The organism is Ralstonia sp. PBBBR1 (assembly GCF_002256165.1).
Taxonomy (GTDB): Bacteria; Pseudomonadota; Gammaproteobacteria; order Burkholderiales; family Burkholderiaceae; genus Ralstonia; species Ralstonia thomasii.
Genome location: NZ_NKIL01000006.1, coordinates 1 through 55,653, shown reverse-complemented (window position 1 = coordinate 55,653; position 55,653 = coordinate 1). Strand labels below are relative to the sequence as shown.

52 protein-coding genes and 2 pseudogenes (1 of these 54 only partly in view) are annotated in these 55,653 nt (G+C 65.5%); 25 read left to right on the top strand and 29 right to left on the bottom strand.

Annotation, left to right across the window (positions count from 1 at the left end; translation table 11 throughout):
* The 4 genes in view from CFE42_RS11395 to CFE42_RS11380 are tightly spaced (each overlapping or abutting the next) and all read left to right on the top strand, a layout consistent with a single transcriptional unit that may run on beyond the window.
* Window positions 1–769: the 3' portion of a paraquat-inducible protein A gene (locus tag CFE42_RS11395; RefSeq protein ID WP_037043940.1), read on the top strand. Its footprint begins 11 nt before the window's first position; only the last 769 of its 780 coding nucleotides appear in the window; the start codon falls outside the window, past its left edge; its stop codon occupies window positions 767–769.
* Window positions 766–1,503, top strand: a complete 738-nt coding sequence (locus CFE42_RS11390; protein WP_004629816.1) for a paraquat-inducible protein A — start codon at window positions 766–768, stop codon at window positions 1,501–1,503. Before CFE42_RS11395 ends, CFE42_RS11390 begins: the two co-directional genes overlap by 4 nt.
* Window positions 1,500–3,143, top strand: a complete 1,644-nt coding sequence (locus CFE42_RS11385; protein ID WP_004629818.1) for an intermembrane transport protein PqiB — start codon at window positions 1,500–1,502, stop codon at window positions 3,141–3,143. The genes CFE42_RS11390 and CFE42_RS11385 overlap by 4 nt, the downstream gene beginning before the upstream one ends.
* Window positions 3,143–3,808 (top strand): ABC-type transport auxiliary lipoprotein family protein, encoded by a 666-nt coding sequence (locus tag CFE42_RS11380; protein ID WP_238563749.1) that lies wholly within the window; start codon window positions 3,143–3,145, stop codon window positions 3,806–3,808. Before CFE42_RS11385 ends, CFE42_RS11380 begins: the two co-directional genes overlap by 1 nt.
* 9 nt (window positions 3,809–3,817) lie before the next feature.
* Here the strand turns inward: CFE42_RS11380 and CFE42_RS11375 are convergent, their stop codons facing one another.
* Entirely contained in the window at window positions 3,818–5,281 is a 1,464-nt protein-coding gene (locus tag CFE42_RS11375; protein WP_004629822.1) for a PLP-dependent aminotransferase family protein, read from the bottom strand.
* 214 nt (window positions 5,282–5,495) lie between these two features.
* On the opposite strand from CFE42_RS11375, the gene CFE42_RS11370 reads away from it, so the two are divergent.
* The gene (locus CFE42_RS11370) at window positions 5,496–5,834 is read left to right on the top strand and encodes a hypothetical protein (RefSeq protein ID WP_004629823.1); all 339 of its coding nucleotides are present in this window, start codon (window positions 5,496–5,498) and stop codon (window positions 5,832–5,834) included.
* Between the two features lie 18 nt (window positions 5,835–5,852).
* Here the strand turns inward: CFE42_RS11370 and CFE42_RS11365 are convergent, their stop codons facing one another.
* Window positions 5,853–6,053 (bottom strand): hypothetical protein, encoded by a 201-nt coding sequence (locus CFE42_RS11365; protein ID WP_004629825.1) that lies wholly within the window; start codon window positions 6,051–6,053, stop codon window positions 5,853–5,855.
* Window positions 6,050–6,331, bottom strand: a complete 282-nt coding sequence (locus CFE42_RS11360) for a hypothetical protein (protein ID WP_004629844.1) — start codon at window positions 6,329–6,331, stop codon at window positions 6,050–6,052. Before CFE42_RS11360 ends, CFE42_RS11365 begins: the two co-directional genes overlap by 4 nt.
* Window positions 6,332–6,502: 171 nt before the next feature.
* Between CFE42_RS11360 and CFE42_RS11355 the strand changes: the two genes are divergently transcribed.
* Window positions 6,503–7,090 carry a hypothetical protein gene (locus CFE42_RS11355; RefSeq protein WP_004629845.1) on the top strand — a complete coding sequence of 196 codons (588 nt, stop codon included), beginning with the start codon at window positions 6,503–6,505 and terminating at the stop codon, window positions 7,088–7,090.
* A gap of 137 nt (window positions 7,091–7,227) precedes the next feature.
* Complete coding sequence (locus CFE42_RS11350; protein WP_004629848.1) at window positions 7,228–7,860, top strand: hypothetical protein; 633 nt, start codon at window positions 7,228–7,230, stop codon at window positions 7,858–7,860.
* Between the two features lie 50 nt (window positions 7,861–7,910).
* Here CFE42_RS11350 and CFE42_RS11345 read toward each other — a convergent pair whose 3' ends face one another.
* The 3 genes from CFE42_RS11345 to CFE42_RS11335 form a co-directional block, all read right to left on the bottom strand.
* Window positions 7,911–10,094 carry a TonB-dependent receptor gene (locus CFE42_RS11345; protein ID WP_004629849.1) on the bottom strand — a complete coding sequence of 728 codons (2,184 nt, stop codon included), beginning with the start codon at window positions 10,092–10,094 and terminating at the stop codon, window positions 7,911–7,913.
* Between the two features lie 86 nt (window positions 10,095–10,180).
* Window positions 10,181–10,597, bottom strand: coding sequence for a hypothetical protein (locus CFE42_RS11340; RefSeq protein ID WP_004629852.1), 417 nt, complete (start codon window positions 10,595–10,597; stop codon window positions 10,181–10,183).
* Window positions 10,598–10,702: 105 nt separating this feature from the next.
* Window positions 10,703–11,689, bottom strand: a complete 987-nt coding sequence (locus CFE42_RS11335; protein ID WP_004629853.1) for a DUF6685 family protein — start codon at window positions 11,687–11,689, stop codon at window positions 10,703–10,705.
* A gap of 229 nt (window positions 11,690–11,918) precedes the next feature.
* On the opposite strand from CFE42_RS11335, the gene CFE42_RS11330 reads away from it, so the two are divergent.
* The gene (locus CFE42_RS11330; RefSeq protein WP_004629855.1) at window positions 11,919–12,080 is read left to right on the top strand and encodes a hypothetical protein; all 162 of its coding nucleotides are present in this window, start codon (window positions 11,919–11,921) and stop codon (window positions 12,078–12,080) included.
* Window positions 12,081–12,097: 17 nt separating this feature from the next.
* Here the strand turns inward: CFE42_RS11330 and CFE42_RS11325 are convergent, their stop codons facing one another.
* Window positions 12,098–13,318, bottom strand: coding sequence for an HD-GYP domain-containing protein (locus CFE42_RS11325; RefSeq protein WP_004629858.1), 1,221 nt, complete (start codon window positions 13,316–13,318; stop codon window positions 12,098–12,100).
* A 343-nt stretch (window positions 13,319–13,661) separates the two neighbouring features.
* On the opposite strand from CFE42_RS11325, the gene CFE42_RS11320 reads away from it, so the two are divergent.
* A complete protein-coding gene (locus CFE42_RS11320) occupies window positions 13,662–14,003 on the top strand; it encodes a hypothetical protein (protein ID WP_004629860.1) in 342 nt (113 codons plus the stop codon).
* A gap of 82 nt (window positions 14,004–14,085) precedes the next feature.
* Here the strand turns inward: CFE42_RS11320 and CFE42_RS11315 are convergent, their stop codons facing one another.
* The 3 genes from CFE42_RS11315 to CFE42_RS11305 form a co-directional block, all read right to left on the bottom strand.
* Complete coding sequence (locus CFE42_RS11315; RefSeq protein ID WP_004629863.1) at window positions 14,086–14,601, bottom strand: MarR family transcriptional regulator; 516 nt, start codon at window positions 14,599–14,601, stop codon at window positions 14,086–14,088.
* Window positions 14,602–14,674: 73 nt separating this feature from the next.
* Window positions 14,675–15,808, bottom strand: a complete 1,134-nt coding sequence (locus CFE42_RS11310; protein ID WP_004629865.1) for an ABC transporter substrate-binding protein — start codon at window positions 15,806–15,808, stop codon at window positions 14,675–14,677.
* Between the two features lie 45 nt (window positions 15,809–15,853).
* Window positions 15,854–17,119, bottom strand: coding sequence for a flavin-dependent oxidoreductase (locus tag CFE42_RS11305; protein ID WP_004629867.1), 1,266 nt, complete (start codon window positions 17,117–17,119; stop codon window positions 15,854–15,856).
* A gap of 175 nt (window positions 17,120–17,294) precedes the next feature.
* On the opposite strand from CFE42_RS11305, the gene CFE42_RS11300 reads away from it, so the two are divergent.
* The 4 genes from CFE42_RS11300 (at window position 17,295) to CFE42_RS11285 (ending at window position 21,611) form a co-directional block, all read left to right on the top strand.
* Complete coding sequence (locus tag CFE42_RS11300; RefSeq protein WP_004629868.1) at window positions 17,295–18,011, top strand: GntR family transcriptional regulator; 717 nt, start codon at window positions 17,295–17,297, stop codon at window positions 18,009–18,011.
* 45 nt (window positions 18,012–18,056) lie between these two features.
* Window positions 18,057–18,734: a DUF2848 domain-containing protein gene (locus tag CFE42_RS11295; RefSeq protein ID WP_004629871.1), complete on the top strand. Its 678-nt coding sequence runs from the start codon at window positions 18,057–18,059 to the stop codon at window positions 18,732–18,734.
* Window positions 18,735–18,761: 27 nt separating this feature from the next.
* On the top strand, window positions 18,762–20,120 hold the full coding sequence (locus CFE42_RS11290) for an amidase (protein ID WP_004629874.1): 1,359 nt from the start codon (window positions 18,762–18,764) through the stop codon (window positions 20,118–20,120).
* 168 nt (window positions 20,121–20,288) lie between these two features.
* Window positions 20,289–21,611: an MFS transporter gene (locus CFE42_RS11285; protein ID WP_004629877.1), complete on the top strand. Its 1,323-nt coding sequence runs from the start codon at window positions 20,289–20,291 to the stop codon at window positions 21,609–21,611.
* Between the two features lie 563 nt (window positions 21,612–22,174).
* Here CFE42_RS11285 and CFE42_RS11280 read toward each other — a convergent pair.
* Together CFE42_RS11280 and CFE42_RS11275 are read right to left on the bottom strand one after the other, a co-directional pair.
* Window positions 22,175–23,587: a methyl-accepting chemotaxis protein gene (locus tag CFE42_RS11280; protein ID WP_004636088.1), complete on the bottom strand. Its 1,413-nt coding sequence runs from the start codon at window positions 23,585–23,587 to the stop codon at window positions 22,175–22,177.
* A 148-nt stretch (window positions 23,588–23,735) separates the two neighbouring features.
* Entirely contained in the window at window positions 23,736–26,459 is a 2,724-nt protein-coding gene (locus CFE42_RS11275; RefSeq protein ID WP_024541735.1) for an EAL domain-containing protein, read from the bottom strand.
* Window positions 26,460–26,629: 170 nt separating this feature from the next.
* On the opposite strand from CFE42_RS11275, the gene CFE42_RS11270 reads away from it, so the two are divergent.
* Window positions 26,630–27,805 (top strand): alpha-D-ribose 1-methylphosphonate 5-triphosphate diphosphatase, encoded by a 1,176-nt coding sequence (locus tag CFE42_RS11270; protein ID WP_004636091.1) that lies wholly within the window; start codon window positions 26,630–26,632, stop codon window positions 27,803–27,805.
* A gap of 8 nt (window positions 27,806–27,813) precedes the next feature.
* The gene (locus CFE42_RS11265; RefSeq protein WP_004636093.1) at window positions 27,814–28,602 is read left to right on the top strand and encodes a DUF1045 domain-containing protein; all 789 of its coding nucleotides are present in this window, start codon (window positions 27,814–27,816) and stop codon (window positions 28,600–28,602) included.
* On the opposite strand, the gene CFE42_RS11260 is transcribed toward CFE42_RS11265, so the two are convergent.
* From CFE42_RS11260 to CFE42_RS11250, 3 genes are all read right to left on the bottom strand, one after another.
* Window positions 28,592–29,422, bottom strand: a complete 831-nt coding sequence (locus CFE42_RS11260; RefSeq protein WP_004636095.1) for a hypothetical protein — start codon at window positions 29,420–29,422, stop codon at window positions 28,592–28,594. The genes CFE42_RS11265 and CFE42_RS11260 overlap by 11 nt on opposite strands.
* A gap of 4 nt (window positions 29,423–29,426) precedes the next feature.
* Window positions 29,427–29,816 (bottom strand): hypothetical protein, encoded by a 390-nt coding sequence (locus CFE42_RS11255; RefSeq protein WP_004636096.1) that lies wholly within the window; start codon window positions 29,814–29,816, stop codon window positions 29,427–29,429.
* A gap of 207 nt (window positions 29,817–30,023) precedes the next feature.
* A complete protein-coding gene (locus CFE42_RS11250) occupies window positions 30,024–31,208 on the bottom strand; it encodes an MFS transporter (RefSeq protein ID WP_004636097.1) in 1,185 nt (394 codons plus the stop codon).
* 153 nt (window positions 31,209–31,361) lie between these two features.
* Here CFE42_RS11250 and CFE42_RS11245 point away from each other — a divergent pair, with 153 nt between their 5' ends.
* The 4 genes from CFE42_RS11245 to mobB all read left to right on the top strand — a co-directional run bounded on the left by CFE42_RS11245 (window position 31,362) and on the right by mobB (window position 37,088).
* Entirely contained in the window at window positions 31,362–32,276 is a 915-nt protein-coding gene (locus tag CFE42_RS11245) for a Ku protein (protein ID WP_004636099.1), read from the top strand.
* 18 nt (window positions 32,277–32,294) lie between these two features.
* Window positions 32,295–34,886, top strand: a complete 2,592-nt coding sequence (gene ligD, locus CFE42_RS11240) for a DNA ligase D (RefSeq protein WP_004636101.1) — start codon at window positions 32,295–32,297, stop codon at window positions 34,884–34,886.
* Window positions 34,887–35,025: 139 nt separating this feature from the next.
* The gene (gene dacB, locus CFE42_RS11235) at window positions 35,026–36,564 is read left to right on the top strand and encodes a D-alanyl-D-alanine carboxypeptidase/D-alanyl-D-alanine-endopeptidase (RefSeq protein WP_004636103.1); all 1,539 of its coding nucleotides are present in this window, start codon (window positions 35,026–35,028) and stop codon (window positions 36,562–36,564) included.
* A complete protein-coding gene (mobB, locus tag CFE42_RS11230) occupies window positions 36,561–37,088 on the top strand; it encodes a molybdopterin-guanine dinucleotide biosynthesis protein B (protein WP_004636105.1) in 528 nt (175 codons plus the stop codon). The genes dacB and mobB overlap by 4 nt, the downstream gene beginning before the upstream one ends.
* Window positions 37,089–37,360: 272 nt before the next feature.
* Here the strand turns inward: mobB and CFE42_RS11225 are convergent, their stop codons facing one another.
* From CFE42_RS11225 to CFE42_RS11175, 11 genes are all read right to left on the bottom strand, one after another.
* A complete protein-coding gene (locus CFE42_RS11225) occupies window positions 37,361–38,404 on the bottom strand; it encodes an SGNH/GDSL hydrolase family protein (RefSeq protein ID WP_004636107.1) in 1,044 nt (347 codons plus the stop codon).
* A gap of 145 nt (window positions 38,405–38,549) precedes the next feature.
* Window positions 38,550–39,563, bottom strand: a complete 1,014-nt coding sequence (locus CFE42_RS11220) for an L-threonylcarbamoyladenylate synthase (RefSeq protein ID WP_004636109.1) — start codon at window positions 39,561–39,563, stop codon at window positions 38,550–38,552.
* 13 nt (window positions 39,564–39,576) lie between these two features.
* The gene (locus CFE42_RS11215) at window positions 39,577–40,812 is read right to left on the bottom strand and encodes a 5-(carboxyamino)imidazole ribonucleotide synthase (RefSeq protein ID WP_004636112.1); all 1,236 of its coding nucleotides are present in this window, start codon (window positions 40,810–40,812) and stop codon (window positions 39,577–39,579) included.
* 19 nt (window positions 40,813–40,831) lie between these two features.
* Window positions 40,832–41,341 (bottom strand): 5-(carboxyamino)imidazole ribonucleotide mutase, encoded by a 510-nt coding sequence (gene purE / locus CFE42_RS11210; protein ID WP_004636114.1) that lies wholly within the window; start codon window positions 41,339–41,341, stop codon window positions 40,832–40,834.
* Between the two features lie 15 nt (window positions 41,342–41,356).
* The gene (locus tag CFE42_RS11205; protein ID WP_004636116.1) at window positions 41,357–42,280 is read right to left on the bottom strand and encodes a phosphoribosylaminoimidazolesuccinocarboxamide synthase; all 924 of its coding nucleotides are present in this window, start codon (window positions 42,278–42,280) and stop codon (window positions 41,357–41,359) included.
* 136 nt (window positions 42,281–42,416) lie between these two features.
* Entirely contained in the window at window positions 42,417–43,481 is a 1,065-nt protein-coding gene (fba, locus tag CFE42_RS11200; protein ID WP_004636117.1) for a class II fructose-bisphosphate aldolase, read from the bottom strand.
* An 87-nt stretch (window positions 43,482–43,568) separates the two neighbouring features.
* Entirely contained in the window at window positions 43,569–45,008 is a 1,440-nt protein-coding gene (gene pyk / locus CFE42_RS11195; protein ID WP_004636120.1) for a pyruvate kinase, read from the bottom strand.
* 49 nt (window positions 45,009–45,057) lie between these two features.
* Window positions 45,058–46,269 (bottom strand): phosphoglycerate kinase, encoded by a 1,212-nt coding sequence (locus CFE42_RS11190; RefSeq protein ID WP_004636123.1) that lies wholly within the window; start codon window positions 46,267–46,269, stop codon window positions 45,058–45,060.
* Between the two features lie 119 nt (window positions 46,270–46,388).
* Complete coding sequence (gene rarD / locus CFE42_RS11185) at window positions 46,389–47,285, bottom strand: EamA family transporter RarD (RefSeq protein WP_004636125.1); 897 nt, start codon at window positions 47,283–47,285, stop codon at window positions 46,389–46,391.
* Between the two features lie 2 nt (window positions 47,286–47,287).
* The gene (locus CFE42_RS11180) at window positions 47,288–47,611 is read right to left on the bottom strand and encodes an AzlD domain-containing protein (RefSeq protein ID WP_004636127.1); all 324 of its coding nucleotides are present in this window, start codon (window positions 47,609–47,611) and stop codon (window positions 47,288–47,290) included.
* Complete coding sequence (locus CFE42_RS11175; RefSeq protein WP_004636129.1) at window positions 47,608–48,402, bottom strand: AzlC family ABC transporter permease; 795 nt, start codon at window positions 48,400–48,402, stop codon at window positions 47,608–47,610. Before CFE42_RS11175 ends, CFE42_RS11180 begins: the two co-directional genes overlap by 4 nt.
* A 327-nt stretch (window positions 48,403–48,729) precedes the next feature.
* On the opposite strand from CFE42_RS11175, the gene CFE42_RS11170 reads away from it, so the two are divergent.
* Genes CFE42_RS11170 through CFE42_RS11150 form a run of 5 tightly spaced genes read left to right on the top strand, consistent with a single transcriptional unit; the run spans window position 48,730 to window position 52,153 of the window.
* Window positions 48,730–48,927 (top strand): zinc-finger domain-containing protein, encoded by a 198-nt coding sequence (locus CFE42_RS11170; RefSeq protein ID WP_004636130.1) that lies wholly within the window; start codon window positions 48,730–48,732, stop codon window positions 48,925–48,927.
* Between the two features lie 49 nt (window positions 48,928–48,976).
* Window positions 48,977–50,002, top strand: coding sequence for a lipopolysaccharide heptosyltransferase II (gene waaF, locus CFE42_RS11165; protein WP_004636133.1), 1,026 nt, complete (start codon window positions 48,977–48,979; stop codon window positions 50,000–50,002).
* 25 nt (window positions 50,003–50,027) lie between these two features.
* Entirely contained in the window at window positions 50,028–50,468 is a 441-nt protein-coding gene (locus CFE42_RS11160) for a nuclear transport factor 2 family protein (protein WP_009239042.1), read from the top strand.
* A 34-nt stretch (window positions 50,469–50,502) separates the two neighbouring features.
* Complete coding sequence (locus CFE42_RS11155) at window positions 50,503–51,579, top strand: alpha/beta fold hydrolase (RefSeq protein WP_004636136.1); 1,077 nt, start codon at window positions 50,503–50,505, stop codon at window positions 51,577–51,579.
* Entirely contained in the window at window positions 51,572–52,153 is a 582-nt protein-coding gene (locus tag CFE42_RS11150; RefSeq protein WP_004636138.1) for a DUF2946 family protein, read from the top strand. Before CFE42_RS11155 ends, CFE42_RS11150 begins: the two co-directional genes overlap by 8 nt.
* Window positions 52,154–52,173: 20 nt before the next feature.
* Here CFE42_RS11150 and CFE42_RS11145 read toward each other — a convergent pair whose 3' ends face one another.
* On the bottom strand, window positions 52,174–53,877 hold the full coding sequence (locus tag CFE42_RS11145; RefSeq protein WP_004636140.1) for a M48 family metalloprotease: 1,704 nt from the start codon (window positions 53,875–53,877) through the stop codon (window positions 52,174–52,176).
* Window positions 53,878–53,983: 106 nt separating this feature from the next.
* Between CFE42_RS11145 and moaC the strand changes: the two genes are divergently transcribed.
* Window positions 53,984–54,460: a cyclic pyranopterin monophosphate synthase MoaC gene (moaC, locus tag CFE42_RS11140; RefSeq protein WP_004636142.1), complete on the top strand. Its 477-nt coding sequence runs from the start codon at window positions 53,984–53,986 to the stop codon at window positions 54,458–54,460.
* A gap of 42 nt (window positions 54,461–54,502) precedes the next feature.
* Here moaC and CFE42_RS11135 read toward each other — a convergent pair.
* Window positions 54,503–55,521, bottom strand: a pseudogene (locus tag CFE42_RS11135) (IS256 family transposase); the annotation flags it as partial.
* A 36-nt stretch (window positions 55,522–55,557) separates the two neighbouring features.
* Window positions 55,558–55,653, bottom strand: a pseudogene (locus tag CFE42_RS11130) (integrase core domain-containing protein); the annotation flags it as partial.

Here is a 55,653-nt window from a genome sequence, read left to right as displayed (position 1 = left end):
AAACGTGAAATTTCCCTTCCCGCTGCCCCAGTCATGGCGCGCAGCGGGCGACACCCCCGACGCCAAGGCCGCCCCGGTCGCCCTGCCGCTGCCGGGCGATCCCGATGCCTGGATCGCGTGCGAGCACTGCGACACCCTCCATCGCCACGAAGTCATTGCGCTGGATGAAGAGGCGCACTGCACGCGCTGCGGCGTCAAGCTGTACCGCAACCAGAGCGAGCGGCTCTCGGTGCTGCTGCCGCTGGTGTTGACGGGCATCATCGTCTACGTCGTCGCGAACATCTTCCCGATTGCCGAGATGAACGGCGGCGGCAACCGGCACGCCACCACGCTGTGGGGCGCCATCGTGGCGCTGTACGACTACGACATGCTGTTCGCTGCCGTGCTGGTGGCGCTCACCACGGTGTTCTTCCCCCTGATGTACATGTCGGTGCTGGCGCCGCTGCTTATTGCGCGAGTGCGTGGGCGGCAGCATCCGGCCGCAGCGCTGGTGCTGCGCGCGGCAGCGCTGATCCGCCCGTGGGCAATGGTCGAGATCTTCATGCTGGGCGTGGTGGTGGCGCTCATCAAAGTGGCGCGCATGGTGTCGCTGGAAGCCGATGCGGGCCTGTGGGCATTTGCCGCGCTCACCGTGTTCCTGACGGTGGCGTTGTCGATCGACCTGCGACCGTTCTGGCGCGAGATCGGCCTGACGCTGCCGCCGGGCTCACACGTCGACGCGCCGACTGGCATGGACGCCGCGGCCCGCCCCGGCGAGGATCGCCCATGAACAGCGCCACCACGCCTGCACCGGCGCAACCCGGTCAAGAGGGCCGCCCGCTGCGGGCCGCCGCACACGGCCTGGTGACATGCGAACGCTGCGGCCTGCTGGCGCGCATGCCCGACTCCAGGGCCGCCACGCAAGCGGTGCTCACGCGCGAATACGCGCCGGACGACACCGCCGCAGCGCCGGTCTGCCCGCGCTGCATGTCGCCCATGCACGTACGCAAGCCCGACAGCCTGGCGCGCTGCTGGGCGCTGCTGATTGCGGCCGCCGCCATGTACCTGCCCGCCAACCTGCTGCCCGTGATGATTACCGACACCCTGCTCGGCACACAGCAGGACACGATCATGAGCGGGATCGTCTACCTCTGGACGTCGGGGTCATGGCACCTGGCCATCATCGTGTTCATCGCAAGCTTTCTGGTGCCGCTGGCCAAGCTCGGCATCCTGGCGGTGCTGTGCCTTTCGGTGCAGCAACGCTGGCGCTGGAACCCGCGACTGCGCACGCGCCTGTATGCGCTGGTCGAAATCATCGGCCGTTGGTCGATGCTCGATGTATTTGTGGTGACGCTGCTCGCAGGCCTTGTGCACCTGTCGACGCTGGCCATCATCAAACCCGGCCCTGGTGTCGGCCCGTTTGCCGCCGTGGTGGTACTGACCATGTTCGCCGCCCGCTGTTTTGATCCCCGCCTGATCTGGGACGTCATCGACGAGCCCGATCCCGAAGAGACCGATGTATGACCGACCCCGTCGATAACGAAAACATTCCCGCGCCGCGCCGCATGAAGCGCAAGCGCTGGCTGCCCTCTCTGATCTGGCTGGTGCCGATCGTGGCGCTTACGGTGGGCGCCACGCTCATGGCGCGCGTGATCCTGGCGCGCGGCGCGCAAGTGACTGTCACGTTCAGCTCGGCCGAGGGCATTGAGGCAGGCAAGACGCGCGTGAAATACAAGAGCGTCGATATCGGCGTGGTCAAGGCAGTGGGGCTCACCGACGACCGCTCTGGCGCCGTGGTGCTGATCGAACTCACGCATGACGGCAAGGCGTTTGCCGCGTCCGACACGCGGTTCTGGGTGGTGCGCCCGCGCGTGGCGGCCGGCAGCATCTCGGGGCTCGGCACGCTGCTCTCCGGCGCGTACATCGGCGTGGACGGCGGCAGCTCACAGGAGAAGAAATCCACCTTCAAGGGCCTCGATACACCGCCGGCCATCTCCGCGGATGCGCCGGGCAAACAGTTCACGCTGCATGCGCCCGACCTGGGCTCGCTCGATATCGGCGCGCCGGTGTATTTCCGCCGCGTGCGTGTGGGCCAGGTCACCGCCTATGACATCGACACCGACGGCAAGGGCGTGACGTTGCACATCTTCGTCAACGCGCCGTTCGACAAGTTCGTGGCGCGCGGCACGCGGTTCTGGAACGCCAGCGGTATCGATCTCAAGCTCGACGCCAACGGACTGAAGGTCGATACACAATCGCTGCTGACCGTGGCGCTCGGCGGCATCGCGTTCCAGACGCCCGAAGAAGCCGATCACGAGACGGCCGCCTCCGACGCCGAGTTCCAGCTAGTGCGCAATGAGACCATGGCACTGAAAGACCCTGAACACCTGTCGCAGACCGTGGTGATGTACTTCCACCGCTCGCTGCGCGGGCTCAACGTAGGCGCGCCGGTGGAGTTCAAGGGCATCAACGTGGGCGAGATCAAGTCGATCGGCATCCACTACAGCAAGAAGCGCCACGAGTTCGTGCTGCCGGTCACGGCCACGCTGTACCCCACCCGCTTCGGCATGGACATCCGCGACGACAACCCGCAGCACGCCGCCGAAGATGTCCGCACGCAGTTCGACGCGCTGGTGAAGAACGGCATGCGCGCGCAGCTGAAGAGCGCGAGCCTGCTGACGGGCCAGCAGTTCGTGAACCTCGACTTCATCGACACGGCCGAGCGCGAGAAGACCGCGCCGCGCTTCGGCATGCGCGATCGCGACGGTGCGTATGTGTTCCCGACTGCCGACAACCCGACGGACGATATCGAAGCGCAGATTGCCGGCATCGCCAAGAAGCTGAACAAGGTGCCGTTCGAGCAGATCGGACAGGACGTCCATCGCACGCTGACCACGCTCGATGCCACGCTCAAGCAGACCGAGCAACTGGCCAAGACCGTCAACAGCGACCTCGCCCCGCAGATGAAGGAAACGCTGGCCGAGGCGCGCCGCACGCTGGATTCTGCGCGCCAGGTGTTCTCCGACGATGCACCGCTGCAACGCAACGCGCGCGACACGCTGGAACAGGTGGCCAAGGCCGCCGCGTCCGTGCGCGTGCTGACCGACTATCTGGACCGCCACCCGGAAGCGCTGATCCGCGGCAAGGCAAAGGACGCGCAATGATGTTGATGAAAACGACGATGCTGTCTTGTTCCTTCCGCCTGATGGGCGCCGCCGCCGTGGCTTTGCTGGTTGGCGCGTGCGCCTCGCCCGAGCCGACATTACACACGCTGTCGGTGCGCCCCGAAGCCACGGACACCGGCCGCTTCCAGCGCGCCTTCCGCCTCTCAGGCGTGCGGGTGCCCGATCGCCTGGACAAGCCGCAGATCGTGCTGCGTACGTCCGACAGCGAAGTGGTGGCGCTTGAGCAGCAACGCTGGGCGGCGCCGTTCGGTTCGGAACTGCGCGATGCGCTGTCTGCCAACCTGGCAGCGACGTTGTCTGCGGTGGACGTGGGTGGTGCTGCCGCGCCGGCGGGCGTGCCGCTCTACCGCATCGGTGCCGAGATGCGCAGCTACGACGCGCGGCCCGGACAAGGCGTGACCGCACTGGTGACGTGGCGCGTATCGCGCGATGCGGCCGCCCAAGGCGCGAGCGCCGCCGCGCTCACCTGCCAGTCGACGCTAGCGCTGTCCGTGAATGGGCAACCTGCCGGCACGGATACAGACGCTGGCGTGAATGCGGTGGTGTCATCCACGCAACGCCTCGTGCAACAGTGGTCGCAACAGATTGCGCAGAGCGTGCAGGGTCTGGAAACACCCTCTGCTGTGCCGGCGTGGTGCCGGTAAGGCGATTCGTCAGCGCTCGGCCAGTTCCTGCGTGAGCCGGCCCAGCGTGGCAAGCGCAGCTTCGAGGTTGGCCGAAGGCGGCAGCCCGAAGCAGATGCGGAAGAAATGATCGAAGCGGTTCAGGTTCGAGAACATCGTCCCCGGCGCAATCCGGATGCCCTGTGCCAGCGCCGCATCGAACAGTTCCATCGACGACACGTTGGCTGGCAGCTCCACCCACATCGCCAACCCGCCTGACGGCACTGACAACCGCGTGCCTGCGGGGAAGCATCCCGCGATCGATTCAGCCATGCGCTCGCGCTGTTCGCGCAACGTCTGGCGCAGCGTACGCAGGTGACGGTCGTACGCACCCGAGGCGATAAAACGCCCCGTCAGCACCTGCGACCACGAATCGTTCGGCCGCGATTGCGCAAACTTCAGCATCTGTACGCGCCCCTGCCAGCGGCCGGCCGCCATCCAGCCCAGGCGCAGGCCGGGTGCCAGCACCTTGCTCAACGACGCGCAGTAGATGACGTTGCCCGTGCGGTCCCATGCCTTGAGCGCCTTGAGCGGCGTGGGGCTGTCGCCGAGCGCGCTGTAGGTATCGTCTTCAATAAGCGCGATGCGGTTGGCATCGCAAAAGGCCGCCATCCGGCGCTTGGCGGCGTCGGGCATGATGCTGCCGAGCGGATTCTGCAGATTGGGCACCACCACCACGGCGCGAATGTTGCCGTAGGCCTGCACCGCCATCTCCAGCGCTTCCAGCGACATGCCGGTGCGCGGGCTGGTAGGAATTTCCACCGCGCGCATGCCGAGGCTTTCCAGCACCTGCAGCAGCCCGTAGTAGGTCGGCGACTCCACCGCCACCGTATCGCCCGGCTGGGCCACCGCGCGCAATGCCAGGTTGACCGCCTCGATACAGCCGTGGGTGACGATGACGTCGTCCGGCGCGACCTGCACGCCCATGTCGAGCGCGCGGCGCGCCACGGCAGTCTGCAATTCAGGATGGCCGTTCGGGATGACGGCCTGTGTCAGCAGCAGCGGATACCGCCGCAGCACCTGCGACGCAATCCGGTTGAGCGCCGCTGCCGGATACAACGCGGCCGCCCCGCTCGCGCCGGATAGATCGACATGCACTGTGGCTTGCTGCCCGCGTGCCACGATGGCCGACACGCGCGCATGCACGCCCACGTAGGCCGCCGGATCCGGCGTCGACACCTCGGGTTCCTTCACCGGCGCGAGCAGCGCCCGGCGCGGCTGGCGCACAAAGTAACCCGAGCGTTCACGCGCTTCGAGCCAGCCTTCCGCCTCCAGATGCCGGCATACCTGCAGCGCAGTCGACAGACTGACGGCGTGCGTGCGCATCAGCATGCGTACCGACGGCATGCGCTCCCCCGGCGCCAACACCCCACTGCGGATCGCGCCGAGGTAATGATCGGCAAGCGTCCGGTACAGCGGCTGCGCGGGCGGGGGAGTCAACTCGGTGACGGACATGGCGGCAAGGAGCGGCGGGCGGCAGCAAGCGGCAAGGAGAGGTGTCCAGCACATCATGCCGGCAAGACCGTGACCGCAACAGATACAGACGACGTCAAACTGTACCGCAACAGATTGTCACAAGAGCACGCCTGTTGCGCCGCACATTGCCAGTTCTGTGTCTGTTGCGCATTGAGCCGCGTGCCTACGCTGGAGCCATGTTCAGGAGATCGACATGACTACAGCGGCACCCACACCGGAACCCGAATGGCTGGCGCTTGGCGCTGGCCAGACGGGCCTGCACTGGCTGGCGGCCAGAACCACACTCGTGGCATTGGAAGGGAGCTTGCACCTCGAACCGCCATCGCGGGGCACGACCGAGCACTACGCGCTGGGCGCGGGCCACGCGCATGTGGTGGAAATGTCCGGATGGTGGCACCTGCACGCCGATACGCGCAGTGGGGCACACCTGCGCGTGGTCGCGCCGGCGCTTCGCACGCAGCGACCCGCATGGCCGGCGATGTGGCGCTGGGTGGCAAACTGGGCTCAGCCGCGCGGGACATTGCGCGGCTGAAGAAAGGTGCGAACGCTGTCAGCCCCGCTCCCCTGGCTTACGCGGCGGCACGCTGGGGCGCTTCCCGTCGTCCGAGCGAATCGACGCGTTCTCGAAGTCGCCCGGGTCTTCCTCGCCGACGCCGCTTTCGCTGGGGATGGCCGGCACGACGGGCCTGACGGCGTCACCCGAAGGCGCCTCGGCTTGGTCGTCACCACGAGGTTTCCTGGTGGCGCTCATGGCTGTTTCCGGCTGTTCTGGTGCTGCCCCAGACGCTGCTGGTTTTGTGGCAATTGCCCCTCTTGCGCGGCAGCACGGCCGTCCTCCGCGGGGGCCCGCATCGGGCGTTTCGCCGATTGGTCGGTGCCGTGCTGCATTGAAGTGCGCTCCTTGGCAACCCCGCGCGCTTGCTGCGCTTGCGCGTTGTGCTCGCCCTTCTTGCTTTCGCTCTTTCGTTGCCCCGCTTTTTCTCCCGCCTGTGCAGCGGGCTTGTGCGGTTGCTGTGCGTGTTGCTTCATCGTCAGCCTCCTGGTTTCGGTTACGGACGGCCCGTCCGCGCCGAATGGGTCGCAACGAGCGTGCCGCCAAAACAATGCGCTGGCGTACGCGGCCTGCGCCGCACGCAGGTATCTGCCTTGCTGCATTGGCTGTGTCGCGCCTTGGCGCACAAGCACGCATGGAGAATCCACATGGCAACGAGCAACCTGTATCGCACCGGCGAAGCACCCGCACAAACCGGCAAGGGCCACGGCACCGATGCCCTGGGGCCCTCCGACAGTTCGGACTCGGGCAGCGACGTGGTCGGCGGGCCGGGCCTGGGCAGTGACGTTGAGGACCGCTTTGACGACGATCCCGCGGTCCATCCGCACGGCAACGCCGCCAACCGCACAGCCGGCGCGGACCTTGGCGACGTCAACCTCGACAGCGACACCGATTCCACCGGTACCGGCGAGCGCCGCGCCGCTGGGCACGAACCCGTCATACGCGAAGGCGGCGACCTGATGCCCGACGCCATACGCGACGTGCATGACCCCGAAGTCGACACCCCCATCGACGACGAGAACTTCGAACACGCCACAGGCCTGGCCGGTGAAAACGATGACGCAGATGCCCCCGACGCGGTCGAACTCGACGAAGCGCCGATCGACCCGCAACCCGGCAGCCGCGACGTGCCGGTGCATTCGCCCACGGGCGGCGGCACGGATTGGTCCGACAACATGCGCCGCAGCCGCCCGACGTACAAGGGCAAACGCGTGCCGGGCCAGCATCGCAGTTGAGTTGGGGCCGATGAATGCGGACCGCCCTGCACGCGAACGCGGTCCGGTCTAGACTGGCGGCGGACCAGCTCTTCGCGGATACGCGCGCACGCTGGCCCGCCGCGCCCACGTTTGGGTGAACCACACGCGCCTGCCCAATGACCCCTCTACGCTTTTCTGCCCGTACTGCTGCAGTTGTCGCCCTTGTGACTGCTGTCCTTCCACTCGCCGCATCCGCACAAAATACCGCCGCGCCCACGCGTGTGCGGGCCACCATCAATGCGGTCCACAGCACGGCTGTCGACGTGACCGACACCTCCGGCAACAAGGCTACCGTGACGCTGCCTGTGGACCTCAACATCACGCAAGTTGCGCCGATCGAGCCGTCGGCCATTCGCGCGGGCAGCTATATCGGCACGGCCGCCGTCAAGGAACCGGACGGCACGCTGCGCGCGCTGGAAGTGCACGTGTTTCCGGAAGCCATGCGCGGCACCGGAGACGGCCACCGCCCATACGACCTGGGGCCGAACAGCAGCATGACCAACGGCACGGTCGAACAGGCAGGCGCCGTCACCGGCGCGCAGGGCCGCACGCTGTCGGTCAAATACAAGGATGGGGAGCAGCGCATCGTGGTGCCGCCGCAAGTGCCGATCGTCACCTTCGAGCCGGGTCGGCGCGATGACCTGAAAGCCGGTGCGCACGTCGTCATGTTCGTGCGCGCTGATGCGCAGGGCACGCTGGTTGCACAACGGGTGCTGGTCGGCAAGGACGGGATGGTCCCGCCCATGTGATGACGATGGGATGGAAGATCGGGCCAGCCACATGTGCTGGCCCGATTTGCTTAGAACGGCTTGCTGACCGACAACAGGAACGTACGGCGCGGTGCAAACTGCGGCGCCCCCACGCCGATGCCCGTGCCGTCGCGCAACTGGTAGCTGCGGTCGAAGATGTTCAGCACGGTCAGGCGCGTCTTGAACTTGCCCAGCGTCGGCAGGTTGAAGTCGCGGGCGGCGCCCACGTTCATCTGCCAGTAGGCCGGCAGGTGGTCGGTGTTGACAAAGCCGTTACGCAAGCCCGTTCCGAACAGCACATCGCTCGTATACGTCGTGCCGGAATACCGGTACGACACGCCAGCCGACGCGGTCAGGCGCTGGTCGTGATCGAGGTTGACCCAATGGCTGTTGATATAGGCCAGCTCGTTGGCACCAAAGTTGAACTGGCCGGTCTCGATGCCCTTGCCCTGCGCGCGCGACACGGCCAGATTCAGGTATGCCCCGAAGTTGCCGTTGCGATAGTTCGCACTGCCTTCCAGCCCGTAGATCCGGCCACGCTCGTAATTGAACGCCGAGTACAGCAGCGCGTTGCCGAACTGCCCTTCGTCCTGCAGATGGCGCACGTCGCGGTAATACGCATCCAGACCCAGCGTCAGATGCGGCGTGAGCTGGTGCGAAATCCCCAGATCAAAGTAGTTCGAACGCTCCGACTTGACGGCCGTGTTGGCGTCCGACGGCAGCGCGTTGGTCGTGCCTGCAAAGGCCTGCACCGACGTGGTGTCGAACTTCTCCGTGGGCGGCGGCGTGAAGTAGCGCGCGAAGCCGGCATGCACGCGGGTACGCGGCGTCAGGTCGTACGTCAGGCCAAGGCGCGGGCTCAGTTGCTGCTCGCTGACGATGGTGTTGACGCGGTCGTAGCGCGCGCCGTAGTTGACGGTGAGCTTGTCGGTGGGCTTCCACTCATCCTGCAGGTAGACGCCCAGGGTCGTGCCGCTGCCGCTGTGGTTGTCGACGATGGTGAACGGCGTGGTGCTGGTCTGCGCACCAGAGTCGTCGGCGGCAAACACGCTGGCGGTGTTGTTGGCCACGTAGCGCTCGCGCTGAACGAACACACCGGCACGCAGCGTGTGCTTGTCGGTCAGCTTGTAGCTCGCATCGCCCTGCACGCCGTAAGCCTCGTTGCGGCGGGTAATGTCGGCGGCCACGCCGTTGTAGACGAGATCACCGATCGGATCGGGCATGTAATCGATGCGGCTGACACGGCGGAAGACCGACACCTGGTAGTCGAGCTTGGGCGACACCTTCTGCTGATACGTCAGAATCTGGAAGTCGGTCTTCTCACGCTGATTGGCGTTGAGGGCTTCCGACGCCGGCGGCACCGCGCCATCGAGCGTGAATTTCGGCGTCAGGCCCGGTCGCGTCGGAATCTGGAAACGGCCGTTCGATGTGCCGAACATGAAGCTCACGCGGCTGTCGTTGTCGAGCAGGTACGACAGCATGCCGAACGACTTGTTTTGCGTGGTGTGGTCGTGCGTGGCGTTGCGGTTGCCGGTGGGGTTTTCAATGCCGAGGTTGTTCTCGGCAAACACGCCCGACAGGTAATAGCTGAAGCGGTCTTTCGTGCCCTGGATCTGCGCATTGACCTCGTGCGTGGCATTGCTGCCGAGCACCGTGCCGATCTCGCCGCCAAAGGCCTTCGGCTCGCCATCCTCATCGGTCGATGCGCCTTTGGTGGTGATGTCGACGATGCCGGCGGTGCGGTAACCGTACTGCGCGGGCAGTGCGCCGGTCAACACGTTGATCTGGTTGGCGAAGCGTGTATCGAGCATCTGCCCGAAACCGCTAATCGGCTCAGGCACGATCACGCCATTGATGCGGTACTGCAGGTTGGAGTGGTCCCCGCGCACGTGCAACTGACCGTACGAATCCTGCACCACACCCGGCGCCTGCAGCAGCACTTGGTTGAGCGGCGTGGCATCGCCCAGCGGCAGGCGGGCGATGTCATCGGTGTCGAACTTGTAGACGGAGCTGCCGGTGTCCGGCGACAGCGCATTGCGTGCGGCGTCCAAGCGCTTGGCCGTGACGCGGGTTTCGCTGAGGTCGCGCACGTTGGTGGCGGGTGCCGTCGTGGTGGGCGTGGAAGGAGCGGCGGCCGGCGGCGTGGCCTCCTGAGCCAGGGCGGAAACCGAGGCGACGGACGGCAGGACGGCGGCAAGCGCCATCACCAGCTTGCTTGGCTGGAACGGAATCATGAAAGACCTTTGAATCGAGCGGATGCGTTAAACAGCGGCCCGCGCATGGGTCAACACAACGCGCGCGCCGACGGGCAGGGCAGGAATCAAAGGCGGAATGGAGGATCGCGCGAACACACGGCCACCGGAAAGACCGGCGCGCCCGCATGAAAGCCGATGCGCGGAAAGTGCCAGCGCCGCGTATGCGCCAGGCGCAGCGCCACCAGCATCGGCAAGGCAGCCGCCAGCGCAGCATAGGCAGCGCACTGCAAGCACGCGGCGTGCTCCTGCGCGGGCTGGCTGCGCTCGGCGCTGGCCGGCTTGGCCGTGGCGGCGGCGTTGAACTCGACGCCGGCCGCTTCGCCGAATTCACTCCAATGCGAGAGCGCATGCCGCAGCGCGCCCTGCTGACCAAACAGCAGGAACACGGTCAGCAGGCAAGCCAGCCAACGCGGATGGAGGAAGGAGGAGCGGAAGGAACGCAAGGTCGGGCGCAGGTGCCGGCGCACAATGTCACCCGACATTGTGCGCCCCAATGCAACTAAGTTGCGAATTCTGACACCAGCCGCCTGATTCAGCAATCCGTCAGGTGGAGGGGCAGAACAACCCCCGACCGTAGCGCCCTTGTATTACAAGCGCGTGTGCGCAAAACCCGGCATGAGACCCGTCGGCACGCCCAGGCTCGGCACCGGCACGCGCTTCCAGTTGGAGCGCGTCTTGCGGGCGGCCTCGGCGCGTTGCGCGGGGGCGCCCACCTCGGTGGCATCGTGCAGGCTGGCCAGCCAGGCGCCATAGTCGAACCAGCCGTCGCGCACGAGTTGCTCGCCCACGCAATTGGCAAAGCGGTCGGACTTGGGCAGGAAGCACAACTCGAAGCCTTCGGCCTCGCGGCGCCCATGCATCCAGCGATGCGGCACCTGGTGGCTGGCCAGCGCTTCCGACAAACGCGTGCCGTAACGCTGCTGCCCTTGCCGCCGCGCGCCGATCACATAGAAGCCGTCAAGCAACCGACGCAAGCCCAGCGCAGACCGCGCGTGACGCACTTCGGCATCGATCAGCAGTTCACGATTCTGCGTTCGCGCCTGCAACGCCAGGGCGGCGAAATGGTGCGCGCCCCACTCGTTCATGTAGAACAGCTCGCCGCCGGCAAAGTCGTAGGCACGGAACACGTTGGCCTGATCGGCGTAGCGGAAGACGTGGCGCCGGTTGGCGGCAAAGTCGGCGTCCGTGCTGTGCGGAATGCGACGGCAATGCTGATGCGCAAACACCAGCATGCTCGGGAACGAATGCACCGAGCACGGCGACTGCGCCAGCCCCGTCACCGCGCGGATATCGATCTTGCGATGCTCGCGGCGCACGCCCACAAGCTGAGCCAGGTGGTGGTGCAGCTCGTCCACCCATTCGGCATGCGCAAGATGCTTGGGAAACAGTTGATGCGCGGGTTCGGCAAGGCCGCCCTCGAACAGGAACGGCACGCTCTTGTGCCAGATATCGAGTTTCCAGTGCGACAGCGCATCGCTAGGCGTGCGATGGTGTGCAACCGATTGCGTGACATTGAAGGCGCGCGACTGGACAACCCAGTTCGACGCCGCATGCAGCAGATTGGAAACGTTCATGTCACCCCCCGGAAGACTGAATCGTTTGTTTGCGGGTTGCCGACGTCGCTCTGAATGTGTGGCGATTGTTCAGCAATGTAAAAACCAACGACTCAAACGTACCCCACTTTAGAGGGGTGCGCCATGAAGTTTGTTGAAGTCCGTGTTAAGAAAAATACACATAAGTCGTAGGGGCTTGCCAGGCGCGCGACATGGTGGAAGAGAGGCATCCGCAGATCAGGAGATCGCGATGCCCACCCAGCCACGCCGTTCCGAAACCGATACGACACAGCCCGCAAGCCCCAAAGCGCAGCCCGAGCCGGCCAAGCACAAGCCGGGCGAGCCGCTGGTACCACGCGACACCCGCCCGAATCCAGCGGAGCAGAAAGAGCCTCCCGTGGAAGACTTCTGACGCCGTGAGCCGACGCCTCAGACCAGGCACATGTCGGAGACTTCCTCGTCCGACAAACCCCAGGTGGTGGCGTCTTCCACGGTGACGATCGAATCGTCGGACTTGCCCAAACTGATGCGCTCGGGGCGCACGCGCGTCTTGGTGTTGCCCGAATAGAAAACGACCACATCCGGCTTGAGCGCAGACGCGTCGTTCTGGTGGACTACCACACCCAGCCGGTTAGTGCGCAGTTTGACCAGCGTGCCCACCGGGTAAATGCCCACGCTGCGCGTGAAGGCCTGGAACACGGTCCGGTCGAACTGCGTGTCTGTGCGCGCCATCATGTATTTCAGCGCCTGCGCGGGAGACCACGCATGGTGGTACGGGCTGCTCGACGTGAGCGTGTCGTACACATCGCAAATGGCGCCCATCTTGGCCCACAGGCTGATGCCGTCGGCCTTCTGGGCGTCGGGATAGCCGCTGCCGTCAATGCGCTCATGGTGGTGCAGGCAGATCTCGCGCGCAATCTCGCTGAACTGGCCTGTACCCTGCAGCAGGTGATGGCCGCCCACGGCGTGCGTCTGCAGCAGCGCCAGCTCGTCCTTGGTGAGCGCGGTGCTCTTGTCGAGCAGCGTGCGCGGCATGGCGGATTTGCCGATGTCGTGCACCAGCCCGCCCAGCCCGCATTCGCGAATCTCGTCTTCAGGCAGCCCCAGCGTCTTGGCCAGCGCCACCATCAACGCACACACGGCAAACGAATGCAGGTAGGTGTAGTCGTCCTTGTTCTTCAGCCGCGCCAGCGCAATCAGCGCGTAGGAGTTGCGTGCCAGCGAGTTCGACACGTCATCCACCAGCAGCAGCGCCTTTTCGGTTTCCAGCGCACGGCCCATGCGCGCTTCGGCAAACATGTGGCCAAGCGTCGCCTTGCCGCTTTGCATCAGCTGCTGGGCGTGCTTCCACTCTTCCTTGAGCGACGTCGGCGTGAGCGGCGGCCGCGCGGCCAGGGTTTCGCGCGTGAGCGGCTCGGGCGCGGGTGCCGGGGCCGGAGCCGGGGCGGGCATCAGCGTCTCCGACATGACGTCTTCGCCGCGCTCGGGGTCGATCCAGATCTCGGTGATACCCGCGCGGCGGATGTCGTCGATCTGACCCTGGTGGGACAACTGGAATTGCGCACGCCAGAACGGATGCTTGAGCCAGGACCCGCCCAGCTTCATCACAAACATGCCGACACGCAATTGGCTCGCATCGATTCGCTTCATACCCTGCCTACCTCGGCTCGAAGTCCGGTTTTTTGATTGAATTAGGGGAGCGGCGTGCCAGCCGACACTGGCTCGTGTTTCGCAGTCTAGGCGTTTTACGTTGGTGGATGCTCTGGTCCATCAGCGCGCCAAACCGCGCTTGGCTTATCGGCAAGCCTGCGCAAAACTTGAGGCGAATGTGGATTGGGCGACTTGCGGCACACCCCAGCCTTGGCAAGAAAACGGCGGAACAGTGGCTGTGGCGGCGGTCGAATCAAACAGGTGATGCGTCAAGACCCTCGCCTGTCGGGCTGGCGGCCCGGCGTGGGAGGGGTACACTAGCTTTCAAGGATTCGCATCCGATATGACTCAAGATCCCACCACTCAACGCAAGCAGCAGAACGACGATGACTTCGCGCTCACCCGCGACGCCATCCGGTGGCTCGCGTCCCTGCCTGACCCGGTGCGGCCGATCGAACTCGGCCGGAAGTTTCCGCGCATCATCAACACGATCGCCTCCAAGTGGGCCGATTTCATTGGCTGCCGGCGCTATCTGAACAGCCTGCAGATTGACGAGCGCGGTGGCCGCCAGGGCTTTCCGTTCGAGATCGTCCAGGAAATCTGCGCGCTGCGCGAGTACTTCGATTCGCTGTATCCGCCGGACAAGGACCTCTGGCAGAAGGCCATCGACGCGAACAAGCGCTGAAGCGTTCGCGGCTCGCAGTTCGCACCAAAGCAAAGCGGCCCACCTTCGGGCCGCTTGCCATTTGTACGCGCCGGCTTGCAGATCAGGAAGCAGAATCCGGCCCCGAGGCCAGCTTGTTGAGCAGCGCCAGCAGCGTGTATCGCTCGTCGGTCGAAAGATGCGCGGTCACGCGGGCATCGTGCGCGGTGACGGCCCGGGTGATGTCGTCGAGGGTAGTCGCGCCCTTGGCGGTCAGCACGAGCCGGAACGCGCGCTTGTCCTTGGGCGAGGGCTGGCGCTCGACCATGCCCATGTCTTCCAGCGTATCGACCAGCAGCACCGCACCGGAGCGTGCCACGCCCAGGATGTTGGCCAGCTCGGTCAGCTTGAGGTTCGGGTTGTGCGCGATCACGGTCATGGCCGAGAAGCGCGGCGGCGTGATGTGCCACGTCTGCAGGGAGCGCACGAAATCTTCGTAGATGTGCAGCTGCGCGCGGCGCACGGCATAGCCGACCAGCCCATCGAGCGCGCCATACTCCACGTCTGCCAGATGCGGGTTGAAATGCCCCGAAGGGGCCACGGCGGGATACAGGTCGTCGGCTTTGGGCGTGCGCGGCATGGCGGTGTCGATGGTGAAGGACCCCTCGATTATCGTCGGCGATGCGCCCGCCGGCCATGCGGGCGCATACGCGTCAGTTCAGCAATTTCCACTTGCCGTGGTCGATGGTCAGCAGCACACGGCCACGTGCGTCAAAGCCGAAGTGATCCGTGGCCGTGTAGTTGAGCACCCCGTGCGAAACGACAATGTCGTGCTCCGATTCCAGCGCGTTCTTCAGCGCCTGGCGGAACTCAGACGTGCCGGGCTTGGCCTTCTTGAGCGCCACCGGCACGATGCGCTGGAGCACCTGCAGCGCATCCCACGTGTGGGCGCCGAACTGCGTGCGCGTGTCGGGGCCGTTGGCTTTCTCATACCGCGTCACGTATTCAAGCGCCGTCTTTTTGCTCGGGTGGCTGTCGGGCAATTGCTCCGCCACGATCACCGGGCCTGCCGGCAGGATGGCTCCATCGACCGCCTTGCCGCCGATGCGGATCAGGTCTTTCGTCGCCGCGCCGTGCGTCTGGTAGATCGGCCCCGCATAACCCCGATCGCGCAACGCGGTGTGCGGCAGCGCAGCGCCCGTGCCCGCGCCGGCCACCAGGATCGCATCCGGCTTGATGCTGACCAGCTTGGCGACCTGCCCCGTCACGCTGGTATCCGCGCGGGCATAGCGTTCCACGTCGACGATCTTGATGCCGCGCGGCGTGGCGGCGGCGGTGAAGTCCTTCAGCCAGCTTTCGCCGTACGCATCGGCAAAGCCGATAAAGCCGACGTTCTTGACGCCGGTCGCCTCCATGCGCGTGGCAATCGCCTCGGCCATCAGCGAGATCGGCTGCGCAAGCCGGTAGGTCCAATCGCCCTTGCCCGGTTTCAGCTCGACCGGCGCCAACGCCAGTTGCGGCGTGTGCGATTCAGTGGCGACTTCGGCAATCGCAATCGACGGTGCCACCGCCGATGAGCCAACGATGATGTCGACGTGGTCTTCCGTCACGAGCTTGCGCGCCAGGCGCGTGCCGGTGCTCGGGTCGGAGGCGTCATCCACCACCACGAGGCGCAGCTTTTCCCCGCCGATGGTGTCCGGATAGAACGCCAGCGAGTTCTTCTGCGTGATGCCGAGCGACGCCGACGGACCTGTGGTCGACAGGCTCACACCAACGACGATTTCGGCATGGGCTGCGGTGGCAAGCAACAGCGCAGCGGCGGCGCAGAGGGTGCGGCGGATGGTCATGGGGTCCCCTTTTCTCTTCTGGCGTGTGAATGCGTTACGGGTTTTTCAGGCGCGGCGGGGCATGGGCAGCTGATCGCGCAGCGATTGCGGATCGAAGCCGGCCAGCTTTTTGTAGCGCATCGCAATCCCTTCCAGCTCGGAGCGCGGGATCACGTCGTCGATGCGCGCAAAGCCTTGGGGTGCGCGTTCATGCGCGAGTTGCATGACCTGCTCCGGGCCATTGAGGCGATTGCGCAGCACGATGCCGGCCGTGCGCGGCAGGCGGTCGGCCTCGTACTCACGCAGCGCCACGCCAGTGTCGCGCGTGGCGAGCAGGCAATCGACCAACGCGCGTGCATCGAGAATCGCCTGCGCGCTACCGTTCGAGCCGATCGGATACATCGGGTGCGCCGCATCGCCCAGCAGCGTGACGCGACCGAAGGTCCAGCGTGGCAACGGGTCTTTGTCGACGAGCGGGAATTCGTACACGGCTTGCGCACCGTCGATCAAGGCCGGGATGTCGATCCAATCCCATTTCCAGTCGGCGAAGGCGCTGCGGAAGATCGCGCGATCGACCTCGCGGTTCCAGTCGCTGCGTGGCGGCGCCTCGTCGGGCACGCGCAGTTCGGCAATCCAGTTGATGCGTGAGCGGCCCTGCTGGCGCAGTGGTTCCGAGATCGGATAGGCAACGAACTTCTGGTCCTGGTGGCCCGCCATGAACATGGTGCGGCCATCGAGATACGGCGCTGCGTCGGTGACGGCGCGCCACAGCATGCGGCCCGCAAAACGTGGGGCATCGCCCGTCGGGTAGAAGTGCCGGCGCACGGCAGAGTGGATGCCATCCGCGCCGATCAGCACGTCTGCCGAGGATTCAACCACGGTGTCGTTGGAGCGATCGCGCAGGGTGAAGCGCACGGGGCCGCCCTTCTCACCCGTCGATTGGACCGCCTCGAAGCTGTGACCAAGACGGATGCAACCAGCACCGAGCCGCTCAATCACGGCATCGGCCAGGGCCATCTGGAATTCGCCGCGATGGATGGAGAACTGCGGCCAGTCGTACCCGGCGGCCAGCCCGCGCGGCTCGTGCCAGATCGGCTGGCCGAAACGGTTGTAGTAAGCCAGCGCGGATGTGCGAATCGCCAGCGCACTCAGCGTGTCTTCCAGGCCCAGTTCGCACAACTGGCGCGCGGCGTGCGGCAGCAGGTTGATGCCAACGCCCAGCGGCCGCAGCGTCTGCACAGCCTCCCACACTTCGACCTCGAAACCTTGGCGCTCGGCCATCAACGCGAGCGTCAGGCCGCCGATGCCCGCCCCGATGACGGCGATCTTCATGGCTGCCTCCCTGAAATTTGTTGCAGTCTATAACGAATATCAACGGCAGCCAGCCGGCGGCATATCAGGGCAAATACCTAGATGAAGACAGCTGAATGCGGCGTGTTGGCCGCTTGACGCTCTGTGAGATATCACAATACCATCACTCGACTTTTACTAGATTCAAGGCCGCCCCATGTCGCGTCCCATCAAGCTGGTTTCCGGCGCCGCCAAACCCGCGCCCGCACCGTTTGCCGTTGAGCCGGCAGCCCATGCGCCCAAGGGCGCCGCCATGCGTGAACTCGCCTACAACGAGATCAAGCGCCGCATCATGGCGTGCGAATTCCGCCCCGGCGAGCCGCTCAACGAAGCACAGCTCGGCGCGCTTCTCGGGCTGGGCCGCACGCCCATCCACCAGGCGCTGCATCGTCTGGAGGTGGAAGGGCTGGTGCAGATCCTGCCGCGCAAGGGCGTGCTGGTGACGCCGCTGTCGCTCAACGACGTGCTCGACATGATCGAGGTGCGCGCCACCAACGAGATCCTGTGCGTAACGCTGGCCGCCGAGCGTGCCCACCCGGCCGATTTCGAGGCCATGCGCGCCATCGTCGAAGCATCGCCCGCGCTGATCGAGCACCGCGACATTGCCGCGCTGGCCGCGCTGGACCTCAAGTTCCATCTCGCCATTTCCGCTGCCTCGCGCAACCGCGTGCTGGCCGAACTGCTGCGCGGCCTGCACGAGAAGCAGGCGCGCTTCTGGTTCCTCTCGCTTTCAGAGCCGCAACACCTGCAGAACGTGTACGACGAGCACCTTGCCGTGCTCGATGCGCTGGAGCGCCGCGATGTGCCCGCAGCGCGCGAAGCCATTCGCGAGCACATCGACGAATTCCGCCGCACGATCATCCGCACGCTCTGACCCCGATTCCCCCCGTTTGTTGTTCCCGCCTCTTCCGGATTCCGCATGACCACGCTGCACCTGAACCTGATCGGCCACGGCCCCATCGACGTGACCGTGGACCACCTTGTCATTGCCGGCTGGACCGGCCGCGATGCCGAGGCCGTTGAACACCACATTGCCGAGCTTGAAGCGATTGGCGTGGCGCGTCCGGCGCGCGTGCCGTGCTTCTACCGCGTGTCGGCCTCGCTGCTGACGACCGACGCCACCGTGGAGATTCCCGGCGCCGATTCCTCCGGCGAAGCGGAATTCGTGCTGTATTCCACGCCGATGGGCCTGCTGGTCGGCATCGGCTCGGACCACACCGACCGCAAGGTCGAAGCCTATGGCGTGACGGTGTCCAAGCAGATGTGCGCCAAGCCCGTGAGCCGCGACGTGTGGCGCTTCGAAGCGCTGGCCGACCACTGGGACAGCCTGCAGATGAAGACCTGGCGCACCCGCGACGGCCAGACCGCGCTGTATCAGGAAGGCGGCGTCACCCGCATGCTCGACCCGCGCGACCTCATCCGCCGCTACACCGGCAACGACACGCTCCAGGTGGGCACCGCCATGTTCTGCGGCACGCAGCCCATCATCGGCGAACTCGGTTTTGGCGAGGCCTTCGACATGGCCCTGATCGACCCCGTGTCGGGCACCGAGCTGCGCCATCGCTATGCTGTCGACACGCTGCCTGTTGAAGGCTGAAGCGCCCCACCTCACGGAGACCACCGCATGATGACGCCCCGCCCGAACATGATCCGCGCGCTGGCCGCTGAACTGGCAGCCGGTCGCACCACCAGCATCGCGCTGACCGAAGCCGCACTGGAGCGCGCCGAATCGCACCGCGCCGCGGGCGGTGCCGCCTATGTGAGCATCGACGTGCAGGCCGCGCTGGCGATGGCGCGCGCCGCCGATGCCGCGCGTGCGGCGGGCAACGTGCCCTCGCTGCTGGCCGGGCTGCCGGTGTCGATCAAGGATCTGTTTGACGTGGCCGGCCAGGTGACGGCTGCGGGTTCGCGCGCCCTGGCCGACCAGCCGCGCGCCACCACCGATGCCGCCGCCGTGGCACGCCTGCGCGCAGCCGGCGCCGTGCTGCTCGGCCGCACCAACATGAGCGAATTTGCGTTCTCGGGTCTGGGCCTGAACCCGCATTACGGCACACCGCGCACGCCGGCGGATGGCGCGCGCGCGGCGGGCGGCTCCACCTCGGGCGGCGCCGTCACCGTTGCGGGCGGCATGGCCGTGGCGGCACTGGGTACCGACACCGGCGGCTCGATCCGCATTCCGTCGGCGTTCTGCAATCTGACGGGTTTCAAGCCCACCGCCCGCCGCGTGCCGATGACGGGCGGCGTGCCGTTGTCCACGTCGCTTGATTCCGGCGGCCCTCTTGCCAACTCGGTCGACTGCTGCGCGATCGTCGACGCCGTGTTGAGCGGCGAGTCCGGCAACGACGCATTCGACACCACCGCCGTGCCGCTGGCCGGATTGCGTTTCGGTATCACGCAGGACTTTGTCGGCGCGGACCTCGACAACACGGTCGCCGTTGCATTCGAACGCGCTGTTGAACGGCTGGAGCGTGCCGGCGCGCACATCGTGCGTTTCGAATTTCCCGAATTGCTGCAACTGCCGGAGATCAACAGCGGCGGGGGCTTCTCGGCAGCGGAATCCTGGGCATGGCATCGCTCGCTGCTCGCGCGTGCCGAAGTCCAGTACGACCCGCGCGTGGCCACGCGCATCCGCCGTGGCGAACAGATGAGCGCGGCCGCATACATCGACGTGATCAACGCACGCGCACGCATGATTGCCGCCGCACGCAAGCGCCTGGGCAACTTCGATGCATGGCTGATGCCGACGGTTGCCATCGTGCCGCCCGAGGTCGCTCCGCTCGAGGTCGATGACGCGCAGTTCTTCCGCATCAATGCGCTCACGCTGCGCAATCCGAGCGTGATCAATTTCCTGGACGGCTGCGCGCTGACGCTGCCGGTACACGTTGCCGGCGAACTGCCGGTCGGCCTGTCGCTCTGCGGTCTCGCCAACGACGACGCGCGCATCCTGCGCGTCGGCCGGGCGGTGGAGGCTGCCCTGCGTTGATCGACTAGCCAGAACATTCTCCGCCTGCGTCCGGGCCACGCAGGCGGTTCCCCAAGCCAAGCCAAAAAGGCGCGCTGCAGACGCGCCAGGCCCAACTCATGCCTGCGTTTCGGACAACAAGGCAGCACAACGAAACGCCGGCGCCCGCACACGCTATTGGAGGAAACCATGTCGCAAACCCAAGCCCTTCCGGCCAACCCAACAGACCCGACCAGCCAGTCCATCCCCAGCACCGAGCTGGATGTCACCTACCGGCGCATTGCGTATCGGCTGGTGCCGTTCCTGGTGGTGCTGTTCATCCTCGCGTGGATCGACCGCGTCAATGTCGGCTTTGCCAAGCTGTCGATGCTGCAGGATCTGCAGTTCAGCGAAGCGGTGTACGGCCTGGGCGCGGGCATCTTCTTCATCGGCTACTTCCTGTTTGAAGTGCCGAGCAACCTGCTGCTGGAAAAGATCGGCGCACGCAAGACGCTCGCGCGCATCACCATCCTGTGGGGCCTGGCCTCGATGGCGATGATCTACGTGAAGACGCCGACCTCGTTCTACGTGATGCGCTTTCTGCTGGGCATCTTTGAAGCCGGCTTCTTCCCGGGCGTGGTGCTGTACCTGACGTACTGGTTTCCCTCCGCACACCGCGCGCGCATCAACGGCCTGTTCATGACGTCGTTTGCGATTGCGGGCGTGGTGGGCGGCCCAGTTGCGGGTTTCATCATGAGCCGCATGGAAGGCGTGGGCCACCTCGCCAACTGGCAATGGCTGTTCCTGCTCGAAGGCATTCCTTCCGTGCTGGCCGGCTTTGCCGTGCTTGCATGGCTGCCCGAAACGCCTCGCCAGGCCAAGTGGCTTTCCGCTGCCGAGCAAGACGCCGTGGTGCGCGCCGTTGAAGTGGAGAACCGCGACCCCGCCAAGCACGCCTCGTTTGGTGCGGCTCTGGCCAACGCCCGCGTGTGGATCTGCGCAGCGATCTACTTCTGCGTGGTCAGCGGCAACGCCACCATCGCGTTCTGGACGCCGTCGATCATCAAGGAGCTGGGCGTGCAGGGCAATTTCCAGATCGGGCTGATCTCGGCCATTCCGTTCATCGCCGGCACGATTGCGATGGTGTGGAACGGCGCGCATTCCGACCGCACGGGCGAACGCCGCATGCACTGCGCCATCGCCGCCCTCATCGCCAGCGCCGGCCTGGTGGCGACAGGCGCTACGCTGGGCTCGCCGTTTCTGGCGCTGGTCTCGCTGACGGTCGCCGCCATCGGCATCCTCGCCGCGTTCCCGGTGTTCTGGTCGATCCCGGCCGTGTTCCTTGCCGGCACCGCAGCCGCAGGCGGCATCGCCCTCATCAACTCCATCGGCAACCTCGCCGGCTTCGTCGCGCCGTACATGATCGGCTGGCTGAAGACCAGCACCGGCCACCTCTCCGCCGGCCTCTACTTCGTAGCCGCGCTGGAGCTGGGCGCCGCCGTGCTGGTCATCCTAGGCACGCGCAAACACTAAGCACGCAGACGAACCATCGCGGCGCCAACTCCCGCGCCGCGATGGTTTGGCCGTTGACGTTCCTGCCCTAGATGGCGCCTTGAATTTCTGTAAGCGGGCGGAAAAAAGACGGGGAACTGTCTGAGCGAAGCGAGTTTTCCCCGTCTCCGCCCGGTTACAGAAATTCAAGGAGTCTTTCGCCATCTCGGGCGCGCCTTTCTTTGCTGACCTTTCTTTGGCAAGACAAAGAAAGTAAGTCGGCCCCGGCAGGGGACGAAACAAGGGATGCACCATCAAACAACAAAACCACCACCAGTAAGGTCCCAAACCCCACCCACGAAGTTCAAAACCCTACCCCTAGACGTTCCGAACCCCATCAAAGCAGTCCCGAACCCCACCGATGAGGTTCCGAACCCGCCCAAAGCAGTCCCAAACCCCATTCACGGCGTTCCAAACGCCAAGCCCCCAAGATCCGAACCCAACACATGCAGTTCTGAACCCCACGAATGCGGTTCCGAACCTCAGCAATGCCGTTCCGAGCCCCATCAGCGAAGTTCTGAACCTCAACCTCGGCGTTACGGACCTCAACCGGCCACCTTGTAACCCATCCGAAAACCACCCCAGTGGCGACCCTTGACGTAAATCGGCGCCGACACATCCTTCATCATCGCAAACGTCCCGTTGCCCATATCCCGACGATACGTCTGCAACAGGAACGCCTCGGTATTGCGCGCCGCCCCCAGCCCCGTGCGATCGGTGAACAGCCGGCGGTTGCGGCTGTTGGCCGCATTCAAGACCGGATCACTCCCCTGCGGCTGCGAGAACTTCAGGTTGTGCGTCGGCAGATAGCCGTTGGTGTCGACCGCCGCGCAGAACACCACGCGCGGATCCAGCTTGAGCAACGGCTCCTGCACCGCTGGCAGCACGCGATCCGTGAACGCCGTGAACCGCGTCATATGCTGCGGCGGGTCGGTATTCGGCACGGGCACATAGTCGCGGTCAAACAGATCACTTTCGCTGATATCACCGCGCGCCAGCGCCGATTCAAACAACGCGCTGATCTTGCTGGCCGCCGCTTGCACCGCTTCGATGAATGGCGTGTCGGCGCTTTCCACGCCCGTCGAAGCCGTCAACCGGATCAGCGTTTCCGACGCCCCCAGCAACCCCGAAAGCTGCCGTTGCGCGTTGTCGATGTTGTGGCTCGATTGCTTCACACCCTCAGCCATCGCCTCCACCTCACGCGCGAGCGACGCGCATTCGTCTTCGATGGCCGCAGTGGATTCCGCAATGCTCGTCGCCTCGACATCGAAGCGCGCAATGGCCTCGCCCGCCACGCCAATCACCGCGCCAATGGCCTGCGTGCCGGCATCCACACGCTGGGCGCGCGCAACGTTTGCGCTGCTGTCGCCGATCAGCCTGTCGGTCTGGCCGGACAGGTCGGCCAAGGTGGTTTCGATACGCTGGGTTGCTTCGGCGGTCTGTCCAGCGAGCTGCTTCACTGCGCCCGCAACCACTGCAAAGCTGCGGCCCGATTCCCCCGCGCGCGCCGCTTCAATGGCGGCGTTGATTGCCAGCAGATTGGTCTGCCTGGCAATCTGCGAAATCTGCTCGGACGCCTGCGCCACCTGGATCAGCGCTTCACGCAGTGCCGCAATCTGCTGCTCCATGCTCGCCACACCAACGGCCAGCTCGCGAATGTCGCGCAGCGATGCATCGACCGTTTCGCGCGAGCCGCTCACCTCTTCGCTGGCATGCGATGCGACTTCGCGCGCGTGCCGCGCCGCCACGGCGATATCGTGATTGCCGCGCATGGTGACATCGGCCGCGTTGCGCAACTGATCAAACACGTCGGCCTGCCGGCGCAGGCGCACGGCCACGTCTTCCACGTTGCCGGAGACCTCGCAGATGCCCATGCCAACGCGGCCGGCCTCTTCCGCAATACGGGCAACAAGGTCGGGAGAAGCTTTCGGGCCGCGGCCCCAGGCGAATGGCTTCACGTGCGGTTGTCTCCAATTGTCGTTGTTGTGTGCGCCCTCGCGCTGATGGCGAAGCGGCCCTCTAAGGGGGTATCGGCACGTGCGAAGCGCGCTTGAGCGACGCTACCCGCCCTGACTTACGCGGGCATTACATGCACCTTGCGCTGCACTAGGCCCGCGCGGAACGGTCGCGGCGCAGCCGTGACTCGTAGGCGGCAGCCGTCATCGGGGGGCCGAACAGGAAGCCCTGCAACTTGTCGCACCCTGCGGCTTGCAGGAACTCGGCCTGCTCCAGCGTCTCGACACCCTCTGCCGTGACGGTCATGTCCAGCGACGCGGCCATCGCGACCACGGCACGCGAGATCACCACCGAATCGCGATGGCGCGGAATGCCCGAGACGAACGAGCGATCCACCTTCAGGTTGTCGATCGGGAAGCGTTGCAGATACGACAGTGACGAATAGCCCGTGCCGAAATCATCGATCGAGATGCGAATGCCCAGGGCCGTGAGCGCATCGAGCATCGGCATCACTGCGGCCGTGTCGCGCATGAGCAAGCCTTCGGTGATCTCCATTTCCAGCGCGCTGGCGGGCAATCCAGCTTCGGTCAGGCAGCGCGAGATGGTCGGCACCAGTCCCTCGCCAAACTGGCGCGGCGACAGGTTCACGGCCACGAAGAACTCCGGCATGCAGGTGGCGCGCCAATGCGCAGCCTGGCGGCACGCCTGCGCCAGCACCCATTCGCCGATGTCGCCGATAAGCCCGGCGTCTTCCGCCACGGGAATGAACTCGGCGGGGGACACCTCGCCCAGTTCGGTGCTGTGCCAGCGCAGGAGCACTTCAGCGCCTACGATGTCCATCGATGTGGCGTCGACGATGGGCTGGAAGCGCAACGACAGCTCGCCCGCCGTCAGCGCGCGGCGCAGGTGGTATTCCAGCTGGAAGCGCCGCTGCGCCCGCTGCGACAGGCGCGCGGTGTACACGCGATGCTGGTTGCGGCCGTTCTGCTTGGCGTTGTACATGGCGGCATCCGCACAGCGCAGCAGCGTGGCGGCGTCGTTGCCGTGCTCCGGGTACAGCGCGATGCCGATCGACGCGCCCAGGTAGTACTCCGTGCCGCTGGTCGAGAACGGCTGCGCGATGGAATGGACGATGCGCTTGGCCAAGCGTTCCGCTTCACCCAACGAGCGCACGTTGTCGAGCAGCACGACGAACTCATCGCCGCCGAGGCGCGCCAGCGTATCGCTCTGGCGCACGCAGGCCGACAGCCGTTGCGCGACGATGCGCAGCAGGTGGTCGCCCGCTTCGTGGCCAGCCGTGTCGTTCACCTTCTTGAAGCCATCCAGATCGAGGAACAGCACGGCGACCTGGTGCCCCTCGTTGGCCTGGCTGGCGGCCTGCTCCATCACCGCCTGCATCCGCTGCGAGAAGTACGCGCGGTTGTACAAGCCGGTGAGCGCATCACGCTGCGCGAGGAAAGTGAGCTGCTGCTGGGCCGCGCGGGCCGGCCCGATATCGTTGAACGAGATCAGCACGGCTGAGGGGGTATTGTCGCCAGGGCGCACGATGGGCAGCACGTTTTCGTGCACCCACACCACATCGCCGTCAACCAGTTCCAGGCCAACAGTCAAGCCCAGCAGCGGCCGGCCGGTGGCCAGCACCACGCGCGTGGGGCGCTCGTTGACCGGGATCTCGCTGCCGTCTTCGCGCAACGAGCGCCGCATCAGCGCCAGGTGGCTGGTGCCCACCGGCGACACGCTGCCCGCCCGGAGAATGCGCCGCGCGCTCGGGTTGCAGGCGAGGATGGTGCCGTCGGCCGTCTGCACGACGATGCCTTCGGTCAGGTTGTCGACGGCGAGGCGATAGCGTTCTTCGCTCTCCCTCAGATCGCGCGCGATATGCGCCTTCTGCACGGCCACACCGATGATGTCGGTAATACCGTCGAGCAGCCCCATGGCGTCGCGCGTGGGCGCACGCGGGGTGTCGTAGTAGATGCCCATCGCGCCGATCATCTGCGCGTTGTCGCCGCGGATGGGCGTCGACCAGCACGCGCGCAGGCCGAGCGGCGCAACGATGTCACGGTAGCCGTCCCAGAGCGGGTCGGCGTCGATGTCTTCCACCACCACGGTCTTGTTCAGGAACATGGCCGTGCCGCATGAACCGACCGAAGGGCCGATCGCGATCCCAACCAGCACCTGGGAGAGCGTGCAAGGCAGCGACGGTGCCACGGCTTGCGTGATGTGCTCGCCATCAGCACTGAGCAGGACCGAGCACATGGCGCCATCGTCGAGCAGGGCCTCCACCAGCCGGCACACCTCGGCCAGCAGGTCGGGCAACGGCACATTGCGCGAGCTGAGTTCGAGCACGGTCTTTTCGCAGCGCAGCAATTCCTTGGCGCGTGCGGTTTCGGCGGCCAGTGCACGGTAATTGGCTTCGGATTCGCGCAGGGCCTGTTCGGCCTGCTTGCGCTGGGTGATGTCGCGTGCCACCACCTGGATGGCGGTGCGCCAGCCAAGCTGTACCGGCGCGGAAAGCACCTCGACCTCCACCGGTGTGCCGTCGCAGCGCAGCAAGGTCTGCTCGACCGGGGGCAGGCCTGCACCGTGCGAGACCATCCACTCCCGGCGCTGGCGGGCGAGGTGCATCGAGTTGTCGTGCACGAACTCGTCCAGCTCATGGCCCACGATGTCGCGTGCCGTCTGCGCGCCAAACAGGCGAACGCCCGCCTCGTTGACGAAAACGATAATGTCGTCCGCCACGATGTACAGCGCATCCGGCATTTGCCGGACGAGCGCCTCGTAGCGGTCATCAGCGAGCGGCAGCGGCCTGCGGCTGTCCTGGTCGATCACATCCGGTCCAGGACGGTCAGGCCGCTCAGCAGAGGTGGCGTCCATATCTGGGTTCTTTTTCAAGATATCGACCATCGTGTCGGGAAAGTTAAGGCGTTTGGCTGCCTCTCCCCCCTTCAGGGTGGGGCAAATGGCCGATATGCGGTCAAGCGGCACGTCAGTTGCGGCACAATGCCCGCACGACGTTCCTGCACAACTGTTCGCACCTTGGCGTTATGCAATCGTTTTCGTCTTCCGTCGGCCACGTGGCCGGCCTGATTTCGCGACGCACCCTGCTCGCCGAAGGGCTGGCGGAAGCTGCTGTGCAATTTCGCGACGGGCAGATCGCTGCGTGTGACGGGAACCCGACGCGCGGGATGATCGACTGCGGCGACCTGCTCGTCCTGCCTGGCATCGTCGACCTGCACGGCGATGCCTTCGAACGCGCCGTCATGCCGCGCCCCGGTGTGGCCTTTCCCTACGAGACCGCGCTGGCCGACGTTGACGGCCAATTGCTGGCCTGCGGCATCACCACCGAATTCCACGGCGTCACGTATTCCTGGGAGGGCGGCCTGCGTGGCCGCGCCTACGCCGTGCGCATGCTCGACACGCTCGATGCCATGCGCCCACACCTGGGGGCACAGCATTTGATGCACTTGCGCTTCGAATTGCATCACGCCGATGGTGTTGCCGATGCGCTCGCCTGGATGGATGCCGGGCGCGTGCACTTCCTGTCGTTCAACGATCACCTGCCGATGATGCGCGACAAGCTGGGCGACGCACGCAAGCTCGCACAGTACGCCGATCGCGCCGAGTGCGACATCGACACGTTCCTCTCGCGTCTGCATGCCGCCGCAGTCAACGGCACGAGGCTCGCCGAGGTGACGGGCACGCTCGCGCGGGCGGCGCAGCAACGCGGCATCTGCATGGCTTCACACGACGAACCCGACATTGCCACGCGCAACACGTTCCACGCGCACGGCTGCACCGTCACTGAATTCCCGTTGACCGAGGATGTTGCGCAGGCAGCGCGCGCGCATGGCGGACATATCGTCTTCGGTGCGCCCAACGTGGTACGCGGCGGCAGCCACCATGGCGCACCGAATGCGTCGGCCATGGTGGCGGCGGGCCTGGGCACCGTGCTGTCTTCCGACTATTACTACCCGGCCCTGCTGGCAGCTCCGTTCAAGCTCGCCGAGCGCGGCGTGGTGCCACTGGCCGAGGCTTGGGCGCTGGTGGCGGCCAACCCGGCAGAAGCCGCAGGACTGACGGATCGCGGCGTGCTCGCGACAGGCTTGCGCGCCGATGCCATCGTGGTGGATGACCGCCGCCCCGGCCTGCCGCGCGTGGTGGCGGCCGTGGTGGGCGGACGGCTGCGGCATGCCGCGGGCCAATTGCCGCTGATCGGCTGAACAACACGATGGAGCAGGCGCGGGCACCCTTATCGTCATCGATACCGGCGGCCTGGCGATACGCGCTCTACCTGCTGCCGCCCGAGCCGTGGTACGGGCTGGGCACACGGTGGCTCGGCCGCTGCGCGCGCACCAACACCGCCATCTCCGCAGATCAGCGCGAAGCGTTTGCCTGTGAAGCCGGCATCGATCTCCCCACGCTCGACCGCTGGACCGAAGCGCCGCGTCAGTACGGCCTGCACGCCACGTTCAAGCCGCCGTTCCGCCTGGCAACCGATCGCACCGTCGATGAGCTGGACGCCGCGCTGCGCCGCTTTGCACAGCAGCAGCAAGCCTTTGCGATCGAGCCCGCCTTGCAGACGCTGCGCGGCTTCTTGGCTTGGAGGCTGCGTCATGGCGATCCCGCCCGCGACACGCTCCACCAGTTCGCCGACGCGTGCGTCGGCGAGTTCGACGCCTTCCGCGCACCCCCACCCCCCACTGAACTCGCGCGCCGCCGCCGCACCGGCCTGTCAGATGCGCAGGAGCGCCACCTTCAGCGCTGGGGTTATCCGTATGTGTTTGATACGTTCACGTTCCACGTCACGCTGACCGGCCGGCTCGACCATGCCGAGCAGCTCGCGTGCTATCGCGCACTGGAAGCCACGCGCATGGTGCTGCCAGCCGCCATGCCCATCGACCACATTGCCTTGTTTTCGCAAGCTGCCCCGGAAGCACCGTTCACGGTGGCACGTGTGTACCGGTTTGATGGCAGCACCGAAGACTTGGACGCTGCGCAGAGCGCGCTTAGCGCTTGAGTTCGACCACGTCGATCACCTGCGTCTGGCCGTGCTGCTCAACCTCCTGGCGCATCACGACGGCCGCTTCGGGGCAATACCAATCAGTGATGTGGGCAACAGTGGGGTCAGGCTCGAGCGTTTCATTGCCCAGCCGCAGCACCCCGAGGCGCGCGGTGCGCGTGTAGCGGATCGGCCGGCACTGCAACTGGCCGACCACGGTGTTCATCGGCTGCGGTGGCCCGACCTCCCGCTCCGACACCTCCACCTTGGCGCGCTCGGCCCGCATGCGCCCCACAGAGATCCCCAGCCGCGGCGACACCACATCGAAGTCGAAGCTCGATTCATACGTATCGCCCGGCAGCATCTGGGCTTCGGGCGCCAAGCCGGCGCCGTACAGGAACATGCCCGAGATGGCCGTGCTCACGGTGCCGACCAGATCGGCATGTTCGCTTTGCGCAAACACGCGGCCATTGATGCTGACGATGCGTGTGACCACGCCGGCTTCGTCCACCAGCAGCTGGTGCTCCTGCACCGTCTCGATCGGCCGGCCGCCCAGCGCTACGAGGCCCGATTTGGCGTAGATGTGCAGGCCGATCTCGCAGCCGTCCTGCATGTCGCGGCTGACATCGTGGAGCGTGAACTCGACGATCATCGGCGTCTCGCCGTTGCCGTCCAGGCGCACGCGGCTACCGTCGTGCACCCATGGCGCGGAGCACAGCCCCGCTGCATGCACAGGCCACGCCAATGCAATCGCCGCCACGGCTGCGGCGGCGTTCCATAAAGAAAAACGCCGATGCATCGGGTGATGCATCAGCGTCTTCATGAACCCATTGAGCATGGGCTTACTGCTTGGGCGCGTCCTTCTTGTTGGCGCCCTCGCTGTACGGGTCAAACTTGCCACCGGCCTTCGCACCCTGGCTATATGGATCGAACTTCTCACCGGCCTTGGCGCCCTGGGTGTACGTGTCGTACTTGCCCTTCTCGACATTGGCCGGCTGGGCGCCGGGGTTGAGCGCGCTGGCGGTGCTGTCGTTCTTGTTGGCGCCTTGCGAATACGGGTCGAACTTGTCGCCGGCCTTCGCACCCTGTTGGTACGGGTCAAACTTGTCGCCGACTTTTGCGCCTTGGCTGTAGGGGTCGAACTTCTTCTGGTCGGTCTGCGCGTGGGCTACGGTGCCGATGGCTGCCACGACAGCTACCGCTGCCACGAGGGTAAGACGTTTGTACGGCATCTGAAGCTCCTTTCCTATGGGTCGTTTGGGCTGGCTGATAGCGCAGCCTCGTTTTGAACGCATCCCGATGTCATTGCGCAACTGGCACGTTGGCGACGGCGCCGGGAAACCCCCTCTCCTCGTCGTACGCTATGGCAAGCGCACAGGAAAGTCAACGCGCAGGAACTGCATATTTTTTGGGCAGATACGTGCTGAAGTGCGGCTCAGTCAGCGACGTTCCGGCTGGCGGATCGCACGCGGGCCCATCACGGCAATCAACGCCATGGTGAGCGCCACCACCGACAGCCCCCAGCGCAGGTCGGAGCGATGCGCAATCAACCCGATGATGACCGGACCGATCAGCAAGCCCACGTAGGCAAAGCGCGCCACGGCGGCAATGCCTTCGGCGGCCGGCACGCCGGGCAAGCGGGACGCGGTGATGAAGAAGATCGGCACCATGTTGGCGGCGCCCACGCCCATCAGCGCAAAGCCTGTCAGGACAGCCATCGGTGCTGGCCACAACAGTGCAAGCAAAATCCCGCCCGTTGCCAGCACGCCACTGGCGCCAAGCACATGCTTGTTGCCCCAGCGCCCGCGTGCGAGATCGCCGCTGAAGCGCGCGAGCGCCATCCCGCCCGAAAACGCGGCGTACCCGGCGCTGGCAATGGCTTCGGGCGATTGCGCGATCTCGCGCATGTACACGGTCGTCCAGTCGTACATCGCGCCTTCGCCGACCAGCCCCAGGAAGGCCAGCACGCCGAGCAGGAACAGCGTGCGCCCCGTGGTCGGATGTGCCGGTTCGCCTTCTGCGTGCACGTGATCGGGCAGCATGAACGGGCCGGCACACAAGGCGGCCGCCATGGTGACGAGCGCCATGCCGCCGCAATGCACGGCCGGCGGCACGCCCAGTTCCAGCAGCACGCCGCCCACCGCTGCGCCCGCCATTCCGCCCAGGCTGAACATGCCGTGTAGCGAAGAGATGATCGGCTTGTGGTGATTCGCCTCTACCGTGGCGGCCTGCGCATTGATGGCCACGTCGAAACCGGCATTGGTGATGCCAAACAGCAGCAGCACGGCCAGCAGCGCCGGGTAGCTCGGCATCAACATGAGGAGCCCGGTCATGACACCAAATGCCACGCCGCCCTGGACGCTTGCGCGCCGCGTGCCGACGCGCGCCGCCCACTGGCCTGCAAACTTCATCGCAACGATGGCGCCCGCGGCCACCATGAACATCGCCAACGACAGCGACGCCTCGGACAGCCCGAACCGCGCCTTCACCGTTGGAATGTGGATGCCCCACGTCGCAAACGTTGCACCGTTGGCGAAAAAGAGCGCCATCGTCGCTGCGCGCGCCGACAGAGGAAGACGGCGGGGCTGCAAGGCGCCGGCGGATTGGACGTATTCGGAAGGCATGAAGGACAACTGAGAAAAACGCGGGCGCAGGCGTCGCGCCGAAAAGCCACCATGCTACCGCGCCCGGCTGATGAACGTATGACGCCGCCCTGCGCCAGGCAGGTATGCGGCTTGCGTCACCACGCTCGCAACCACCGCATCGGGAGACCTGCCATGCCCCGTGTGATCTGGAAGGGCGCCGTGAGCTTCGGCCTCGTCCATATTCCCGTTGCGCTGTATCCGGCAACCCGCAGCGACGACCTCGACTTCGACTGGCTCGACCGCCGCACCATGGACCGCGTCGGCTACAAGCGCATCAACAAGACCACCGGCAAAGAAGTGCCGCGCGAGCAGATCGTGCGCGGCTACGCCTACGAGAAAGACCGCTACGTGATCCTGACCGACGAGGACATCCGGGCCGCTAATCCGGTCTCGACGCAAACGGTCGATTTGCTGACCTTCGTGGATGCGGCGGAGATTCCGTTTCTGTATCTCGATACGCCGTACTTTCTTGCGCCCGACCGGCGCGGCGAAAAAGTCTACGCGCTGCTGCGCGAGGCATTGACGCGCTCGCAGAAGATTGGCGTCGCCAACGTCGTGCTGCACACCAAGCAGCATCTGGCCGCACTGATCCCGATGGGGCCCGTGCTCGTGCTGCATACGCTGCGCTGGTCCAACGAAGTGCGCGACTGGTCCGAAATCGATGTACCAGAAGAAGGGGCCAAGGCCGCCGAGCTCACGGCCAAGGAGATCGACATGGCTGAAAAGCTGATCGACGACATGAGCGGCAAGTGGGACCCTGCCGAGTACCACGACACGTTCCGCGACGACAACCTCGGGTTGGTCGATCGCAAAGTGCGCGAAGGCCGCACGGAATCCGTCGAACCGTTGGAAGCCGAAACCGCTGCACCGCGCAGCGGCAATGTGATCGACCTGACCGACCTGCTGCGCCAGAGCCTTGCCAAGCGCGGCAAGGGCAAAGGCGTGTCAACCGAAGAAGCTGAAGAAGAACCCGCCCCGCGCAAGCGTGCACCGCGCAAAGCCGCCACGAAGGCGGCGCGCAAGACGGCCACGCGCAAGCGCGCCTAACACGACGGAGCCGACGCCATGCCGCGCCATCTCGCCGACTACCGCAGCAAGCGCGATTTCACGCAGACCCAGGAACCCGCCGGCGCGCGCCGCAAAGCCGACGAGCAGCGTGACCATGGCGCCCTGCACTTCGTGATCCAGAAGCACGACGCAACGCGACTGCACTACGACTTCCGGCTGGAACTCGACGGCACGCTCAAGAGCTGGGCCGTCCCCAAGGGCCCGAGCCTGGACCCCGCCGACAAGCGCCTAGCGGTACATGTTGAAGACCACCCGCTGGACTACGCGGATTTCGAAGGCCATATCCCCGAAGGACAATACGGCGGCGGCGACGTGATCGTGTGGGACCGCGGGACATGGCGCCCGCATGGCGATCCGCGCAAGGCCTATCGCGACGGCAAGCTCAAATTCGACCTCCATGGCGAGAAGCTGCATGGTGCATGGGCGCTGGTACGCACGCACTTGCACGGCACGGGCAGACATCCGAAAGAACAGTGGCTGCTGATCAAGGAACGCGACGACCAGGTGCGCGCATCGAGCGACTACGACGTGACACAGGCGCTGCCCGCCAGCGTGATCACCGGAGAGAAGGTCGGCGCAAAACCGAAGGCCAAGGCCGATGGCCGCAAGGCCCAGCGTGCCGATCCGGCACAAGTCCAGCCGCCCGCCGGTGCCGTGCCCGGCACGTTGCCGAAAACGCTGGAGCCGCAGCTTGCCACGCTCGTCGATGCGCCGCCAAGGCAAGGCGAGTGGAATTACGAAGTGAAGTTCGACGGCTACCGCATCCTGGCGCGCATCGACGGCAACACCGTGCGCCTGTTCAGCCGCAACGGCCGCGACTGGACGGCCAAGCTGCCGCGTCAGGCGCGCACGCTGCAGGCGCTGGGCCTGCGCGAGGCGTGGCTCGACGGCGAAGTCGTGGTGATGGGCGAGCGCGGCGTGCCCGACTTCCAGGCGCTGCAGAACGCCTTCGAAACCGCGCATGCCGAACACATTGCCTACTACCTGTTCGACATCCCGTTCTGCAACGGCATGGATTTGCGCGGCGTGCCGTTGCGGGAGCGGCGAGCGCTGCTTGAGCGCATTCTCGATGCCGCCCCGGGCAACCTGGACCGCGAAGCGGTGCTCTTCTCAGGGACATTTCACGCGGCACCCGAAGACTTGCTGTCTTCCGCGTGCAGCATGTCGCTCGAAGGGGTGATCGGCAAGCGCGCCGATGCGCCGTACCGGGCCGGCCGCAGCCCTGCCTGGATCAAGCTCAAATGCGGGCAGCGGCAGGAATTCGTGATCGGCGGGTACAGTGCGCCCAAGGGTAGCCGCAGCGGCTTCGGTGCCCTGCTGCTCGGCGTGTATGACGACGCGGGCAAGCTGCGCTATGCGGGCCGTGTCGGCACGGGCTTCAACGAGACGAGTCTGCACGCTTTGCACCACGAGCTGACGGGTCTGACCGTCGACACGCCGCCCTTCGCCAACCCGCCCACCGGCAGCGATGCGCGCGACGTGCAATGGGTGAAGCCCGAACGCGTGGCGGAAATCGCCTTTGCCGAATGGACGCGCGAAGGCATCGTGCGGCAAGCCGTGTTCCAAGGTTTGCGCGACGACAAACTCGCGCGCAACATTGTGCGTGAACAAGCCAAGCCGCCCAGCGCTGCCGCACGCAAGGAGACCCGCGCCGTGAATGCTGCCGAACGCAAGGTGCGCCCCGGTGCCGAACGCATCGCCGATGTGGACGTCACGCATCCGGATCGCGTGATCGAGAAAGCCAGTGGCACCACCAAGGCGGACCTGGCGCGCTATTACGCCGGTGTGGCCGAATGGATGCTGCCGCATCTTCGCAACCGCCCGACATCGCTCGTACGCGCGCCCGACGGCATCGACGGCGAGCGCTTCTTCCAGAAGCATTCCGCCGCGCTCAAGCTGCAGGGCATCACGCAGCTGGACCCATCGCTCGACCCGGGGCATCCGTCGCTGCTTGCGATCAACTCGGCCGAGGCCCTGGTCGGCGCGGTGCAGATGGGCACGGTGGAGTTCCACACGTGGAATGCGCTGGCCGACCGCATCGAACAACCCGACCGCATCGTCTTCGATATCGACCCGGACCCGGCGCTGCCTTTCGCGCGCGTGATCGAGGCCACGCAGCTCATGCTGGCCATGCTTGATGAACTCGGCCTGAAGGCCTTCCTGAAAACCAGCGGTGGGCATGGCATGCACGTGGTGGTGCCGCTCACGCGCCGCGAAGCCGCTGGCTGGGACACGCTCAAAACGTTCGCGCAAGCCGTGGTGCAACACATGGCCGCGACCTTCCCTGACCGCTTTGTCGCCAAGATGGGGCCGCAGAACCGCGTGGGAAAAATCTTCATCGACTATCTGCGCAACAACCGCGGTGCGAGCACGGTGGCCGCCTATTCGGTGCGCGCGCGGACGGGGTTGCCAGTGTCCGTGCCGATCCGCCATGACGAGCTGGAAGGGCTGCAGTCGTCTGCCCAGTGGACGCTGCGCACGCTGCCCGAACGGCTCGCCAAGCTCAAGGGCGATCCCTGGGCCGCCTATGCCGGTACGCGTCAATCGGTCACGGCCGACATGCGCAAACGCGTTGGCGCCGATGACTGAGCCGTCACACACCGGCAGTTCTCAAAGAATTGGGCGGTGAACGCCCCATTGCTTGTCGGCCGAAGTGCGGGGCCACTGCGTTAACATGCCTGCGTCTGCACTTGGCGCATGTGTGCGCGCCCCACTCTGCCCCCCGCCGATGGCCCGAATTCGTCCGACCCGTTTGCTGACCCTGTCGCGCAGCGCGCTTGCCTGCGCCGTGCTCTTGACCATTGCGGCCTCGCCGCTGGCGCACGCCAAGAAAGCCAAGGCCCAGGCGGCACCGCGCACTAACGCCGCGCAGACACGCCAGGCTGCGCATAACCCCGCCGGGTTGCCCGCCAACGTGGCGCTGGCTTTTGCGCGCGCGCGTATCCCGCTGGACGCGGTGAGCGTGTTCGTGATCCGCACCGGCACCGCCACGCCCATCCTGCAATGGAATGCCGACGCCGGAATGAACCCAGCGTCGACCATGAAGCTGCTGACCACCTTTGCGGGGCTGGACCTGCTTGGCCCGGATTTTCGCTGGAAGACCACGGCCTACGCCGACAGCGCTCCGGTCAACGGCACGCTCAACGGCAACCTGTACCTGCGTGGCCAGGGCGATCCGAAGCTGATTCCCGAAGAGCTCGTCAAGCTGGTGACCGACGTGCGCCGCGCCGGCGTGGATGAACTGGCGGGCAACATCGTGCTGGATCGCACCTACTTCGAGGGCGATCTGTCGGAAGCACCGCCGCTGGACGGCGACAGCGCGCGTGCCTACAACGTCGCGCCCGACGCGCTGCTGTATTCATTCAAGACGCTCACGTTCACGCTCTCGCCGGATGCCGGCAACGGCGCGGTCAACATCGATGTATCACCGCCGCTGGCGCAGTTGCAGATCGATAACCAGTTGCGCACCACGCGCGGCGGCTGCGGCGACTGGAAGACGACCTCCGGCGCCAACATCTCCACGCAGACCGACGGCCACGTCATAGCCAGCTTCGACGGCCGCTATGCCGCCGCGTGCGGCGAACGCGTCTTCAATGTCGCCGCGCTCACGCATGCCGACTTCATCTGGGGTGGCTTCCTGGCGCTATGGCAGCAGGCCGGTGGCACGACGCGTTTCACGCCGGGCTTGCGCGAAGGCAAGGTACCGCGTCAGGCCGTTCTGCTGGCCACGCACTACGGCCCGCCGCTGTCGGAAGTCGTGCACGACATCGACAAATATTCGAACAACGTGATGGCGCGCCAGCTCTTCCTCACCATCGGCGCGGAAATCGGGCGCAAGCCCGCATCGGTGCGGCAATCGACCGAGGTCATCAACCGCTGGCTCGCCAAACAGAACCTCACGATGGCGGAGCTGGTGCTGGAGAACGGTTCGGGCCTGTCACGCACCGAGCGCATCAGCGCACGCAACATGGGGCGCCTGCTGCAGCAGGCCGACGCCAACCCGAACGGCGGCGTGCTGCGCGATGCGCTACCCGTTGTCGGCGTGGACGGCACCATGCGCAATCGCCTGACACGGGCCGGGGTGGCCGGCAATGCCGAGATCAAGACCGGCACACTCAACGGCGTGCGCGCCATCGCCGGGTATGTGGAAGGCGAAGACGGCCAGCGCTTCGTGGTGGTCAGCATGATCAACCACCCGAACGCCAGCGGCGGCCAAGCCGCGCACGATGCACTGCTGCAATGGATCTACCAGGGCGCGCCGCGATGAGTTCACGCAAGTCACTGCTGGGCATCACCGGCACGTCGGGCAGCGGCAAGACCACGCTCGTCGAGCAACTCATCGCCCGTTTCGTGCACGACGGGCGCCGCGTGGCGGCCATCAAGCACACGCATCACGGCTTTGATCTCGATTCGCCCGGCAAGGATTCGCACCGCATGCGCGAAGCCGGCAGTGCCGAAGTCGTGCTCGTAGGCGGTGAACGACTTGTGCTGATGCGCGAATACGCCAACGCGCTGGAGCCCGAACTCGACGACGTGCTGGCGCTGCTCTCGCCCGCCACCGACCTCGTTATCGTTGAAGGCTACAAGCGCAGCACGTTTCCGAAGATTGAAGTCTTCCGCCCTTCGCTCGGCCGCCAGCCGCTTTGGCCGGAGATCGGCGGCGTAGTGGCGGTGGCCACCGATTCGCCTGCCGCCGTGCAACCACCCGAAGGCGTGGCCGTGCTGGATCTGAACGACGTCGATGCGGTGTACCGGTTTGCCGTACAGCAACTGGCCAAGTCGGCCATATGAAGCACTCTTAACATGTGGGCAAGGCGGATTGGCTATGATGGGGTGATCCAGTTTTTCGCCAGCCCCCTCCCAACAACATGCTGTCCCGTCTATCGGCCGCGCCGCTTGGCGCGGTTTTTTTGCGCCTCGCCATCGTGCCGCAGAGCGATGTGGTCAAGGCCACGCCAGCGCACTTGGCGTGACCTTGCCAGCGGCCGACGCCAAATAGAAACCATCGCCGCAAACAAGAACGCCCGCTTCGCGCGGGCGTTATTTTGCTCAGTGGTGCTTGGTCAGTGCGTTACACCGTCGGCCAGCAGGCGTTGCAGCACGTTGCTGGAGATCAGGCGATGGCCACCTGTGGTGGGGTGCACGCCGTCGGCGAACAGGTACGCCGTGTCTGCACCTGCAGTCACCAACGTGTTGGCGGAGCAGAACAGCGAGCTGCCGCCAGCACCCGGCACGAGTGCGTTGATCTTGGTCGCATCGCAAGCCGGCACGCTGGTATTGCTGAAACCGAACATCGCACCGTTCTGAATCACGGCCGTCAATTGCGAATTGAAGTCGATCACGCGAGCACCGGTACCGGCAAGCCCGGCCTGCAGCGTGGTGTTGAACGTGCCCACCAGCGCATGCAGCAGCGCCTGACCTGCCGCACCGCCCGCCACGCCTTGCGGCGTCAGGCTGCTGTCGGGCAGGTTGAACACGTAAAGCTGCGTTGCGTTCTTGCTGACCATGTCCTTGACGTAACCGACCAGATCAGTCGCCGCCTGCTGAACTTGAGCGGTGGCGATGGCAGGCGTCACACCCGAATTGGGGGTCGCCACGGCGGCGGCCCAATAGAAGATGTCGTTGTTGCCGCCAAAGACGAACACCACGTCGTTGTTGCCGTTGAACGTGTTGTTGCTGGCCGCGTAGAAGTTGGCGAGTTGCTGCTTGACCGGATACGTGAGCGCCCCGGCGCCACCGTTGTGGCCGATACCGTTCGGGTCGGTCACGCGCGAACCGCCTTGCGCGTAGTCGAAGCAACCAGGTTTTGGGCAGTTCTGCACCGAGTTGGCATAACCCATGACGGCCGGCGTAAGGGCCACACCGAGTTGCGCCGCCACCGTTTCCGCCCAGACCGGGCCAGGGTTGGTAGTGAACTTGCCGCCGCCCACGGCAGCCGCTGCCGGCGTGTAGGTGCCGGCATCGCTCAGGCTGTCGCCGAACACCACCATGCGCTGCACTTTGGCGACGTTGGGATTGCCGCTCTGATCGCTTTCGCCGCCGCAAGCGGCCAGGCTCAAGGCCAGGGTCGCCGATGCGACGACGCCCATCCATTGACGGAACTTCATGATGTCTGTCTCCCGTGTGGAATTTTTATGGTCTGTGGTGCCGCGGTGCGTAACCTCGCCGTGCGTGTTTGAAGCACGCGGAACGACACAACGCCCAAGTGTAGCGAGGTTGCCGGGCACACGGCGAACGCGCGGCCCGTAAGAATTAGAGGTCCGTCTCGAACGCGGCGGCCGCGCGACGCAGGCGGTCGTTGACAGCCGCCCAGGCGGGCGTATCGGCTAGGGTTTCCACCCAGATGGCGTCGTAACCGCCGCGATCGAGCTCACGCAATAGCGCGTAGAGCGCGTTGGCATAAGCGGCGGGCGTGGCGGGGGCGACGCGCTGGTCGCAGCCATCACGCAGTGCCACGGGGGCACCGAGCCACACGATGCGTTTGTCCGCAGGCAGTGCAGCCAGGCGTGCAGACACATCGGCGGCCGACAGCAGATACAACGGCGTGCGCGGCGCGTAATGCGCCTTTAACGTGCCCGAAGCGCGCGGCGCAGCGGCATCGGGAGCCGCCGGCAGTTCGCCGGTCACGCGCTCGATGTCCTCAGGCGTGATAGCGCCCGGGCGCAGCAGCACGGGGCCAATGCCCTGATCCAGCCGCGAGAGATCGATGATGGTCGATTCGATGCCCACGTCCACGCCGTCACCTTCGAGCACGAAGACGGCATCACCGAATTCGTCCCGCACGTGCTGCGCGGTGGTCGGACTGACCTGGCCGAACTTGTTGGCCGACGGCGCCGCAATGCCGCCGCGTCCGCGCTTGAAGCGCGAGAGCAACGCTTGCGCCACAGGGTGCGACGGGCAACGCAGCCCGATGCTGTCCTGCCCGCCTGCCACGGCGGCCGGAATGTGCGGCGCACGTTTCAGGATCAGCGTAAGCGGTCCCGGCCAGAAGGCTTCGATGAGTTGCAGTGCGATGCCGGGCACATCGTCGGCCCAATAGGAAATATCGGCGCCATCCACCACGTGCACGATGACGGGGTGATTGGAGGGCCGGCCCTTGGCCGCATAGATCTTGGCGATGGCCGACGGGCTTTCGGCATCGGCGCCGAGGCCGTACACGGTCTCGGTCGGAAAGGCGACCAGCTCGCCTGCCTCCAGCCTGCGCGCGGCCTCATCGAGGCGCTCAGCGGAAGGCATGGTGTAGGGCGATGTGGTCCGATGCGGCATGGGCGGCTCGTCTTTAGTCGGACTGCAGGCCGAGCACGTGCGCGGCGTGGCGGAACGCCTCGTCCACCACTTCTGGCGAGGTGCCGACGCAGTTCACGTGGCCCATCTTGCGGCCCGGCCGCGCATCGGCCTTGCCATACAGGTGGACCTTCGCACCGCTGTGGCCCATCACTTCGTGCCACGCGGGCGTACGTTCCAGGCCGTATTCAAACCACACGTCGCCCAGCACATTCAGCATGCGCCCCGGCGAGTGCTGCCGCGTGCTGCCTAGCGGCAGGCGGGCCATGGCGCGCACCTGTTGCTCGAACTGGCTCGTCTCGCACACATCCATGGTGATATGACCGGAGTTGTGCGGGCGCGGCGCCATTTCGTTGGCGACCAGCGAGCCGTCCTGCAGCACGAAGAACTCGATGCACAGCACGCCGACGTAGCCCATCTCTTCGGCGATCATCGCGGCAGCGGCGCGTGTGCGCGTGGCAATGTCGTCCGACACGCTGCGCGACGGCATGATCGTTGAGAACAGGATGCCGTCACGGTGCACGTTCTCGGCCAGCGGCCAGGTGGCCGTGCTGCCATCGGCACCGCGCGCGGCCAATACAGACACTTCGTAAGCCAGCGGCAGCATCTTCTCGAGCACGCACGGCACGTGCTGCATGGCGCCCCAGGCGGCGCGCAGTTCTTCAACCGTCGAGACACGCGCCTGGCCCTTGCCGTCGTACCCCATGCGGGCAATCTTCAGGATGCCGGGCAGCAGGTCGGCGGGCAGTTGTTCGATATCGGCTTCATGCTCGATCACCCAGCTCGGTGCGGGGTGGATGCCCGTGCGTGCGGCGCACAGCGCGAAGAATTTCTTCTCGGCGATGCGGTTCTGCGCGATCGACACACAATTGGCACGCGGCGCCACGAACGCGCCGAGTTGCTCCAGACGATCGAGCGCCTGCGCCGGCACGTTCTCGAACTCGGTCGTGACGGCCGGGCACAGCGCGGCCATCTCGGCCAGCGCGGCTTCATCGGTGTAGCCCGCGCACAGGTGACGCTCGGCGATGGTGCCGGCGGGGCTGTTCGGGTCCGGATCAAGCACACAGACCTTGTAGCCCATGGCCTGCGCGGCGTGCGTGAACATGCGGCCGAGCTGGCCGCCGCCGAGCATGCCAAGCCAGGCATCGGGCAGGATCGCGTTGGGAACGTTCAGCGCGCGGGATTCCGCGGTGTGGGCTTGCGCCAGGCGCGGGTTCAGGTCGTCGGCCATGAATCGGGTCGTAGGTTACTTAGGCGCCGTGCACAGGGAGCGTCATGCCGCGTGCGACTTCGGTCTGCTGGGCGCGGAAAGCTTCGAGCTTGTCGGCAAGGGCCGAGTCGGTGGTGGCGATGGTGGCAATGGCAGCCAGCGCTGCGTTGGCGGCACCGGCTTCACCAATGGCGAACGTCGACACCGGAATGCCCTTGGGCATCTGCACGATGGAAAGCAGCGAGTCTTCGCCGCGCAGGTACTTGGACGGCACCGGCACGCCGAACACCGGCACGATCGTCTTGGCGGCGATCATGCCCGGCAGATGCGCCGCCCCGCCCGCGCCGGCGATGATGGCGCGCAAACCACGGCTGCGTGCGGCTTCGGCGTACCGAAACATGTCGTCCGGCATGCGGTGCGCCGAGACAACCTGCGCCTCGAAGGGAATGCCGAACTGCGTGAGCGTATCGACGGCGTGGCGCATCACTTCCCAGTCGGAGCTGGAGCCCATCACCACGCCAACGAGCGGAGCAGATTGCTGTGCGGTCATTGTCATCGCTCCGGTTTATCGCAGGGACTCGCCGGTCAGGCGGGTCAGCGCCTCGCGGTATTTGTCAGCGGTCTTTTCGATCACGTCGGCAGGCAGTTGCGGCGCCGGCGCGGTCTTCGGCCACGGCTTGCCATCGATGCGCACGGCTTCGAGCCAGTCGCGCACGAACTGCTTGTCGAACGACGGCGGGTTCGTACCGACCTGGTACGAATCGGCCGGCCAGAAGCGCGACGAGTCTGCGGTGAGCGCCTCGTCCATCAGCGTAAGCGTGCCGTTTTCGTCCAGGCCAAACTCGAACTTGGTGTCGGCAATGATGATGCCGCGCGTGGCGGCAAAGTCCGAGGCTTCCTTGTACAGGCGGATGCTCACGTCGCGGATCTGCGCGGCGAGGTCCGGGCCGATGCGGCGCTCGACTTCATCGAACGAGATGTTCTCGTCGTGCTCGCCCATCTCGGCCTTGGCGGCGGGGGTGAAGATCGGCTCGGGCAGCTTCTGCGCGTTCTGCAGGCCGGGGGCCAGATGCACACCGCACACGGCGCCGGTGGCCTGGTAATCCTTCCAGCCGCTGCCGGCCAAGTAACCGCGCACCACGGCTTCCACCAGGATCGGCTTCAGACGCTTGACCACAATGGCGCGGCCGCGCACCTGGTCGACTTCGTTCGGGGCCACCACGGTTTCCGGCGCGATGCCCGTCTCGTGTGTCGGCACGATGTGGCGCAGCTTGTTGAACCAGAAATCCGACATCTGCGCGAGCACACGGCCCTTGTCCGGAATCGGCTGGCCAAGAATCACGTCAAACGCCGAGAGGCGGTCGGTGGTGACCATCAGCAGCTTGTCGTCGCCGACAGCGTAGTTCTCGCGCACCTTGCCACGGCCGAGCAACGGCAGGCTGGTGATCGACGATTCGTAAAGGGCGGAGGATGCAGGGGTGGCGGACACGGCGGAACCCGGGAGGAGATAAGAAAACGTGGAAGGCCAGCATTATACGTGGCCCATGGGTGGCCCATAAGATGGCCCATGCAATGCAAAACGGCTGGCGCAGTGCCAGCCGTTTGCTAAATGTGACGCAAAATGCTTATTGCACCACTTGCGCCAGATCGCCGCTTTGGTACTTCTGCGCCATCACTGACAGGCCGATCGGCTTGATCTTGCCCGCCTGACCTTCGCAGCCGAACTGGATATAGCGCGCCTTGCAGATTTGCTTGGCGGCTTCGCGCGCCGGCTTAAGCCATTCGCGGGCGTCGAACTTGTCCGGGTTTTCGGCCAGGAACTTGCGCACCGCGCCCGTCATGGCCAGCCGGATGTCGGTATCGATGTTGATCTTGCGCACGCCGTACTTGATGGCTTCCTGGATTTCCTCGACGGGCACGCCGTAGGTTTCCTTCATCTTGCCGCCGTACTGGTTGATGATGGCCAGCAGTTCTTGCGGCACGCTCGACGAGCCATGCATCACCAAGTGGGTGTTCGGGATGCGTGCATGGATTTCCTTCACGCGGCTGATCGCCAGGATGTCGCCGGTAGGCTTGCGCGTGAACTTGTAGGCGCCGTGGCTGGTGCCGATGGCGATCGCCAGCGCGTCCAGTTGGGTAGCCTTGACGAACTGGGCAGCCTCTTCCGGGTCGGTCAGCAGGGATGAGTGGTCGAGCTTGCCTTCCGCGCCGTGGCCATCTTCCTCGCCGGCCATACCGGTCTCCAGCGAGCCCAGGCAGCCGAGTTCGCCTTCAACGGTCACACCAACCTTGTGCGCCATCTCGACCACGCGGCGGGTGACGTCGACGTTGTAGTCGAAATCAGCCGGCGTCTTGCCATCTTCGCGCAACGAGCCGTCCATCATGACCGAGCCGAAGCCCAGGTCGATGGCGCCCTGGCAGATCGCGGGGCTTTGGCCGTGATCCTGGTGCATGACCAGCGGGATCTCCGGATAAGCCTCGACAGCAGCCTGGATCAGGTGCTTGATGAACGATTCGCCGGCGTATTTGCGGGCGCCTGCGCTGGCCTGCAGGATGACCGGTGCGCCGGCTTCCTTGGCAGCTTCCATCACAGCCTGGACTTGCTCCAGGTTGTTCACGTTGAATGCCGGCAGGCCGTAGCCGTTTTCAGCGGCGTGGTCCAGCAGTTGGCGCATCGAGACGAGTGGCATGGTTTTCTCCTATGGATCGATCTGTATTCGGTCTCAGGAACGCGTGGACGTCTGATAGACGTAGCAAACGGCGTTCCGTCGTGGGCGTCAGTGCATGCCGACGCGAACAATCTTGAGCGTGTTGGTGCCGCCGGCCTGGCCCATTGGCTCGCCGACGGTCAGGACGATGAAGTCGCCACGCTGCACGACGCCGCGCGCGACCAGCAGTTCTTCGGCTTGGTGCAGGGCTTCGTCGCGGTCGGCGCTGTTGGCCAGCGGCAGCGACTGCACGTTGCGGTACAGGGCCATCTTGCGCTGCGACGCCACGTTGGGCGTCATCGCATAAATGGGGATGTTGATGCCGTGGCGGCTCATCCAGAGCGCCGTAGCGCCGGAATCGGTGAGCGCGGCAATCGCCTTGACCTGCAGGTGGTGCGCCGTGAACAGCGCGCCCATGGCAATCGACTGATCGATGCGGCTGAAGGTCTGGTCGAGGAAATCTGCATCGAGATGCACGGTTTGCGACTTCTCGGCTTCGACGCAGATGGCGGCCATGGCTTCGATGGTCTCGACGGGGTAGCGGCCGGCGGCGGTTTCCGCCGACAGCATCACGGCATCGGTACCGTCGAGCACGGCGTTGGCGACGTCCGACACCTCGGCGCGCGTCGGCACCGGATTGACGATCATCGATTCCATCATCTGCGTGGCGGTGATGGCCAGCTTATTGTTTTCGCGGGCCAGCTTGATCATGCGCTTCTGCAGCGCCGGCACGGCTGCGTTGCCCACTTCCACGGCCAGGTCGCCACGCGCGACCATGATGCCGTCGGACGCAGCCAGGATCTCTTCGAGCACGCCCGGGCGGATGGCCTCGGCACGCTCGATCTTGGCGATCATGCGGGTCTTGTGGTTATGCGGCGCACCGGCCACGGCAGCCAGTTGGCGGGCCATCTCCATGTCGGTCGCGTTCTTGGGGAAGCTGACCGCGACGTAATCGGCGCCCAGCGCCATCGCGGTCTTGATGTCTTCCATGTCCTTGGCGGTCAGCGCCGGCGCCGACAAGCCGCCGCCCTGGCGGTTGATGCCCTTGTTGTTGGACAGATCGCCGCCGATCTTGACGATGGTCTCGATCTCTTCACCCACCACGCGCTCGACTTGCAGCACGATCAGCCCATCGTTGAGCAGCAGCAGATCGCCCGGGCCAACGTCGCGCGGCAGTTCCTTGTAGTCGAGGCCGACGCGCTCCTGGTTGCCCAGCTCGCAGCGGGCGTCGAGCGTGAAGCGATCGCCCGGCTCAAGCGTGATCTTGCCGTTCTCGAACTTGCCAACGCGGATCTTCGGACCCTGCAGGTCGGCCATGATGGCCACCTCGCGGCCCACCGAGCGCGCCACTTCGCGCACGAGCTTTGCACGATCGATGTGATCCTGCGCCGCGCCGTGCGAGAAGTTCAGCCGCACCACGTCGACCCCCGCGGCGATCATGCGGGTCAGGACTTCCTGCGTGCTGGACGCGGGGCCGAGCGTTGCGACGATCTTGGTAGCGCGGGTCATGGGCGGCGGTGTCTCGTTGTTGTGGTGGGGATGTTGGCGGCGCTGGCGGTCAGGCCCCAGCGGCCTGATTCTGCGCGCGTTGCTCCAGGATTTCGACAGCCGGCAGTGTCTTGCCTTCCAGGAATTCGAGGAACGCACCGCCGCCGGTGGAGATATAGCCCACCTTGTCGGCGATGTTGTACTTGGCGATGGCAGCCAGTGTGTCGCCGCCGCCCGCAATCGAGAAACCCGACGAGGCAGCAATCGCCTCGGCCAGCACCTTGGTGCCATTGCCGAACTGGTCGAATTCGAACACGCCGACCGGGCCGTTCCAGACGATGGTGCCGGCGGTCTTCAGTTGTTCGGCCAGTTGCGCAGCCGTCTTCGGGCCGATGTCGAGGATCATGTCGTCGTCGGCCACATCGGCCACGTCCTTGACGGTGGCGGCCGCGGTGGCACTGAATTCCTTGGCGCACACCACGTCAACGGGAATGGGCACCGACGCCCCGCGCGCAGCCAGCATGTCGATGATGGCCTTGGCGTCGCCCACGAGGTCGGCTTCCGCCAGCGATTTGCCGATCTTCAGGCCGGCAGCCAGCATGAACGTGTTGGCAATGCCGCCACCGACGATCAGGTTGTCCACCTTGTCGGCCAGCGACTTGAGGATGGTCAGCTTGGTCGACACCTTCGAGCCGGCCACGATGGCGACCAGCGGACGTGCCGGCTGACCCAGTGCCTTGCCCAGCGCATCCAGTTCGGCGGCCAGCAGCGGACCGGCGCAGGCGACCGGTGCAAATTTGGCGATACCGTGGGTGGTGGCTTCCGCGCGGTGGGCAGTGCCGAAGGCGTCGTTGACGTAGACGTCGCACAGCTTGGCCATTTTCTGGGCCAACTCGTCGCTGTTCTTCTTCTCGCCCTTGTTCACGCGGCAGTTTTCCAGCAGGACGACCTGGCCGGGTGCGACCTCCACGCCGTCAACCCAGTTCTGGACGAGTTTGACGTCACGGCCAAGCAGTTCGGACAGACGCTTGGCAACCGGCGCCAGCGAATCTTCCGGCTTGAATTCGCCCTCGGTCGGACGGCCCAGGTGTGAGGTCACCATGACGGCGGCACCGGCGTCCAGCGCGGCTTTGACGGCCGGCACGGAAGCGCGGATGCGCGTGTCTTCGGTGATGTTGCCAGCATCGTCTTGCGGCACGTTGAGGTCGGCGCGGATGAACACGCGCTTACCGGCAAGCTTTCCTTCGGAGATGAGATCGGACAGACGCAGGACGTGAGGCATGGCAGCTTCGGAAGAAATCGCGGAAAACGACGATTTTACCCGATGCGCCTGGTCAAAACGTGCGTTTCTCGGCGGAGTCCTCCGGCCTCGGCCGTCTTGCCGAGGCCGATTGGCGGGGACTACGCCGGCAGCGGCGTGCGGCGGCGCAGTTGCATCCAGCTTTCGGCCGAATACACGGCCAGACCTGCCCAGATCAGCACATAGCCCGCCACCTTGGGCCCCGCAAACGGCTCGTTGTAGAGCCATACGCCCAGCAGCAGTTGCAGCGTTGGGCTCACGTATTGCAGCAAACCCAGCAGCGACAGCGGAATCCGCCGCGCGCCGGCGCCAAACAGCAGCAGCGGCAGCGCCGTCAGCGGGCCGGCCAGCGCCAGCAGCCACTGCGTGCCCGGCGACGCGGCCAGGAAGGCGTTCTGATGCTGCGAAGCCAGCCAGCCGAGATAGGCCAGCGCCAGCGGGAACAGCAGCAACGTCTCCAGCGTCAGCCCTTCCAGCGCGCCCAGCGGCGAGGTCTTGCGCAGCAGGCCGTAGAACCCGAACGAGAACGCCAGCGCCAGGGCAATCCACGGCAGCGTGCCGGCCTGCCAGGTCAGCCACGACACGCCGGCTGCCGCCAGCGCCACCGACACCCACTGCACCGGCCGCAGCCGCTCGCCCAGCACCAGCGCGGCGAGCATCACTACCACCAGCGGGTTGATGAAATAGCCCAGGCTGGCTTCGAGCACATGGTCGTGGTTGACGGCCCAGATGTAGGTCAGCCAGTTCGCAGCCAACAGACTGGTGCTGACCGCGTAGCGCCCCACCACACGCGGTTGCGTGCGCAGCGCCCACAACCACGCCCCGTGCCGCTTCGCGAGCAGGATCACCACCATCACCGCCAATGACCAGATCACCCGGTGCGAGAGAATCTCGACCGGCGACACCGCCTTGAGCAGCTTGAAGTACAGCGGAAACAAGCCCCACATCGTGTAGGCCAGAAACGCGAAGATCACGCCGTTGCGATTGGAAGCCGACATGTTCATCCCCAGAGACGCAGCACGGTAAAAACGCCCATGCCGACGAAGATCATGCCGAGCATGCGCCGCGTGGCAACGTAGAACGCGGTGGCAGCAATTCCGGCCATCAGGCGCGGGTTGGTCCAGCTCGCGTCGAAGTGCCCGTGATTCCAGAGCAGGTCGGGCAGGACGATGGCGACGAGCGCGGCAGCCGGCGCAAAGCGCAGCGCGTGCTGCACGCGGGTGGGCAGGGTCATGCGGTTGCCCACGATCAGGAACAACGAGCGTGTGACGATTGTCACGACCGTCATGCCGGCAATGACCAGCCAGATTTCGAGCGCGCTCATGCATCGTCCTCGTCAATTGCGACGTGCGCGGCCCGTCGGCGCTGCCACTGCAGACGCGCGGCGACTTCGTCCGCGGCCAAGCCGGCGGCCATCGCACCCGTGACGGCAATTACGAGGCTCAATCGATACGGCAGCTTGAAGGCAACCAGCGCCAGCACCGCCGCCACAGCCACCGCCATGAGCGTGGCACGGCTACGAATGGTCGACACCATGACAGGAATCAGCGCAAGCGTCCCGGCCAGCGCCAAGCCCCACGCATCGGGAAACAGGCTCGCCGCGACGATGCCCAGGATGGACGACACCTGCCAGCCAACGAAGCTCAGCAGGACCATGCCCCAGTAATAGCCCTCTTTGCCCGCCTGCGGCGCGGCCGAGGGGTACTGCTGGGTGAACAGCACGAACGGCAGATCGCCGTTGAACACGCCCAGGACCACGCGCCGCATGAACGGCAAATGCCCGAAATGCTGCATCAGCCCGGCGCTGAAGATGATGAAGCGAACGTTGACGATGAACGCCGTCAGCAGCGCCGTCCAGATCGGCAAGCCCGCTGCCAGCAGCGGTAGCACCGCCAGCTGCGACGACCCCGCATACACGAAGATCGTCATGCCGATGGCCTGCGGGATGGTCAGTACCGATTTGCTCATCGCCACGCCAGTCACCAGCCCCCAGGCCAGCACCGGCGGCATCGACGGCATATAGGCGCGTACGCCTGCAAAGAAGCCCGCACGTTCAGCCGGATCGATGGCCTCCCAGCGGCGCTGCAACGCTGCCGCCCAGCGGACTAGCGCCATGGCGCCCCCAAAAGTGGCGAAAAAGACTTTTTTTGATGAGCCGGGCAGGGGCAGCCGGCAGCGCGGGCGCGCAGGAACGTCGGGGGCGACATGGGTGGCTCGTAGGAAACGCACGATTATACTTTTGATGTTAAGCATCCGCTTAACGACAAAGCGCGTGCGCCACGTCTAATGAGGGATTCATGCCGGGCACCACGCACTGCAACAATCGGCGTTGGCGCGCCTGCGCCCACCCCTTACAATTTCGCTTTTGTCGGTTTTTGAACCTGCGGCCCATATCAGGGCGTGGCTGACCTGCTCAGACCGCGCCGGCACTCCTCACTCACCATGACCACGCAAACCGCACCCACGATCGAAATCGGCGCAGACGACCTGCCGCTGCATTGCCCGACCGCCAAAACGCCGGCCTGGAACTACCACCCCCGCGTGTTCCTTGACATCGCCGACACCGGCGAAGCCAAGTGCCCGTACTGCGGCACCGTCTACAAGCTGGCCCCCGGCGTTGAACTGAAGGGCCACCATTGAGCCCGATTCACCTGCAGTACACCGGACGCCGCGCCCGCCAGGCGATTCGATGATGCGCAAGATCCTCGTCGTCGCCCCCAACTGGATCGGTGATGCGCTGATGGCGCAGCCGCTGTTTGCGCAGCTCAAGGCGCGGCACCCGCGCGCGCAGATCCACGCCATTGCCCCGAAATGGGTCGCGCCCGTGCTCGCGCGCATGCCGGAAATCGCGCGCGTACTGCCCACCGAACTTGCCCACGGCAAGCTGCAGCTCGGCAGCCGCACGATGTTCGCGCAGCAGCTCAAGGGCGAAACCTTCGACGCAGCCTATGTGCTGCCGAACTCGTTCAAGAGCGCGCTGATCCCGTGGCTGGCCGGCATTCCGCTGCGTATCGGCTACAAGGGCGAGTCGCGGCTGGGCGTGCTGAACGTGCGCTACCCGAATCCGCCCAAGAATGCGCGTCCGCCGATGGTGCAGCACTACGCGGCGCTGGCTTTCAAGCCCCATGCCAAGCTGCCCGACACGCTGCCCGACCCGAAGCTGGACGTTGATGTGCAGCGCGTGGCAGCCACGTCCGCCAAGTTCGGCATTCCTGGCAACGCGCGGCTGATTGCCTTCTGCCCCGGCGCGGAATACGGCCCAGCAAAGCGCTGGCCGGCCGAGCACTTCGCAGAGCTGGCGCAGATGCTGCGCCGCTCGTTCCCGTACGCGCAGATCGTCGCGCTCGGTTCGGGCAAGGACCGCGAGATGGCCAACGCCATCGTCGAGCGCGCGCCGTTCGTGCGCAACCTGTGCGGCGAGACCTCGCTGGATGAAGCGATCGAACTGCTCGCCCGCGCCGAAGCCGCCATCTGCAACGACTCTGGCCTGATGCACGTGACGGCTGCCCTGGGGCGCCCGCAGGTGGCCGTATTCGGCTCCAGCGACCCCCGCCACACGCCTCCGCTGTCGCCTGCTGCGAGTATCATGTGGCTCCATCTGGAGTGCAGTCCGTGCTTTGCACGCGAATGCCCGCTGGGCCACTTGCGCTGCCTGCGCGACATCGGCCCCGAGATGGTGTTTCATGAATTGCGCCGGCTGCTGCAGCCGCAGTAGTACGCTGTCCTTAACGTTCACCGCCATGCCACGATTTGCCCGCCTGTTCGAAGCCGCCGAGGACATCCTCGAAGCCTATCGCGATGCGCTCAAGCGCCGCGATGCCGATGGCGCGCTCAAGCTGTGGCTCGACGAGGATTCGGTGAGCTTCATCCTGCCCGACGGCCAGCGCCTGCACGGCCACGAGCAACTGCGCGGCTGCCTAGATGCGCTGGTCGAGAAGAATCCGGTCTGGATCGAATGCCTCTCGCAACAGGTGCATTCGTCGCTGGGTGTGTCGATTTTCGAAGCCACGGAAGCGCTGCGCTTTTCGGCCACCGCCACCGAGGCCGATCTGTACGTGCATACGACCTACGTGCTGATGCAGAACCACGAAGGCTGGCGCATCGCCCACGTCCATTCCAGCCAGGCCGCTGAAGAACGCGTGGCCGCCTCCATCGCCAGCGTTACGCACTCTCTGCACTAAGCTGCCGTGCTGGGCGTGGCAGCCGTCTCGATCGATGACCCACCCGTCTCGCCACGCCACTCCCTTTGAACTGAATCTGGGCGCCCTGCTCGCAGGGCCGTTCGAGCCGCACGCGTTCCGTTCGCCGTGGTGGTTGATCGGCGGCAATGCACAGACGATCGTGCCAGCGCGCCTATGGCGCTTTCCGCGCATTGCGTATCGGCGCGAACGCTGGGACACGCCCGACCACGACTTCATCGACCTCGACTGGACCACGCACGAGACCGACGCGCACGCACCGCTCGTCGTCATGTTTCATGGCTTGGAGGGCGATTCGCGCAGCCATTACGCGCGGCTGCTGATGGACGCGCTGCGCGCGCGCCGCTGGCAAGGCGTCATTCCGCACTTTCGCGGGTGTTCGGGCGAGATGAACCTCGCGCCGCGCATGTACCACTGCGGCGATGGCGCCGAGATCGCGTGGATCCTCGAACGCCTTTACCGGACGGTTTGCCAGCCGCAGAGCCGCAAGCTGCTGGTTGTCGGCATCTCGCTGGGCGGCAACGCGCTGCTGCGCTACCTGGGCGAGCACGGCACCGATGCCCGCTACGTGAGCGCCGCGGCGACGGTCTCCGCGCCACTGGACATGGGGGCCGGCGGCGCAGCGTTGTCCAAGGGCTTCAACATGGTCTACACGCGCATGTTCCTGCGCACGCTCAAAGACAAGGCCAACGCCAAGCTCGACCAGCATCCCGGCCTGTACGACCGCGCCGCCATGATGGCCACGCGCACGCTGGGGCAATTCGACAACCTCGTCACCGCGCCGCTGCACGGTTTTCGTGACGTGCTCGACTACTGGACGCGCGCCTCGTCCAAACCCGTGCTTCGCGAGGTTCGCGTGCCGGTGCTGGTGCTGAACGCGCGCAACGATCCGTTCCTGCCCGGACAGCATCTGCCCGGCATGGCCGACGTGTCCCCCGACATCACGCTGGACCAACCGTTGCACGGCGGCCATGTCGGCTTCCTGCTGCGTCATGGCAAGACGGGCCGCGTCGATTGGATGCCCGCACGGGTCCTGCGCTTTTTCGATGATGTACTGGGCCACCAAGCCAACGCGGAGGACGCTCATGGATGACATCGTCCGCCAAGCCATGGCCAAGTGGCCGAACGTGCCGAATTGCTTTGGCTGGCTGGCGCTGGATCGGCGCGGCCAATGGCGCATGCGCAACGAATATGCGCAGGCCAACAAACTCTCCGGCGAGCCGATCCGCCACACCGCGCTCATCGATTTCATCGTGCGCAACTACGCGCATGACGATACGGGGCGCTGGTTCTTTCAAAACGGGCCGCAGCGGGTGTTTGTCGAACTCGATTACACGCCGTGGGTGGCGCGGTTGTCAGCCGACTGCGCGCCGGCGGCATTCACGACGACCACCGGCGCTGCGTTCTCGCCGAGCGGCTGCTTTGTCGACGAACACGGCAGCGTGCTGCTCTCGGGCCGCGTTGGCGGATGTGAGGCGGAAGAGACCATTGCCGTGCTGCACGATCATGACCTGGAGCCGTTCTCGTCGTTGGCCCAATGGCACGTAGACGCCTGCGGAGCCGCGCTGGGAACGCTGACGCTGGGCGATCAGGCGTTCGACATCGAGCCGATTGCGCGCGCAGAAGTCGCAAAGCGCTATGGCTTCGTGGCGCGGCCAGCGGAATAGCGCCGATCGGCCCACCGGCCCTACTTCGGCAGCGCCTTGTCTTCCGCCTTCTCTTCCCGGTATTGCCGCTCCATCTGGTGCAAGCGCGCATCGACTTCGGACAGCGTGTAGAAATCCGCATCCCCCGCATCGCGGGCGAGCTTGAGCTGCTCCACTGCTGATCCCCACGCCCCATCCCGCGCGTATTTCTCTGCCAGCGCGCGATGCTGCTCAACGCGCCTGCCCTTGTCGGCGTAGGCCCTGGCGAGCATGTCCCACCAGATCGGCTGGGCAGTGTCTTCGCGGGTCTTGTCTTTCAGGTACGGAATCGCGTCATCGGTCCGGCCGGCAGATAGCAGCGTTTGCGCATAAGTGATGCCCACCGCGCGCGACAGCGGATACGCAGCCAGCGCCGCGCGTGCCAACGTCAGCGCCTCGGGCGCACGGTTACGCGCGCGTGCCAGTTCGATGGCCGTGACGTCCAGCTCGACGCTGCCGGACGTGATGCCGGGAATGTTGCCGTACAGGCGTCGCGCCTCCTGCAGCGCCTCTTCAGCATCGTCCAGCCGTCCCGCCATCTGATTGGCAACCGCCACGCCGTACCACAGCGCCGCGCGCTTCTCGACCGGCGCATCCGGCGTTGACGACAATTGCGAGCGCATCGCATTGCGCACATCAATGTACGCGCTCGTCGACGTTTCCTGCAGCACGCGCGCACGCACCTTCGCAAAACCAAATTCCGGGCGACGCGGTTGGCGCGGATGTGGCAGGCCACGCGCGCGGTCTTCCATGTCGGCGATGCGCTCGCCGGTCAGCGGGTGGGTGCGCGCATAGCCGGGAATCACGCCCGTATCGGCAATGTTCGTGACGCGCTGCAGGCGACGGAAGAAGTCCGGCATGCCGTCCGGGTTGTAGCCTGCGCCGGTGAGCAGCGTGAAACCGACGCGGTCGGCCTCGCGTTCCGCGCCGCGCGAGAACGCGAGCTGGTTCGACACCGCCGCCGCCTGCCCGCCCATCGCCAGCGCCTGCGCGGCGTCACCGCTCTTGGTGGCCGCAAGACCGGCCAGCAGAATCGACGCCAGCGCAATCCACATCGACTCACCGGATTTATCAATGCCGCGCGCAATATGCCGCTGCAGCACGTGCCCGATTTCGTGGCCGAGCACCGAAGCCAACTCCGATTCGCTCTCGGTCGCGACCAACGTACCCGTGTTCACGCCGATGTAGCCGCCCGGCAACGCAAACGCATTGATGCCGGGATCACGCACGGCAAACAGTTCAAAGCTCGACGCCGACGTGCTGCCCGCCACGTGCTGACGGCGCGCCGCTTCGATCAGCTTGTAGCCGATGGTATTGAGGTAATCGGTGATCAGCGGGTCGGGCACAAAGTCCGGATCGCGGCGGATCTGGCGCATCACGCGATCGCCCAGACGCCGCTCCATCTCGGGGGACAGCGACGCCGTCGACGGATCGCCCATATCGGGCAACTCGTACGTCGGCGCGTCGATGACGGTCGGCTCCTTCGGCAAATACGGCGACTGCCGGCCGATCTGCACGCTGCGATTCAGGTTGCTCTGCACCTGATCAGCTGCCGCGGCAGAACCCAACCCCGGGTTAACCGAGGCCGCCGGCGCGGACGCCGCCACCTGCGCCAGCACAGGCAACGGCAGGGGCGCCAGCCACGTCGACAACAACACAGCGGCCGTCAGCTTGCGGACGCGCGGCCGAAAAAAGGAAAGCGTCATACGGAAAGCACGGAGAGCGGAATCAGCGCGGCCACATCGCCGCAAGCCGGGTGCTTGCTATCATAAAACGCTTCGTACCCTGCATCCGCAAAACGCGTTGTCACTCATGTCGCAACTCACCCACTTCGATTCCGCCGGACAAGCCCATATGGTCGACGTCGGCGACAAGGCCGTCACGCACCGCGTGGCCGTAGCCACCGGCACGATCCGCATGCTGCCCGAGACGTTTGCGCTGGTGCGCGATGGCAACGCCAAGAAAGGCGATGTGCTGGGGATTGCGCGCGTTGCTGCGATTCAAGGCTCAAAGCGGACGTCGGATTTGATTCCGTTGTGCCATCCGCTGGCGTTGACGAAGGTGGCGGTGGAGTTTGAACTGAATGAGGCTGGGCACAGCGTCCGCTGCACTGTTCGCGCGGAGACGCGTGGGCAGACCGGCGTGGAAATGGAAGCGCTGACTGCGGTCCAGGTGGGGCTGCTGACGATCTACGACATGTGTAAGGCTGTGGATCGGGGGATGGTGATTGGGGATGTGCGGCTATTGGAAAAGCATGGGGGGAAGTCGGGGGATTGGGTGGCGGTTTAACCGGGGGTGTCAGGATTTCAGTGTTCAAGGCGAGGTTGAGATTCACACGGACGGTCGAACGAATCGATCCGCGTAGAGGATAGCGAATTGGTTCATGGCCTGTTTCCAGTCGTGAGCGGCACGGCTCCAACCGGCCGTGATGTTGCGCAGTGCCAGCCAGATGAGCTTCGTCGCAACCTCATCGGTTGGGAAGTGGCCTCGGGTCTTGATGATCTTGCGTGGTTGCGCGTTGATGTTCTCAATGGCGTTCGTCGTGTAGATCACCTTGCGTACGGCCGGTGGAAACGCAAAGAACGGAATCACGCGGTCACAGGCGTTGCGCCAAGCGGCACTGACCGTCGGGTATCGCTGCCCCCACGGGCCGTCGGCAAACGCCTCGAGCTCCGCCTGCGCGGCCTCTTCGCTCGGTGCGGTGTAGATCGGTCGAATCGCTGCAGCCAACTCACGACGGTCCTTCCAGCTCGCGTAATCCAGGCTGTTGCGGATCAGGTGGACGATGCAGGTCTGCAGCGTGGTCGCGGGGAACACGGCCGCCAGCGCCTCGGGCATGCCCTTGAGGCCATCTGTCACGGCGATCAGGAGTCACCCACCCCGCGCGTCTTGAGGTCGTTGAACACCTTCATCCAGAACTTGGCGCCTTGGGTGTTCTCGGTCCACAGGCCCAGAATGTCACGCGTGCCGTCGGGCAGCACGCCCAGCGCCAGATAGACGGCCTTGTTGCGCACCACGGCGTCCTCCCGGATCTTGACCCGTAGCGCGTCGAAGAACACGACCGGATACATGGGATCGAGTGGTCGGGCCTGCCAGGCGGTGACTTCGGCCATCACCTCATCTGTGACCGAGCTGATGAACTCGGGCGAGACGTCCGTCGCATATTGCTCCAGCAGGAAGACCTGGATCTCGCGCACGGTCATGCCCCGGGCATACATGGCAACGATCTTGTGGTCGAAGCCCTTGAAGCGTCGCTCGTGTTTGGGAATGAGCAGCGGCTCGAAGCTGCCATTGCGGTCGCGCGGCACTTCGATGCGGATCGGACCGTCTTCGGTCAGCACCGTCTTGGCTCCCGTGTAATGACCCAGTGAAACCTGCACAGGTTAGGCGGCTAAAGCGAATGCCTCAGCCGGGGTCTTCATCTTCAGCGCTTGGTGGGGCCGTCGGTGGTTGTAGAACTGAATCCAGTCGGCGATCGCACG

What these genes read in the sequence shown, in the direction of transcription:
- CFE42_RS11390 (WP_004629816.1), top strand. Translation starts at nt 766, where the DNA reads ATGAACAGCGCCACCACGCCTGCACCGGCGCAACCCGGTCAAGAGGGC.
- CFE42_RS11385 (WP_004629818.1), top strand. Translation starts at nt 1,500, where the DNA reads ATGACCGACCCCGTCGATAACGAAAACATTCCCGCGCCGCGCCGCATG.
- CFE42_RS11380 (WP_238563749.1), top strand. Translation starts at nt 3,143, where the DNA reads ATGTTGATGAAAACGACGATGCTGTCTTGTTCCTTCCGCCTGATGGGC.
- CFE42_RS11375 (WP_004629822.1), bottom strand. Translation starts at nt 5,281, where the DNA reads ATGTCCGTCACCGAGTTGACTCCCCCGCCCGCGCAGCCGCTGTACCGG.
- CFE42_RS11370 (WP_004629823.1), top strand. Translation starts at nt 5,496, where the DNA reads ATGACTACAGCGGCACCCACACCGGAACCCGAATGGCTGGCGCTTGGC.
- CFE42_RS11365 (WP_004629825.1), bottom strand. Translation starts at nt 6,053, where the DNA reads ATGAGCGCCACCAGGAAACCTCGTGGTGACGACCAAGCCGAGGCGCCT.
- CFE42_RS11360 (WP_004629844.1), bottom strand. Translation starts at nt 6,331, where the DNA reads ATGAAGCAACACGCACAGCAACCGCACAAGCCCGCTGCACAGGCGGGA.
- CFE42_RS11355 (WP_004629845.1), top strand. Translation starts at nt 6,503, where the DNA reads ATGGCAACGAGCAACCTGTATCGCACCGGCGAAGCACCCGCACAAACC.
- CFE42_RS11350 (WP_004629848.1), top strand. Translation starts at nt 7,228, where the DNA reads ATGACCCCTCTACGCTTTTCTGCCCGTACTGCTGCAGTTGTCGCCCTT.
- CFE42_RS11345 (WP_004629849.1), bottom strand. Translation starts at nt 10,094, where the DNA reads ATGATTCCGTTCCAGCCAAGCAAGCTGGTGATGGCGCTTGCCGCCGTC.
- CFE42_RS11340 (WP_004629852.1), bottom strand. Translation starts at nt 10,597, where the DNA reads ATGTCGGGTGACATTGTGCGCCGGCACCTGCGCCCGACCTTGCGTTCC.
- CFE42_RS11335 (WP_004629853.1), bottom strand. Translation starts at nt 11,689, where the DNA reads ATGAACGTTTCCAATCTGCTGCATGCGGCGTCGAACTGGGTTGTCCAG.
- CFE42_RS11330 (WP_004629855.1), top strand. Translation starts at nt 11,919, where the DNA reads ATGCCCACCCAGCCACGCCGTTCCGAAACCGATACGACACAGCCCGCA.
- CFE42_RS11325 (WP_004629858.1), bottom strand. Translation starts at nt 13,318, where the DNA reads ATGAAGCGAATCGATGCGAGCCAATTGCGTGTCGGCATGTTTGTGATG.
- CFE42_RS11320 (WP_004629860.1), top strand. Translation starts at nt 13,662, where the DNA reads ATGACTCAAGATCCCACCACTCAACGCAAGCAGCAGAACGACGATGAC.
- CFE42_RS11315 (WP_004629863.1), bottom strand. Translation starts at nt 14,601, where the DNA reads ATGCCGCGCACGCCCAAAGCCGACGACCTGTATCCCGCCGTGGCCCCT.
- CFE42_RS11310 (WP_004629865.1), bottom strand. Translation starts at nt 15,808, where the DNA reads ATGACCATCCGCCGCACCCTCTGCGCCGCCGCTGCGCTGTTGCTTGCC.
- CFE42_RS11305 (WP_004629867.1), bottom strand. Translation starts at nt 17,119, where the DNA reads ATGAAGATCGCCGTCATCGGGGCGGGCATCGGCGGCCTGACGCTCGCG.
- CFE42_RS11300 (WP_004629868.1), top strand. Translation starts at nt 17,295, where the DNA reads ATGTCGCGTCCCATCAAGCTGGTTTCCGGCGCCGCCAAACCCGCGCCC.
- CFE42_RS11295 (WP_004629871.1), top strand. Translation starts at nt 18,057, where the DNA reads ATGACCACGCTGCACCTGAACCTGATCGGCCACGGCCCCATCGACGTG.
- CFE42_RS11290 (WP_004629874.1), top strand. Translation starts at nt 18,762, where the DNA reads ATGATGACGCCCCGCCCGAACATGATCCGCGCGCTGGCCGCTGAACTG.
- CFE42_RS11285 (WP_004629877.1), top strand. Translation starts at nt 20,289, where the DNA reads ATGTCGCAAACCCAAGCCCTTCCGGCCAACCCAACAGACCCGACCAGC.
- CFE42_RS11275 (WP_024541735.1), bottom strand. Translation starts at nt 26,459, where the DNA reads ATGGACGCCACCTCTGCTGAGCGGCCTGACCGTCCTGGACCGGATGTG.
- CFE42_RS11270 (WP_004636091.1), top strand. Translation starts at nt 26,630, where the DNA reads ATGCAATCGTTTTCGTCTTCCGTCGGCCACGTGGCCGGCCTGATTTCG.
- CFE42_RS11265 (WP_004636093.1), top strand. Translation starts at nt 27,814, where the DNA reads ATGGAGCAGGCGCGGGCACCCTTATCGTCATCGATACCGGCGGCCTGG.
- CFE42_RS11260 (WP_004636095.1), bottom strand. Translation starts at nt 29,422, where the DNA reads ATGCTCAATGGGTTCATGAAGACGCTGATGCATCACCCGATGCATCGG.
- CFE42_RS11255 (WP_004636096.1), bottom strand. Translation starts at nt 29,816, where the DNA reads ATGCCGTACAAACGTCTTACCCTCGTGGCAGCGGTAGCTGTCGTGGCA.
- CFE42_RS11250 (WP_004636097.1), bottom strand. Translation starts at nt 31,208, where the DNA reads ATGCCTTCCGAATACGTCCAATCCGCCGGCGCCTTGCAGCCCCGCCGT.
- CFE42_RS11245 (WP_004636099.1), top strand. Translation starts at nt 31,362, where the DNA reads ATGCCCCGTGTGATCTGGAAGGGCGCCGTGAGCTTCGGCCTCGTCCAT.
- ligD (WP_004636101.1), top strand. Translation starts at nt 32,295, where the DNA reads ATGCCGCGCCATCTCGCCGACTACCGCAGCAAGCGCGATTTCACGCAG.
- dacB (WP_004636103.1), top strand. Translation starts at nt 35,026, where the DNA reads ATGGCCCGAATTCGTCCGACCCGTTTGCTGACCCTGTCGCGCAGCGCG.
- mobB (WP_004636105.1), top strand. Translation starts at nt 36,561, where the DNA reads ATGAGTTCACGCAAGTCACTGCTGGGCATCACCGGCACGTCGGGCAGC.
- CFE42_RS11225 (WP_004636107.1), bottom strand. Translation starts at nt 38,404, where the DNA reads ATGAAGTTCCGTCAATGGATGGGCGTCGTCGCATCGGCGACCCTGGCC.
- CFE42_RS11220 (WP_004636109.1), bottom strand. Translation starts at nt 39,563, where the DNA reads ATGCCGCATCGGACCACATCGCCCTACACCATGCCTTCCGCTGAGCGC.
- CFE42_RS11215 (WP_004636112.1), bottom strand. Translation starts at nt 40,812, where the DNA reads ATGGCCGACGACCTGAACCCGCGCCTGGCGCAAGCCCACACCGCGGAA.
- purE (WP_004636114.1), bottom strand. Translation starts at nt 41,341, where the DNA reads ATGACCGCACAGCAATCTGCTCCGCTCGTTGGCGTGGTGATGGGCTCC.
- fba (WP_004636117.1), bottom strand. Translation starts at nt 43,481, where the DNA reads ATGCCACTCGTCTCGATGCGCCAACTGCTGGACCACGCCGCTGAAAAC.
- pyk (WP_004636120.1), bottom strand. Translation starts at nt 45,008, where the DNA reads ATGACCCGCGCTACCAAGATCGTCGCAACGCTCGGCCCCGCGTCCAGC.
- CFE42_RS11190 (WP_004636123.1), bottom strand. Translation starts at nt 46,269, where the DNA reads ATGCCTCACGTCCTGCGTCTGTCCGATCTCATCTCCGAAGGAAAGCTT.
- rarD (WP_004636125.1), bottom strand. Translation starts at nt 47,285, where the DNA reads ATGTCGGCTTCCAATCGCAACGGCGTGATCTTCGCGTTTCTGGCCTAC.
- CFE42_RS11180 (WP_004636127.1), bottom strand. Translation starts at nt 47,611, where the DNA reads ATGAGCGCGCTCGAAATCTGGCTGGTCATTGCCGGCATGACGGTCGTG.
- CFE42_RS11175 (WP_004636129.1), bottom strand. Translation starts at nt 48,402, where the DNA reads ATGGCGCTAGTCCGCTGGGCGGCAGCGTTGCAGCGCCGCTGGGAGGCC.
- CFE42_RS11170 (WP_004636130.1), top strand. Translation starts at nt 48,730, where the DNA reads ATGACCACGCAAACCGCACCCACGATCGAAATCGGCGCAGACGACCTG.
- waaF (WP_004636133.1), top strand. Translation starts at nt 48,977, where the DNA reads ATGATGCGCAAGATCCTCGTCGTCGCCCCCAACTGGATCGGTGATGCG.
- CFE42_RS11160 (WP_009239042.1), top strand. Translation starts at nt 50,028, where the DNA reads ATGCCACGATTTGCCCGCCTGTTCGAAGCCGCCGAGGACATCCTCGAA.
- CFE42_RS11155 (WP_004636136.1), top strand. Translation starts at nt 50,503, where the DNA reads ATGACCCACCCGTCTCGCCACGCCACTCCCTTTGAACTGAATCTGGGC.
- CFE42_RS11150 (WP_004636138.1), top strand. Translation starts at nt 51,572, where the DNA reads ATGGATGACATCGTCCGCCAAGCCATGGCCAAGTGGCCGAACGTGCCG.
- CFE42_RS11145 (WP_004636140.1), bottom strand. Translation starts at nt 53,877, where the DNA reads ATGACGCTTTCCTTTTTTCGGCCGCGCGTCCGCAAGCTGACGGCCGCT.
- moaC (WP_004636142.1), top strand. Translation starts at nt 53,984, where the DNA reads ATGTCGCAACTCACCCACTTCGATTCCGCCGGACAAGCCCATATGGTC.